This window comes from Streptomyces sp. NPDC052020 (assembly GCF_040680575.1).
In the GTDB taxonomy this organism is placed as follows: Bacteria; Actinomycetota; Actinomycetes; order Streptomycetales; family Streptomycetaceae; genus Streptomyces.
In genome coordinates this window covers 168,224-225,894 of record NZ_JBFAWY010000004.1, presented here as the reverse complement: position 1 = coordinate 225,894, position 57,671 = coordinate 168,224, and the positions used below count along the sequence as shown (strand labels likewise).

48 protein-coding genes and 1 tRNA gene (2 of these 49 running past the window's edge) are annotated in these 57,671 nt (G+C 72.0%); 25 read left to right on the top strand and 24 right to left on the bottom strand.

Annotated elements, in window-relative coordinates; all coding sequences use genetic code 11:
* From tkt to AB0L74_RS05635, 7 genes are all read left to right on the top strand, one after another.
* Window positions 1–1,961: the 3' portion of a transketolase gene (gene tkt / locus AB0L74_RS05665; RefSeq protein ID WP_365645903.1), read on the top strand. 115 nt of this gene lie to the left of the window's left edge; only the last 1,961 of its 2,076 coding nucleotides appear in the window; the start codon falls outside the window, past its left edge; it ends in the stop codon at window positions 1,959–1,961.
* 19 nt (window positions 1,962–1,980) lie between these two features.
* Window positions 1,981–3,126, top strand: coding sequence for a transaldolase (gene tal / locus AB0L74_RS05660; RefSeq protein ID WP_365645901.1), 1,146 nt, complete (start codon window positions 1,981–1,983; stop codon window positions 3,124–3,126).
* Window positions 3,123–4,847: a glucose-6-phosphate dehydrogenase gene (gene zwf / locus AB0L74_RS05655; protein WP_365645899.1), complete on the top strand. Its 1,725-nt coding sequence runs from the start codon at window positions 3,123–3,125 to the stop codon at window positions 4,845–4,847. The genes tal and zwf overlap by 4 nt, the downstream gene beginning before the upstream one ends.
* Window positions 4,844–5,779: a glucose-6-phosphate dehydrogenase assembly protein OpcA gene (gene opcA / locus AB0L74_RS05650; RefSeq protein ID WP_365645897.1), complete on the top strand. Its 936-nt coding sequence runs from the start codon at window positions 4,844–4,846 to the stop codon at window positions 5,777–5,779. Before zwf ends, opcA begins: the two co-directional genes overlap by 4 nt.
* Entirely contained in the window at window positions 5,772–7,424 is a 1,653-nt protein-coding gene (pgi, locus tag AB0L74_RS05645) for a glucose-6-phosphate isomerase (protein WP_365645895.1), read from the top strand. The genes opcA and pgi overlap by 8 nt, the downstream gene beginning before the upstream one ends.
* A 2-nt stretch (window positions 7,425–7,426) precedes the next feature.
* A complete protein-coding gene (gene gnd, locus AB0L74_RS05640) occupies window positions 7,427–8,308 on the top strand; it encodes a phosphogluconate dehydrogenase (NAD(+)-dependent, decarboxylating) (protein ID WP_365645893.1) in 882 nt (293 codons plus the stop codon).
* 115 nt (window positions 8,309–8,423) lie between these two features.
* The gene (locus tag AB0L74_RS05635) at window positions 8,424–9,101 is read left to right on the top strand and encodes a hypothetical protein (protein ID WP_365645891.1); all 678 of its coding nucleotides are present in this window, start codon (window positions 8,424–8,426) and stop codon (window positions 9,099–9,101) included.
* A 54-nt stretch (window positions 9,102–9,155) separates the two neighbouring features.
* Here AB0L74_RS05635 and AB0L74_RS05630 read toward each other — a convergent pair whose 3' ends face one another.
* Both AB0L74_RS05630 and AB0L74_RS05625 read right to left on the bottom strand, forming a co-directional pair.
* Window positions 9,156–10,958: a TIM barrel protein gene (locus AB0L74_RS05630; RefSeq protein ID WP_365645889.1), complete on the bottom strand. Its 1,803-nt coding sequence runs from the start codon at window positions 10,956–10,958 to the stop codon at window positions 9,156–9,158.
* A gap of 12 nt (window positions 10,959–10,970) precedes the next feature.
* A complete protein-coding gene (locus AB0L74_RS05625) occupies window positions 10,971–11,846 on the bottom strand; it encodes a shikimate dehydrogenase (protein ID WP_365645887.1) in 876 nt (291 codons plus the stop codon).
* A 268-nt stretch (window positions 11,847–12,114) separates the two neighbouring features.
* Here AB0L74_RS05625 and AB0L74_RS05620 point away from each other — a divergent pair, with 268 nt between their 5' ends.
* The 3 genes from AB0L74_RS05620 (at window position 12,115) to AB0L74_RS05610 (ending at window position 15,848) form a co-directional block, all read left to right on the top strand.
* Window positions 12,115–12,780, top strand: coding sequence for a TetR/AcrR family transcriptional regulator (locus AB0L74_RS05620; protein ID WP_365645885.1), 666 nt, complete (start codon window positions 12,115–12,117; stop codon window positions 12,778–12,780).
* Window positions 12,781–12,943: 163 nt separating this feature from the next.
* Window positions 12,944–14,299 carry an MFS transporter gene (locus AB0L74_RS05615; RefSeq protein WP_365645883.1) on the top strand — a complete coding sequence of 452 codons (1,356 nt, stop codon included), beginning with the start codon at window positions 12,944–12,946 and terminating at the stop codon, window positions 14,297–14,299.
* Between the two features lie 319 nt (window positions 14,300–14,618).
* Window positions 14,619–15,848 (top strand): serine hydrolase domain-containing protein, encoded by a 1,230-nt coding sequence (locus AB0L74_RS05610; RefSeq protein WP_365645881.1) that lies wholly within the window; start codon window positions 14,619–14,621, stop codon window positions 15,846–15,848.
* A gap of 44 nt (window positions 15,849–15,892) precedes the next feature.
* Here AB0L74_RS05610 and AB0L74_RS05605 read toward each other — a convergent pair whose 3' ends face one another.
* Genes AB0L74_RS05605 through AB0L74_RS05590 form a run of 4 tightly spaced genes read right to left on the bottom strand, consistent with a single transcriptional unit; the run spans window position 15,893 to window position 21,027 of the window.
* Window positions 15,893–17,119, bottom strand: coding sequence for an MFS transporter (locus tag AB0L74_RS05605; protein ID WP_365645879.1), 1,227 nt, complete (start codon window positions 17,117–17,119; stop codon window positions 15,893–15,895).
* On the bottom strand, window positions 17,116–18,915 hold the full coding sequence (locus AB0L74_RS05600) for an ABC transporter permease subunit (RefSeq protein WP_365645877.1): 1,800 nt from the start codon (window positions 18,913–18,915) through the stop codon (window positions 17,116–17,118). The genes AB0L74_RS05605 and AB0L74_RS05600 overlap by 4 nt, the downstream gene beginning before the upstream one ends.
* A 3-nt stretch (window positions 18,916–18,918) precedes the next feature.
* Window positions 18,919–20,421 carry an ABC transporter substrate-binding protein gene (locus tag AB0L74_RS05595; RefSeq protein WP_365645875.1) on the bottom strand — a complete coding sequence of 501 codons (1,503 nt, stop codon included), beginning with the start codon at window positions 20,419–20,421 and terminating at the stop codon, window positions 18,919–18,921.
* A 57-nt stretch (window positions 20,422–20,478) separates the two neighbouring features.
* Window positions 20,479–21,027: a GNAT family N-acetyltransferase gene (locus AB0L74_RS05590; protein WP_365645873.1), complete on the bottom strand. Its 549-nt coding sequence runs from the start codon at window positions 21,025–21,027 to the stop codon at window positions 20,479–20,481.
* Between the two features lie 780 nt (window positions 21,028–21,807).
* Between AB0L74_RS05590 and AB0L74_RS05585 the strand changes: the two genes are divergently transcribed.
* From AB0L74_RS05585 to AB0L74_RS05550, 8 genes are all read left to right on the top strand, one after another.
* Window positions 21,808–22,593 carry a methyltransferase domain-containing protein gene (locus AB0L74_RS05585; protein WP_365645871.1) on the top strand — a complete coding sequence of 262 codons (786 nt, stop codon included), beginning with the start codon at window positions 21,808–21,810 and terminating at the stop codon, window positions 22,591–22,593.
* 449 nt (window positions 22,594–23,042) lie between these two features.
* Window positions 23,043–23,252, top strand: a complete 210-nt coding sequence (locus AB0L74_RS05580; RefSeq protein ID WP_365645870.1) for a hypothetical protein — start codon at window positions 23,043–23,045, stop codon at window positions 23,250–23,252.
* A complete protein-coding gene (locus AB0L74_RS05575; protein WP_365645868.1) occupies window positions 23,236–23,748 on the top strand; it encodes a DUF6879 family protein in 513 nt (170 codons plus the stop codon). The genes AB0L74_RS05580 and AB0L74_RS05575 overlap by 17 nt, the downstream gene beginning before the upstream one ends.
* Window positions 23,745–24,578 (top strand): helix-turn-helix transcriptional regulator, encoded by an 834-nt coding sequence (locus tag AB0L74_RS05570; RefSeq protein ID WP_365645866.1) that lies wholly within the window; start codon window positions 23,745–23,747, stop codon window positions 24,576–24,578. The genes AB0L74_RS05575 and AB0L74_RS05570 overlap by 4 nt, the downstream gene beginning before the upstream one ends.
* Window positions 24,579–24,990: 412 nt before the next feature.
* On the top strand, window positions 24,991–25,128 hold the full coding sequence (locus tag AB0L74_RS05565; RefSeq protein WP_249457127.1) for a hypothetical protein: 138 nt from the start codon (window positions 24,991–24,993) through the stop codon (window positions 25,126–25,128).
* 14 nt (window positions 25,129–25,142) lie between these two features.
* Window positions 25,143–26,330, top strand: a complete 1,188-nt coding sequence (locus tag AB0L74_RS05560; RefSeq protein ID WP_365645864.1) for a cupin domain-containing protein — start codon at window positions 25,143–25,145, stop codon at window positions 26,328–26,330.
* Window positions 26,327–27,232 carry an aldo/keto reductase gene (locus tag AB0L74_RS05555; RefSeq protein ID WP_365645862.1) on the top strand — a complete coding sequence of 302 codons (906 nt, stop codon included), beginning with the start codon at window positions 26,327–26,329 and terminating at the stop codon, window positions 27,230–27,232. The genes AB0L74_RS05560 and AB0L74_RS05555 overlap by 4 nt, the downstream gene beginning before the upstream one ends.
* Window positions 27,225–28,067, top strand: coding sequence for a hypothetical protein (locus AB0L74_RS05550; RefSeq protein ID WP_365645860.1), 843 nt, complete (start codon window positions 27,225–27,227; stop codon window positions 28,065–28,067). Before AB0L74_RS05555 ends, AB0L74_RS05550 begins: the two co-directional genes overlap by 8 nt.
* Before the next feature lie 21 nt (window positions 28,068–28,088).
* On the opposite strand, the gene AB0L74_RS05545 is transcribed toward AB0L74_RS05550, so the two are convergent.
* From AB0L74_RS05545 to AB0L74_RS05535, 3 genes are all read right to left on the bottom strand, one after another.
* Complete coding sequence (locus AB0L74_RS05545) at window positions 28,089–28,826, bottom strand: recombinase family protein (RefSeq protein WP_365645858.1); 738 nt, start codon at window positions 28,824–28,826, stop codon at window positions 28,089–28,091.
* 1,195 nt (window positions 28,827–30,021) lie between these two features.
* On the bottom strand, window positions 30,022–30,333 hold the full coding sequence (locus AB0L74_RS05540; protein WP_365645856.1) for a hypothetical protein: 312 nt from the start codon (window positions 30,331–30,333) through the stop codon (window positions 30,022–30,024).
* Window positions 30,334–30,506: 173 nt separating this feature from the next.
* Window positions 30,507–30,671 carry a helix-turn-helix domain-containing protein gene (locus tag AB0L74_RS05535; protein WP_365645854.1) on the bottom strand — a complete coding sequence of 55 codons (165 nt, stop codon included), beginning with the start codon at window positions 30,669–30,671 and terminating at the stop codon, window positions 30,507–30,509.
* 57 nt (window positions 30,672–30,728) lie between these two features.
* On the opposite strand from AB0L74_RS05535, the gene AB0L74_RS05530 reads away from it, so the two are divergent.
* The 3 genes from AB0L74_RS05530 (at window position 30,729) to AB0L74_RS05520 (ending at window position 32,574) form a co-directional block, all read left to right on the top strand.
* Window positions 30,729–31,265 (top strand): hypothetical protein, encoded by a 537-nt coding sequence (locus AB0L74_RS05530; RefSeq protein WP_365645852.1) that lies wholly within the window; start codon window positions 30,729–30,731, stop codon window positions 31,263–31,265.
* A gap of 107 nt (window positions 31,266–31,372) precedes the next feature.
* A complete protein-coding gene (locus AB0L74_RS05525; protein ID WP_365645850.1) occupies window positions 31,373–31,525 on the top strand; it encodes a hypothetical protein in 153 nt (50 codons plus the stop codon).
* Entirely contained in the window at window positions 31,522–32,574 is a 1,053-nt protein-coding gene (locus AB0L74_RS05520; RefSeq protein ID WP_365645848.1) for a hypothetical protein, read from the top strand. The genes AB0L74_RS05525 and AB0L74_RS05520 overlap by 4 nt, the downstream gene beginning before the upstream one ends.
* Window positions 32,575–32,662: 88 nt before the next feature.
* On the opposite strand, the gene AB0L74_RS05515 is transcribed toward AB0L74_RS05520, so the two are convergent.
* A tRNA-Leu gene (locus AB0L74_RS05515) sits at window positions 32,663–32,750 on the bottom strand.
* 682 nt (window positions 32,751–33,432) lie between these two features.
* Here AB0L74_RS05515 and AB0L74_RS05510 point away from each other — a divergent pair.
* The 4 genes from AB0L74_RS05510 to AB0L74_RS05495 all read left to right on the top strand — a co-directional run bounded on the left by AB0L74_RS05510 (window position 33,433) and on the right by AB0L74_RS05495 (window position 40,020).
* Window positions 33,433–35,115, top strand: a complete 1,683-nt coding sequence (locus AB0L74_RS05510) for a thiamine pyrophosphate-binding protein (RefSeq protein ID WP_365645846.1) — start codon at window positions 33,433–33,435, stop codon at window positions 35,113–35,115.
* A gap of 9 nt (window positions 35,116–35,124) precedes the next feature.
* On the top strand, window positions 35,125–36,360 hold the full coding sequence (frc, locus tag AB0L74_RS05505; protein ID WP_365645844.1) for a formyl-CoA transferase: 1,236 nt from the start codon (window positions 35,125–35,127) through the stop codon (window positions 36,358–36,360).
* A 4-nt stretch (window positions 36,361–36,364) separates the two neighbouring features.
* On the top strand, window positions 36,365–38,509 hold the full coding sequence (locus tag AB0L74_RS05500) for an acetate--CoA ligase family protein (RefSeq protein WP_365646048.1): 2,145 nt from the start codon (window positions 36,365–36,367) through the stop codon (window positions 38,507–38,509).
* Between the two features lie 119 nt (window positions 38,510–38,628).
* On the top strand, window positions 38,629–40,020 hold the full coding sequence (locus AB0L74_RS05495; RefSeq protein ID WP_365645842.1) for an OFA family MFS transporter: 1,392 nt from the start codon (window positions 38,629–38,631) through the stop codon (window positions 40,018–40,020).
* A 211-nt stretch (window positions 40,021–40,231) separates the two neighbouring features.
* On the opposite strand, the gene AB0L74_RS05490 is transcribed toward AB0L74_RS05495, so the two are convergent.
* The 14 genes from AB0L74_RS05490 to AB0L74_RS05425 form a co-directional block, all read right to left on the bottom strand.
* Entirely contained in the window at window positions 40,232–41,422 is a 1,191-nt protein-coding gene (locus AB0L74_RS05490; RefSeq protein WP_365645840.1) for a sugar phosphate isomerase/epimerase family protein, read from the bottom strand.
* 104 nt (window positions 41,423–41,526) lie between these two features.
* Complete coding sequence (locus tag AB0L74_RS05485) at window positions 41,527–42,915, bottom strand: nucleotide pyrophosphatase/phosphodiesterase family protein (protein WP_365645838.1); 1,389 nt, start codon at window positions 42,913–42,915, stop codon at window positions 41,527–41,529.
* Window positions 42,912–44,081 (bottom strand): metabolite traffic protein EboE, encoded by a 1,170-nt coding sequence (eboE, locus tag AB0L74_RS05480; RefSeq protein WP_365645836.1) that lies wholly within the window; start codon window positions 44,079–44,081, stop codon window positions 42,912–42,914. Before eboE ends, AB0L74_RS05485 begins: the two co-directional genes overlap by 4 nt.
* Before the next feature lie 3 nt (window positions 44,082–44,084).
* Entirely contained in the window at window positions 44,085–44,975 is an 891-nt protein-coding gene (locus AB0L74_RS05475; protein ID WP_365645834.1) for a TatD family hydrolase, read from the bottom strand.
* Complete coding sequence (locus AB0L74_RS05470) at window positions 44,975–45,724, bottom strand: EboA domain-containing protein (RefSeq protein ID WP_365645832.1); 750 nt, start codon at window positions 45,722–45,724, stop codon at window positions 44,975–44,977. Before AB0L74_RS05470 ends, AB0L74_RS05475 begins: the two co-directional genes overlap by 1 nt.
* On the bottom strand, window positions 45,721–46,833 hold the full coding sequence (locus tag AB0L74_RS05465) for a sugar phosphate isomerase/epimerase family protein (RefSeq protein ID WP_365645830.1): 1,113 nt from the start codon (window positions 46,831–46,833) through the stop codon (window positions 45,721–45,723). Before AB0L74_RS05465 ends, AB0L74_RS05470 begins: the two co-directional genes overlap by 4 nt.
* Window positions 46,830–47,801 (bottom strand): SCO3242 family prenyltransferase, encoded by a 972-nt coding sequence (locus tag AB0L74_RS05460; RefSeq protein WP_365646046.1) that lies wholly within the window; start codon window positions 47,799–47,801, stop codon window positions 46,830–46,832. Before AB0L74_RS05460 ends, AB0L74_RS05465 begins: the two co-directional genes overlap by 4 nt.
* 278 nt (window positions 47,802–48,079) lie before the next feature.
* On the bottom strand, window positions 48,080–49,381 hold the full coding sequence (locus AB0L74_RS05455; RefSeq protein ID WP_365645828.1) for an inositol-3-phosphate synthase: 1,302 nt from the start codon (window positions 49,379–49,381) through the stop codon (window positions 48,080–48,082).
* Window positions 49,382–49,494: 113 nt separating this feature from the next.
* Window positions 49,495–50,838 (bottom strand): ThuA domain-containing protein, encoded by a 1,344-nt coding sequence (locus AB0L74_RS05450; protein WP_365645826.1) that lies wholly within the window; start codon window positions 50,836–50,838, stop codon window positions 49,495–49,497.
* A 14-nt stretch (window positions 50,839–50,852) separates the two neighbouring features.
* Window positions 50,853–53,345, bottom strand: coding sequence for a PQQ-dependent sugar dehydrogenase (locus AB0L74_RS05445; protein WP_365646044.1), 2,493 nt, complete (start codon window positions 53,343–53,345; stop codon window positions 50,853–50,855).
* Between the two features lie 113 nt (window positions 53,346–53,458).
* Window positions 53,459–54,457: a sugar phosphate isomerase/epimerase family protein gene (locus tag AB0L74_RS05440; protein WP_365645824.1), complete on the bottom strand. Its 999-nt coding sequence runs from the start codon at window positions 54,455–54,457 to the stop codon at window positions 53,459–53,461.
* A 134-nt stretch (window positions 54,458–54,591) separates the two neighbouring features.
* Window positions 54,592–55,743: a Gfo/Idh/MocA family oxidoreductase gene (locus AB0L74_RS05435; protein ID WP_365646042.1), complete on the bottom strand. Its 1,152-nt coding sequence runs from the start codon at window positions 55,741–55,743 to the stop codon at window positions 54,592–54,594.
* 463 nt (window positions 55,744–56,206) lie between these two features.
* Window positions 56,207–57,262, bottom strand: a complete 1,056-nt coding sequence (locus tag AB0L74_RS05430; protein ID WP_365645822.1) for a substrate-binding domain-containing protein — start codon at window positions 57,260–57,262, stop codon at window positions 56,207–56,209.
* Window positions 57,263–57,279: 17 nt separating this feature from the next.
* Window positions 57,280–57,671: the final stretch of an ABC transporter permease gene (locus tag AB0L74_RS05425; RefSeq protein WP_365645820.1), read on the bottom strand. The gene runs 628 nt beyond the window's last position; 392 of the gene's 1,020 nt are visible here — the last part of the coding sequence; its start codon lies off the right edge, out of view; it ends in the stop codon at window positions 57,280–57,282.

Here is a 57,671-nt window from a genome sequence, read left to right as displayed (position 1 = left end):
GCACGGCGATGAGCCTGGCCCCGGCCGCCTACACGATCTTTCAGAAGTTGATGCGGCACGACCCGGCGGACCCCGAGTGGACGGGCCGTGACCGCTTCGTCCTGTCCCCCGGCCACACCTCGCTGACCCTCTACACACAGCTGTACCTCGCCGGGTACGAGCTGGAGCTGGACGACCTGAAGGCGTTCCGCACGCGGGGTTCCAAGACGCCGGGCCACCCCGAGTACGGGCACACCGCCGGCGTCGAGACGACCACCGGCCCGCTGGGCCAGGGCGTGGCCAACGCCGTGGGCATGGCGATGGCCGCCCGCTACGAGCGCGGCCTGTTCGACCCGGACTCGCCCGCCGGCGAGTCCCCCTTCGACCACACCGTCTGGGCGATCGTCTCCGACGGCGACCTCCAGGAGGGCGTCTCCGCCGAGGCGTCCTCCCTCGCCGGCCACCAGAAGCTCGGCAACCTCGTCTTCCTCTACGACGACAACCACATCTCCATCGAGGGCGACACCGCGACCGCCTTCTCCGAGGACGTCCTCAAGCGGTACGAGGCGTACGGCTGGCACACCCAGCGGATCGAGCCCGCGGAGAACGGCGACATCGACGTGCGCGCGCTGTACGCGGCGCTGAAGGCGGCGCGGGCCGAGACCGAGCGCCCCTCGATCATCGCGATGCGCACGATCATCGCCTGGCCCGCCCCGAACGCGCGGAACACCGAGGCCGCGCACGGCTCGGCGCTGGGCGAGGACGAGGTAGCGGCCACCAAGCGGGTCCTGGGCTTCGACCCGGAGAAGACCTTCGAGGTCGCCGACGAGGTGCTCGCCCACACCCGCAGGGCCCTGGACCGGGGTGCCGAGGCGCACGCCGCCTGGGACAAGCGGATCGCCGCGTGGCGCGGCGCCCGGCCGGAGCGCGCCGAGCTGTTCGACCGGGTGGTCGCCGGCCGGCTCCCGGAGGGCTGGGAGGACGCCCTGCCGGTGTTCGAGCCCGGCAAGTCCGTCGCCACCCGCGCCGCGTCCGGCAAGGTCCTCCAGGCGCTCGGCCCGGTGCTGCCCGAGCTGTGGGGCGGCTCCGCCGACCTGGCCGGCTCGAACAACACCACGATCGACAAGACGTCGTCGTTCCTGCCCGCGGGCAACCCGCTGCCCGAGGCGGACCCCTACGGCCGTACCGTCCACTTCGGCATCCGCGAGTTCTCCATGGCCGCGGAGATGAACGGCATCGCGCTGCACGGCAACACCCGTATCTACGGCGGCACCTTCCTGGTCTTCTCCGACTACATGCGCAACGCCGTGCGCATGTCGGCCCTGATGCAGCTGCCGGTGACGTACGTGTGGACGCACGACTCCATCGGCCTGGGCGAGGACGGCCCCACCCACCAGCCCGTCGAGCACCTGGCCGCCCTGCGCGCCATCCCGGGCCTGAACGTGGTCCGCCCGGCCGACGCCAACGAGACCGCCGTCGCCTGGGCGGAGATCCTCAAGCGGCACTCCACCCACCCGGCCCCGCACGGCCTGGCGCTGACCCGGCAGGGCGTGCCGACGTACGAGCCGAACCCGGACGCCGCCAAGGGCGGCTACGTGCTGAAGGACGCCTCCACCGGCACCCCCGACGTCGTGCTCATCGCGACCGGCTCCGAGGTGCAGCTCGCCGTGGCCGCGCGCGAGCTGCTGGAGGCGGAGGGGATCGGTGCCCGGGTGGTGTCGATGCCGTCCGTGGAGTGGTTCGAGGAGCAGCCCCGCGAGTACCGCGAGAGCGTCCTGCCGCCGTCGGTGAGGGCGCGGGTCGCCGTCGAGGCCGGCATCGGCCTGACCTGGTACCGCTTCGTGGGCGACGCCGGACGCATCGTCTCCCTGGAGCACTTCGGCGCCTCCGCCGACGCCAAGACCCTGTTCGCCGAGTACGGCTTCACCGCCGAGAACGTCGCCGCCGCGGCGCGGGAATCCCTCGCCGCCGCCCGCGGCTGATCCGATCGCCAGAAAGAAGATGATCATTTTGTCCGAAGCAACCGTGCCCGCGGGAGCGCTCAAGCGCCTGTCCGACGAGGGCGTGTCCATCTGGCTGGACGACCTGTCCCGCGAGCGGATCGACTCCGGCAACCTGGCCGAACTGATCGAGACGAAGAACGTCGTCGGCGTCACCACCAACCCCTCCATCTTCCAGGCCGCCATCGGCTCCGGCGAGGGCTACGAGGAGCAGCTGGCCGACCTGGCGGTGCGCGGTGTCACCGTCGACGAGGCGGTGCGCATGATGACCACCGCCGACGTCCGGGCCGCCGCAGACGTGCTGAAGCCGGTGTTCGAGGCCAGCGGCGGCCAGGACGGCCGGGTCTCCATCGAGGTGGACCCGCGCCTGGCCCACGACACCGCCGCCACCATCGCCGAGGCCCGGCAGCTGGCCTGGCTGGTCGACCGGCCCAACGTCATGATCAAGATTCCGGCGACCGAGGCGGGCCTGCCGGCGATCACCGAGGTCATCGGCGCGGGCATCAGCGTGAACGTGACGCTGATCTTCTCGCTGGAGCGCTACCGCGCGGTCATGGACGCCTATCTGGCCGGCCTGGAGAAGGCCCAGGCGGCCGGGCACGACCTGTCGGCCATCCACTCCGTCGCCTCCTTCTTCGTCTCCCGCGTCGACGGCGAGATCGACAAGCGGCTGACGCTGCTGGGCACGGACGAGGCCCTCGCGCTGAAGGGGAAGGCGGCCCTGGCCAACGCGCGGCTCGCCTACCAGGCGTACGAGGAGGTGTTCTCCGGCGGCCGCTGGACCGCCCTGGCCGGAGCCCGCGCCAACAAGCAGCGCCCCCTGTGGGCCTCCACCGGTGTGAAGGACCCGGCATACCGGGACACTCTGTACGTGGAGGAGCTGGTCGCCCCCGGCACCGTGAACACGATGCCGGAGGCCACCTTGAACGCCGCCGCCGATCACGGCGACATCCAGGGCGACACGGTCACCGGCGGTTACGCCCAGGCCCGCGCCGACCTGGCGGCCGTCGAGCGGCTCGGCATCTCCTACGACGAGGTGGTGCGGCAGCTGGAGGACGAGGGCGTCGCCAAGTTCGAGGTGGCCTGGCAGGACCTGCTCGACGCCGTGACGAAGTCCCTGAACAGCAAGGGAGTGGACGGGGAATGAGCGAGGAGCTTTCGGAAGCGGCGGCCGGTGCGGCCGCGGTGACCGACACGCCCGGAGCGGGGAAGGCCAAGCCCGCCAAGCGGGCCGGGAAGACCGCCGGCGACACCGGGAAGGACGCCCCGGCCCAGGGGGCGAAGAAGGCGGCACCCGAGGCCGCCTCGGCGGCGAAGCGGCAGCCCGCCGCCCCCGTCCCGGCCGCCGACTGGTCCAATCCGCTGCGCGACGCCCGCGATCGCCGGCTGCCCCGGATCGCGGGCCCGTCCGGCCTGGTCATCTTCGGGGTCACCGGCGACCTGTCCCGCAAGAAGCTGATGCCGGCCGTCTACGACCTGGCCAACCGCGGCCTGCTGCCGCCGGGCTTCTCCCTGGTGGGCTTCGCCCGCCGGGACTGGGAGGACCAGGACTTCGCGCAGGTCGTGCACGACGCGGTCAAGGAGTACGCGCGGACGCCGTTCCGCGAGGAGGTGTGGCAGCAGCTCGCCGAGGGCATGCGGTTCATCCCCGGCGACTTCGACGACGACACCGCGTTCGAGCAGCTCAGGGACGCCGTGCAGGAGCTGGACGCCTCCCGCGGCACCAGCGGCAACTACGCCTTCTACCTCTCCGTGCCGCCGAAGTTCTTCCCCAAGGTCGTCCAGCAGCTGAAGAAGCACGGGCTGGCCGACGCGCCGGAGGGCGCCTGGCGCCGCGCGGTCATCGAGAAGCCGTTCGGGCACGATCTGGCCAGCGCCTGCGACCTGAACGCGATCGTGCACGAGGTCTTCGAGCCGGACCAGGTCTTCCGCATCGACCACTACCTGGGCAAGGAGACCGTCCAGAACATCCTGGCGCTGCGCTTCGCCAACCAGATGTACGAGCCGATCTGGAACCGTTCGTACGTCGACCACGTGCAGATCACGATGGCCGAGGACATCGGCATCGGCGGCCGGGCCGGCTACTACGACGGCATCGGCGCCGCCCGCGACGTCATCCAGAACCACCTGCTCCAGCTGCTCGCGCTCACCGCGATGGAGGAGCCCGCCTCCTTCGACGCCGAGTCGCTGCTCACCGAGAAGCTGAAGGTGCTGCGGGCGGTCCGGCTGCCCGAGGACCTCGGTCTGCACACCGTGCGCGGGCAGTACGCGGGCGGCTGGCAGGGCGGCGCCCAGGTGCGCGGCTACCTGGAGGAGGACGGCATCGACCCGGCCTCCACCACCGACACCTACGCCGCGATCAAGCTGGGCATCGACAACCGCCGCTGGGCGGGCGTCCCCTTCTACCTGCGCACCGGCAAGCGGCTGGGCCGCCGGGTGACGGAGATCGCGGTCGTCTTCCAGCGCGCCCCGCACTCCCCCTTCGACACCACCGCCACCGAGGAACTGGGCGAGAACGCGATCGTCATCCGCGTCCAGCCCGACGAGGGCATGACGGTCCGCTTCGGCTCGAAGGTACCGGGCACGTCGATGGAGATCCGGGACGTGTCGATGGACTTCGCCTACGGCGAGTCGTTCACCGAGTCCAGCCCGGAGGCGTATGAGCGGCTCATCCTGGACGTCCTCCTGGGGGACGCCAACCTGTTCCCCCGTCACCAGGAAGTGGAAGAGTCCTGGAGGATCCTCGACCCGGTCGAGGAGTACTGGGCCACGCACGGCAGGCCCGCGCAGTACGCCTCGGGCAGCTGGGGACCCGAGGAAGCCGACGAGATGCTCGCACGAGACGGACGGAGCTGGCGCAGGCCATGAGGATCGACCTGACCGACACCACGGCAAGCAAGATCAACAAGGCGCTGGTGCAGGGTCGCCGCGCCATCGGCACCCCGGCCGTGGGCATGGTCCTGACGATGGTGATCGTCACGGACGAGGAGAACGCCTACGACTCGATGAAGGCGGCCGAGGAAGCCTCCCACGAGCATCCCTCGCGCACCCTGGTCGTCATCAAGCGCCACGCCCGCACCTCCCGCGACCGCACCCGCTCCCACCTCGACGCCGAGGTGCGGGTGGGCTCCGAGGCCGGCACCGGTGAGACGGTCGTGCTGCGCATGTACGGCGAGGTGTCCGACCACGCCGACTCGGTGGTGCTGCCGCTGCTGCTGCCGGACGCCCCGGTCGTCGTGTGGTGGCCGGTGGACGCGCCCGAGAACCCGGCCAAGGACCCGCTCGGCGCGCTGGCCCAGCGCCGGATCACCGACATGTACGCCGTCGAGCACCCGCTCCTGGCCCTTGAGGACCGCGTCCGGTCGTACGCGCCCGGCGACACCGACCTGGCCTGGACCCGGCTGACCCCGTGGCGCTCCATGCTCGCCGCCGCCCTGGACCAGGCCCGGCTGGGGATCACCTCCGCGGTCGTGGAGAGCGAGCCGGAGAACCCGAGCGCGGAGCTGCTGGCCCGCTGGCTGGAGGCCCGGCTGCATGTGACGGTCGAGCGGGTGGACACCGCCGGCCCGGTCGTCACGGGCGTGCGCCTGGGCACCGGGAACGGCGAGATCGTCATCGACCGGCCCGAGGGCCCGCTGGCCACCCTGACCCTGCCGGACCAGCCCCCGCGCACCCTCGCGCTGAAGGTCCGCCCCACCTCCGAACTCATCGCCGAGGAGCTGCGGCGCCTCGACGCCGACGAGATGTACGCCATCGCCCTGCGCGGCGAGGCAACCGAGGAGACCCCCGCACATGTCTGACTCCCCCAAGCTCAGCAGGCGTCCGGAGTGGACGGCCCTGGAGGACCACCGCGCCGAGGCGATGCTCCACCCGAACCTGCGGGAGCTGTTCGCCGCGGACCCCTCCCGCGCGGAGCGGTACGTGGTGCACGTCGGTGATCTGCGGATCGACTACTCGAAGAACCTGGTCACCGACGAGACCCTCGCCCTGTTGCAGGAGCTGGCCGCCGCCACCGGCGTGTTCGAGCTGCGCGACGCCATGTTCCGCGGCGAGAGGATCAACGTCACCGAGCGGCGGGCGGTGCTGCACACCGCGCTGCGCGCCCCGCGCGAGGCGGTCGTCGAGGTCGACGGCGAGAACGTCGTCCCCAAGGTCCACGCGGTGCTGGACAAGATGACCGACTTCGCGGACCGCGTCCGCTCCGGTGAGTGGACCGGCCACACCGGCCGCCCCATCCGCAACATCGTCAACATCGGCATCGGCGGCTCCGACCTCGGCCCGGCGATGGCGTACGAGGCGCTGCGCGCCTACACCGACCGCTCGCTGACGTTCCGCTTCGTGTCCAACGTGGACGGCGCCGACCTGCACGAGGCGGTCCGGGACCTGGATCCGGCGGAGACGCTGTTCATCGTCGCGTCCAAGACGTTCACCACGATCGAGACGATCACCAACGCCACCTCGGCGCGGTCCTGGCTGCTGAACGGTCTGGACGGCGACGAAAAGGCGGTCGCCAAGCACTTCGTGGCGCTGTCGACCAACGCGGAGAAGGTCGCCGGGTTCGGCATCGACACGGCCAACATGTTCGAGTTCTGGGACTGGGTCGGCGGCCGGTACTCCTACGACTCGGCGATCGGCCTGTCGCTGATGATCGCGATCGGCCCGGACCGGTTCCGGGAGATGCTCGACGGCTTCCGCATCGTCGACGAGCACTTCCGCAACGCCGAGGCCGAGGCCAACGCCCCGCTCCTGCTGGGCCTGCTCGGCATCTGGTACGGCAACTTCTTCGGCGCCCAGTCGCAGGCGGTGCTGCCGTACTCGCACTACCTGTCGAAGTTCACGGCGTACCTCCAGCAGCTGGACATGGAGTCCAACGGCAAGTCCGTCGACCGCGAGGGCCACCCCGTCGAGTGGCAGACCGGTCCGGTCGTCTGGGGCACGCCGGGCACCAACGGCCAGCACGCCTACTACCAGCTCATCCACCAGGGCACCAAGCTCATCCCGGCGGACTTCATCGGCTTCGCCCGCCCGGTGGCCGAGCTGAGCGACGACCTCAAGGCGCAGCACGACCTGCTGATGGCCAACTTCTTCGCCCAGACCCAGGCGCTCGCCTTCGGCAAGACCGCCGAGGAGGTGCGGGCCGAGGGCGTGCCCGAGGAGCAGGTGCCGCACCGCACGTTCCAGGGCAACCACCCGACCACGACGATCCTCGCCGCGGAGCTGACCCCGTCGGTGCTGGGCCAGCTGATCGCGCTGTACGAGCACAAGGTGTTCGTCCAGGGCGCGATCTGGAACATCGACTCCTTCGACCAGTGGGGCGTCGAGCTCGGCAAGGTCCTCGCCAAGCGGGTCGAGCCCGCCCTCACCGAGGGCGCCGACGTGCCCGGTCTCGACCCGTCCACCGCCGCCCTCGTCGCGGCCTACCGCGATCTCAAGGAAGTGAAGTAATCATGCAGCTCGGTCTCATCGGTCTCGGCAAGATGGGCGGCAACATGCGCGAGCGCCTGCGCCGCGCCGGCCACACCGTCGTCGGCTACGACCGCAACGCCGAGATCTCCGACGTCAGCAGCCTGACGGAACTCGTCGGCAAGCTTCAGGCGCCGCGCGCGGTCTGGGTGATGGTCCCGGCCGGCGCGGCCACCCAGTCCGTCGTCGACGAGCTCGGTGAGCTGCTCCAGCCCGGCGACACGGTGATCGACGGCGGCAACTCCCGCTGGAGCGACGACGAGAAGCACGCCGCCGAGCTCGGCGCCAAGGGCATCGGCTTCGTCGACGCCGGCGTCTCCGGCGGTGTGTGGGGCCTGGAGAACGGCTACGCGCTGATGGTCGGCGGCGACAAGGAGCACGTCGACCGCCTCCAGCCCATCTTCCAGTCGCTCAAGCCGGAGGGCCCCTACGGGTACGTCCACGCGGGCAAGGTCGGCGCGGGCCACTTCGCGAAGATGGTCCACAACGGCATCGAGTACGCGATGATGCAGGCCTACGCCGAGGGCTGGGAGCTGCTGGAGAAGGTCGACTCCGTGGACAACGTCCGCGAGGTCTTCCGCTCCTGGCAGGAGGGCACGGTCATCCGCTCCTGGCTGCTCGACCTCGCCGTCAACGCCCTCGACGAGGACCAGCACCTGGAGAAGCTGCGCGGCTACGCCGAGGACTCCGGCGAGGGCCGCTGGACGGTGGAGGCCGCCATCGACAACGCGGTGCCGCTTCCGGCGATCACCGCCTCGCTGTTCGCCCGGTTCGCCTCCCGCCAGGACGACTCGCCGCAGATGAAGATGATCGCCGCCCTGCGCAACCAGTTCGGCGGCCACGCCGTCGAGTCGGCCAAGAAGTAGGCGCCCGGCGGGGGATCTGCCGCTGGTCCTCCCTCTGCCCGGACACCCGGCCCTGAACGGGCGCCGGCCGGTGGCCTGTTGACAGCCCCCGGTCGGCGCGTCAGAGTCCCGGCTGATGGAGATCAGCGAGCTGACCCCGGCCGAGGCCCGGGTGTGGCGGGCATTCCCGCGCGGCCAGGCCGTGGACTTCCGCACGGCGGACGACGAGGACGCCACCGACGGCGGCGGCTGGGGGCCGGAGCGCACCGTACGGGCGGCGGTGCTGCGGGCGCTCCTCCTCACCTGCCCTCAGGAGAGCGGCCCGATCGCCTCGCTGGACCTCTGCGGCGCCCGGATCACCGGCGCCCTGCGCCTCCAGTACGCCACGATCGACCAGCCGGTGTGGCTGAAGAACTGTCACTTCGAGGAGGTGCCCCGGCTCTACGGCTGCCGGCTGCGGGAACTCAACCTGAGCGAGTCCGCCCTGCCGGGACTGATCGCCCACGCGGCGCGCGTGGAGGGCGTGCTGCGGATGACCCGGACCCGGTTCCACGGGACGGTGCGGCTGGCCGGGGCGGAGATCGCCGGGAGCGTGTACCTGGAGAGCGCGCGGATCCACGCCCCGCCGGACACGGAGGAGCCGGTGCTCCAGCCGAACCAGGCGGTCCTCGGCGCCGACCTGTGGGCCCCCGGGCTGCGCACGCGCGGGGCGGCCCGGCTCACCGGGGCCTCCGTGGCCGGGCAGCTCAACCTCGGGGACGCCGTCCTGGACGCGGGCGAGGGCCAGCCCACCAGTGGCTGGCCTACCTGCTGACCGTCACGGGCTGGATCCTGGCCACCACGGTCGCCGCGGGCGTCACCCGCGCCGTCAGCCGCCAGTGAAGCCCCGGGCGGCGTGCTGGGCGGCCAGGCGGACGGAGGCGTTGGGGGCGCCGTAGCCCCGGTAGCCGCCGTCCCGCTGGACGAGCTCGAAGAAGACCCGGCCGACGGTGTGCGTGTAACAGTGCCGGAAGACACCGCCGTGCGCGTCCCGGTCGTAGAGGATGCCCAGCTCGCGGTAGGTCTCCAGCTCGCCCTCGGCGAACTCGTACCGGGCCGCGAGATCGTCGTAGTAGTTGACGGGGATCGGCAGCGGGGAGCCGCCGGCCGCGCGGAAGCGGCGCGCCGCGGCGACCACGTCGTCGGTGGCCAGCGCGATGTGCTGGGCGTGCGCGGTGTCGTCGGCCGGTGCCGGGCCGACGGTGAGGACGATACGGACGCTGCCGTCCGCGTTGGTGACCGCCCGGCTGCGCAGCAGGCCGTAGGGGTCGGCGATGTCCACGCTCTCCTGCGCGTGCAGCCCGAGGACGCTGCGGTGGAAGAGGGCGGCCTCGTCGAAGTGGTGCCAGGGCTGGGTCAGGGAGACGTGGTCGATCCGGTGCGCCCCCGTGCCCCGCGGCGCGCCGTGCCCGGTGGCCGGGAAGTCCGCCCGCCAGTCGGGCAGCGCCTCGCGCCCGGTGGCGCAGAAGAAGAGCTCCGTGCCGTCGGGGGCGGCGACCGCCTCCAGCGGGGCGTCCCGCGGTGCGCGGCGGCGCGGCAGGACGGGGGCGAGCAGCGCCTCGGCGCGGCGGGCCGCGCCCGCCGGGTCGGGAGACTCCAGGCCGACGGCGGCCAGGTGGGTGCCCGCGCGGCGCGCGGCGGATCCGGTGTTGACCAGGACGCGGGCCGCGCCCTGCTGCCACAGGTCGACGGGTTTGCCGCGGTGCCGGGCGGTGCGGGCGAAGCCCAGCGCGCCGAGCAGGGCGGCGACGGGTTCGGCGTCCGGCGTGACCAGCTCGGCGAAGGCGACTCCCGTGGGGACGACGGGCGCGGGCGGCGCGGTGAGCCCGACCTGCTCCTGGAGCAGGCGCAGGGAGCGCTGGGCGTCGACGGCCGTGGCGCCGGCGTCGGACTGCCGGAAGACGTCGTTGAAGACCTCCAGGGAGAGCGGACCGTCGTAACCGGTGCGCAGCACGTGCCGGACCAGCCCGGCCACGTCGAAGCCGCCCTGCCCGGGGAAGCAGCGGTGGTGGCGGCTCCACTGGAGGACGTCCATGGCGAGGCGGGGCGCGTCGGCGAGCTGGAGGAAGAAGATCTTCTCGCCGGGGATGTGCTCGATGCCCCGCGGGTCGCTGCCCCGGGAGAGGATGTGGAAGCTGTCCAGGCAGGTGCCGAGCGCCGGGTGGCCGGCGGCCGCGACGATGCGCCAGGCGTGGTCGTAGGTGCTGACGTGCCGGCCCCAGGCGAGCGCCTCGTAGGCGACGCGGATGCCGAAGTCCTGGGCGAGGTCCGCGAGCCGGGCGAGCTGTTCGGCCGCGAGCGCGTCGTCGTCCACGGCGAGCGGGGAGACGCTGGAGCAGACCAGCACGGTGTCCGCCCCGAGCCGGCGCATCAGCGCGAACTTGTGCCGGGCCCGGCGCAGGGTGCGGGCGAACTCCTCGGCGGGGGCGGCCTCGACGTCCCGCATCGGCTGGTACAGGTCGATGGTCAGGCCGAGGTCGGCGCAGCGGTCGCGGACCTCCTCCGGGGTGAGGGGGCTGGCGAGCAGGTCGTTCTCGAAGATCTCCACGCCGTCGAACCCGGCCCGGGCGGCGGCGTTCAGCTTCTCGGTGAGGGAGCCGCTGAGGGAGACGGTGGCGATGGACGTACGCATCCGGGTACCTCTCTACTTCGGTGCCGTGACGACCCCGGCCAGCTCCGCGAGATCGGCGAGCATCCCCGCGCTGTCGGGTTCCCGCCCGGTGAACAGGCGGAACGCGTCCGCCGCCTGGAAGGCGGCCATGCCGCCGCCGTCGAGCACGGCGCAGCCGAGCGCGCGGGCGGTGCGCAGCAGTTCCGTCTCCAGCGGGCGGTAGACGACCTCGGCGACCCACAGTCCGGGACGGAGGAGTCCGGCGGGCAGGGGCAGGCCGGGGTGGGCGGCCATGCCGGTGGGGGTGGCGTGCACGATGCCGTCGGCCGCCGCGGTCAGTTCCGCCAGCCGGTCGGGGGTGGCGCAGGCCGCGCGGCCCGTGCCGAAGTGCCGTTCCAGGGTGGCGGCCAGGGCGGCGGCCCGTTCGGGCAGGGCGTCGACGACGGTGATCCGCCCGGCGCCGAGTGTGAGCGTGGCGTGGGCGACGGCCGCGCCCGCGCCGCCGGCGCCGAGCTGCACCACCCGCTCCAGCGGCACGTCGGGCAGCCCGCGGGCGAAGGAGGCGGCGAAGCCGGTGACGTCGGTGTTGTGTCCGATCGCCCGGCGGCCGTCGAAGACCACGGTGTTGACCGCGCCCAGCGCCTCGGCCTGCGGGGCGAGGCCGTCCAGATGCGGAAGGACGAGCTGCTTGCAGGGGTGGGTGATGTTGAGCCCGTCGAAGCCGAGGTCGCGGGCGGCGCGCACCAGGTCGCCCACCGCCTCGGGCGGGACGCCGAGGGTGTCGATGTCGATCAGCCGGTACAGGCAGCGCAGGCCCTGGCGGTCGGCCTCCCGCTCGTGCAGGGCCGGGCTGAGCGAGGGGCCGATGCCGGAACCGATCAGTCCGACGAGATACGAGTCCTTGGGCACCGGGACCTCCTGAGCGGGCCTGACTGAGGGACGGGCTGACACCACCGACGAGGACGAGAGCCGGCGAGGCGGCCGGAGCGGCCCGGGCTTTCGAGGCCGACCGAACCGACCGAGCCCCGACGGTCCCGACGGCGGCTAATGTACGAACCAGTACGTTAGTCATAGCAGCCGGGTGCGGCCCATGGGAAGACCCGACCGTTCGCGGACGGCGCCGGCGACGGCCTTCTACAATCACCGGCACGACTCCGCCCGCAGCCGAAGGAACCCGATGACCAGCGTCGACGAACCGGCACGACCCGGCGGGCGCATCCGTGACGCCGCCCGTACCAGGGCCGAGATCCTCGACGTCGCCACCCAGGAGTTCGCCCGGGCCGGCTACGACGGCGCCCGCGTCGACGAGATCGCCGCCCGCACCCGCACCACCAAGCGGATGATCTACTACTACTTCGGCGGCAAGGAACAGCTGTTCACCGCCGTACTGGAGCGGGCGTACGGCGTGATCCGCCAGGCCGAGCAGCAGCTCGACGTCGACCACCTCGACCCCGTGGCGGCGATCCGCCGCCTGGCCGAACTGACCTTCGACCACCATGAACAGCACCCCGACTTCATCCGCCTGGTCAGCATCGAGAACATCCACGGGGCGGAGCACATCGCGGCCTCGGAGAAGCTCGGCCGGATCGGCTCGCCGGCACTGGACGTGATCCGCCGCATCCTGGCGGCGGGCCGGGAGTCGGGCCTGTTCACCGCCGATGTCGACGCCGTGGACCTGCACGCGATGATCAGCTCCTTCTGCTTCTTCCGGGTCGCCAACCGGCACACCTTCGGCGCCCTGTTCGGCCGCGACCTGGTCGACCCGGGCCGGCGCGAGCACTACCGCGCCATGCTGGGCGACATGGTGATCGCCTACCTGACGGCGGAGCGCACGGCGGACTGAGCGGGGCCGCGCATCGCACGTCAGCACCCCTTGACACCCGGGACACGTCGGCGCAACATCCCTACCCAACCGCGACTAACTATCCAGTGGGTTAATTAGCCGATCGGCACTTCTCCCCTGCGCTCACTCCGCCCGCGTCGCCAGTCTCCCCGAAGGAGCCGCCGTGTCCGTCCCCGCCGCGTCCCGCAGCACCGCCCCGCCCGGGCAGCCGAAGAAGGCCGCCACCGCCGCCTGGATCGGCAGCGCCCTGGAGTACTACGACTTCTTCATCTACGGCAGCGCCGCCGCGCTGATCTTCCCCGAGGTCTTCTTCGACGAGTCGGACCCGGCCACCGCCACCCTGCTGTCGCTGGCCACGTTCGGGGTCGCGTACGCCGCCCGCCCGCTCGGCGCGTTCGTCCTCGGGCACATCGGCGACCGGCTGGGCCGTAAGAAGATCATGGTGTTCACCCTGATCCTCATGGGCCTGTCGACGTTCCTCATCGGGTGTCTGCCCACCCGTTCGCAGGCCGGCGCCCTCGCCCCGGTGCTGCTGGTGCTGTGCCGCGTGCTCCAGGGCATCTCGGCCGCCGGCGAACAGGCCAGCGCCAACTCCATGGCCCTGGAACACGCGCCGCCGCACCGGCGCGGCTTCTTCACCAGCTTCACCCTCAGCGGCACCCAGGGCGGCCAGCTCCTGGCGACCCTGGTCTTCCTCCCGGTCGCCGCGCTTCCGGAGGACCAGTTGCTGTCCTGGGGCTGGCGGGTCCCGTTCTGGCTGAGCGTCGCGGTCGCCGTCGTCGGCTACGTGATCCGCCGCAAGCTGGACGAGACGCCGGCCTTCGCCCAGCAGGCCGCCGCCGAGGGCGTGGTGAAGCTGCCGCTGGTGATCCTGGTGCGCGAGCACTGGGCGGACGTCCTGCGGGTGATCGCCGGCGCGCTCATCGCCTCGGTCAGCACCATCTTCACCGTCTGGGCGCTGGCGTACGCGACCGGCGACTCGGTCGGCATGTCCCGCTCGTCCATGCTGTGGGTGGGCGCCCTGGCCAACCTGGCCGCGCTGGCGGCGATCCCGCTGTGGGCGGTGCTGTCCGACCGCGTCGGCCGCCGTCCGGTCTTCCTGATCGGCACCGTGGGCAGCGCGGTGACGATGTTCCTGTACCTGTGGGCGATCTCGACGGGCTCCTACCCGCTGATGCTGCTGCTGGGCATCGTGGCCTTCGGCATCGTGTACAGCGCCGCCAACGGCGTGTGGCCCGCCTTCTACGGCGAGATGTTCACCACCCGGGTCCGGCTGTCCGGGGTCGCGATCGGCACGCAGATCGGCTTCGCCGTGGCCGGGTTCGCGGTCACCTTCGCCGCGCGGATCGCCGGTCCGGGCGGCGACGACTGGTTCGCGGTGGCCCTGTTCACGGCGGCCCTGTGCGTCCCTCCGGTGATCGCCGCCCTTTCCGCCCGGGAGACCCACACGGTGCCGACGGAGGAGCTCGGCGAGCGGGCACACCGGCGGGCCCGGCAGCCGGAGACGGCGACCGTCTGACCCGCACGCCGGTTGCCTGTCGTGGCCCGGTCCACACGCAGACGCCTACGGAAGGCGGGCGAGGTCGTGGCGGGGGCCGCGTGGATACGGGTACCGGTAGGGGACGGCCCCGCCCGGGGGGCCACGCGCGGACATTCGTCGGCGAACCCGAAGCGGTTGCCCCGACCGGAGGGCGGCCGGCGCGGGCAGCGCGGCGGCCTGTCTACGCGCTGGCCGGCGCCGGCGCGCGCGGGAGACGCCACCGGCGCGCCGTGAGGTCTGGCACCGGCCGCGCCGGGTATGCCGGACCTCACCTCGGCGAACGCGACGGAGGAGAACAATGGCACTGCTGCGGCAAGAGGTCGAGCCGGGCGAGGCGGGGCTGGACCGTGACGCGCTGGACCGTCTCGACCGGCACTTCGCGCGCCAGGTCGACGAGGGGCGCCTGCCCGGATTCCTGGTGGCCGTGGCCCGGGGCGGGCGCGTCGCCCACCTCACCGTCCACGGGCACCGGGACGTGGCCGCCGGGCTGCCTGTCGAGGCCGGCACGCTGTGGCGGGTCTACTCCATGACCAAGCCGGTGACGTCGGTCGCCGCGCTGATGCTGACGGAGGCGGGGCGGCTGTCGCTGGACGACCCGGTCGAACGGTACCTCCCCGCCTTCGCCGCGCCCCGGGTGTACACCGGCGGCTCGGGCCCGGACGTCACCACCCGCCCGGCCTCCGGCCCGGTCCTCGTGCGGCACCTGATGACCCACACGGCCGGTCTGACCTTCGGCTTCTACCACGCTCATCCCATCGACGCGCTCTACCGCGCGGCCGGGCTGGAGTCGTCGGTGCGGCCCGGGGCGGACCTGGCCGAGACGGTCGACCTGTACGCGAGCCTGCCGTTGCAGTTCGAGCCGGGCACGCAGTGGAACTACTCGGTGGCCACCAACGTCCTCGGGCGGCTGGTGGAGGTGGCGTCGGGGCAACCGCTCGACGTGTTCTGCGCCGAGCGGATCTTCCGCCCGCTCGGTATGACGGACACCGGTTTCCACGTCACCGACGAGCAGGCCGGGCGGCTCGCCGAGCTGTACGGCGAGACGGCGGGCGGCGGGATCGAGCCGGTCCCGGGGCTGCCGCTGCGGGGGCGGCCGCGGTTCCTGTCCGGCAGCGGCGGCCTGGTGGCCTCCGCGTACGACTGGCACCGCTTCATGGAGATGCTGCGGCGGCGCGGCGAACTCGACGGCGTCCGGCTGCTGCGCGCCGAGACGGTGGACCTGATGACCCGCAACCACCTGCCCGTCGGTGCCGACCTGCGCGCCTTCGGCAGCCGCCCCGCGCACGACCAGCCGGGCAACGACGGTGTCGGCTTCGGCCTGGGTGTCTCGGTGGTGATCGACCCCACTCGCACACAGGCGCCGTCCGCACCGGGCACGTACGGCTGGAGCGGGGTCGCCACCACCACCTTCTGGGTCGATCCCGGCCGTGATCTCACCGTGCAGTTCATGACGCAGGTGCGGCCGACGTCGTCGCACACGGTCTACCGGGACCTCAAGCGGCTGGTGCACGAGGCCGTCACGGGCTGACCGGCCGGCGCGGCGGGCGGCCCGCGCCCGGGGGCCGCCCCGGCTCAGCCGCGCCGCGGCAGCAGCGCGACGGCCCCGAGGGGTACGGCGGCCAGGACGAGCCAGGGCACGGCGGCCGGCAGACCGCTGTCGAGCAGGGTGCCGGTCGCCGAACTGCCGAGCAGCACGATGAGCCCGGAGACCGACGACAGCGCCCCCGTGTACAGGCCGAGCCGCCCCTCCTCGGCGAGATCGGGCACCCAGGCGCGGGCCACCGGCGCGACGAGCATCTGCCCGGCGGTCAGCAGGACCACGAACCCGGCGGCGGGCAGCAGCCCGGCGGTGCCGGTCCACCCGGCGGGACGCGCCGCCGCCACGGCCGCGAACCCCGCCGCGATCAGCGCCAGCCCCGCCACCATGGAGCGGCGCGGTGTCAGCCGCCGGCCCGCCCAGCGGGTGACGGGCAGTTGCGCGGTCACCACCAGCAGCGAGGACAGCGCGAACAGCCAGGCGAGCGGCGCCTGGGAGCCGCTGGCGCGCTCCACCTCGGCGGGCAGCGCCAGGTAGAGCTGGTTGTAGGCGAGCAGGTAGGCGCCGTAGGCGCAGCACAGTGCCAGGAAGCGGTGGTTGCGCAGCAGCAGCCGCGCCCCGCCCCTGACCCTCGTACGCGCCCGTCCGGGGATGTGCTGCGGCAGCAGCCGGGCGTGCCCGGCCAGGACGAGGACGAAGACCCCCGCGCCGGCCAGGCACGCCGTACGGAAGTCCACCGCCAGCAGCAGGGCCCCCAGCAGCGGGCCGGTGAACGCCCCGGCCTGCCCGGCCACGGTGAACAGCGCCAGCACGCGGGTGCGGGGGCCGCCGCCCGCCTCCTCCCAGGCGACCGCCTGCCGGGCGACCTCCGACTCGACCGCGGGGGAGAACAGCGCGGCGGCGAATCCGATGAGCAGGACGGCGCCCATGACCGCCCAGGTCCGCTCGGCGTATCCGAGCCAGACGAATCCGGCGATCCTGAGCACGCAGCCGGTCAGCACCACGGGCCGGATGCCGTACCGGTCGGCCAGCGCCCCGCCGACCACGAACAGCCCCTGCTGGCTGAAGGTGCGCAGCCCCAGCACGAATCCGACGAGCCAGCCCGCCATGCCCATCGCCCCGCCCAGATGCTCGGAGAGGAAGGGCAGCACGGCGAAGAAGCCGATGTTGAAGGCGAGCTGGGTGAGGATGAGCAGCCGCAGCAGCGGGGACAGGCGGGTGCGTCCGGACGTCCGGGGCGGGCCGGTGCGGGTGGTGGTCATCGGGCTCCCGCCGGTTGCCCGGCCGGTGTGGGGGACGGGTCGGGGGCGGCCGCGGGGGTGGCGGGGCGCCGCCGGTTCCGGCGCGGTCGGCGCACTCCCCCGGCCGCGGTGACGGCGAGGGCGCCGAGGAGGGCGAGGACGGCGGCGGGGGCGAGGACGGCCCAGGGGGCGCGTTCGGCGTAGGGCTGGTTCTCGGCGAGCAGCAGGCCCCACTCGGGGGACGGCGGCTGGGCGCCGAGGCCGAGGAAGCCGAGGGAGGCGAGGGAGAGGGCGACGCCGGGCAGGCGCAGCAGGGCGTGGCGGGTGACGGGCGGCAGGATCGCGGGGAGGATCTCGCGGCGCAGCAGGTACCAGCGGCTCGCGCCCATGCCGCGGGTGGCCAGCAGGTGCAGGGTGGCGCGTTCCTGCCGCAGCAGGGCGGAGGTGTGCGCGGCGAGCGCGGCCCAGCCGACGGCGGTCACGGCGAGCGCGGGGGTGGCCGGGCCGCTGCCCGCGACGGCGGTGACCAGCAGCGCGGCGAGGACGGGCGGCACGGCGTTGACGGTGTCGACGAGCGGCCCGGACAGCCGGGGCAGCAGGCCCAGCAGGACACCGAGGACGAGGGTCGCGGCGGTGATGGCGGCGGCGAGCAGGAGGGTGTCGAGGGCGCCGTGTCCGACCCGGGCCAGCAGGTCGCGGCCGAGGGCGTCGGTGCCGAAGGGGTGGGCGGGGGACGGGGGCCGCAGGCGGGCCGCGGTGTCCACGGCGAGCGGGTCGCGGAGCAGGCCGAGGGCGACGACGGCGAGCAGGGCGGCGCCGTAGAGGAGCGGCAGGACGCGGCGGGCGGGGGGCGTCGGCCGGTGCAGGGTGGGCAGGGCGCCGTCGCGCAGGGCGGGGCCGGTGAGGAGGTGGGCCGTCAGGCGGGTGGCGCCGGTGGCGAGGGCGGCGAGCAGGACGAGGGCGAGGGTGCCGGCCTGGAGGACGGGCAGGTCCTGGGCGAGGGCGGCCTGGAGGGTGGTGCGGCCCAGTCCGGGGATGTCGAAGATCTGCTCCACGGCGACGGCCCCGCCGGTCAGGCCGACGACGAACAGGCCGATGTTGGGCAGCAGGGCGGGCAGGCAGCGGCGTAGCGCCTGGCGGGCGATGCGGCGGCCGGGCAGTCCGCGGGCGGCGGCGGCCAGCGCCCACGGCTCGCCGAAGGCGCCCGGCAGCAGATCGTCGAGGAGCCGCCCGAGGACGGCCCCGGCGGGCAGGCCGAGGGCGAGCGCGGGCAGCACCGTGTACTGCGGCCCGTACCAGCCGAGGGCGGGCAGCCAGCCGAGCTGCACGCCGACGACGGTGGCCAGGACGGAGGCGGTGAGGAACTCGGGCAGCGCGGCGAGCACCGCGGACAGGGTGCCGCCGCCGCGCCGTCCGCCGAGCCGCCGGCGGGCGCCCGCGCGGAGGGTGCGGGCGCACACCAGCGCGGCGGTGACGGCGGCGACCGCCAGAGCCGCCGCCATCAGCAGCACGGAGGCGCCGAGCGCCTGGAGCACGTCGGGCAGGACGGCGGACCCGGAGATCCACGACCGTCCGGCGTCCCCGTGGGCGAGCCCGCCGAGCCACTGCCCGAGCAGGTGCGGCGGGCCGCCGTCCAGGCCGAGCTGGTCGCGGATGGCGGCCAGCACCTCGGGTGACGGGTCGCGGTCGGCGGAGCGGGCCTTGAGGACGGTCAGCGCCGGGTCGGTGTGCGTGAGCCAGGGCAGCAGCCCGATGCCGCACACCAGGGCGGCGGCGAGCAGGGCCCGCCACAAGGCCGCCGTCACCTGCTGTCGCATGGGTCAGCGCCGCGTTCCCGTGCCGACCAGGGTGCGCTCGTACGGGTCGAGCAGCACGCCCTTCACCGAGGTGCCGACGCCGGTGATGATCCGCTGGTGGACCAGCGGGACGACGGCGTCGGTGCCGAGGATCGCCGCCTCGGCCGCCATGGCGGCGTCCTGCCGCTTGGCGGGGTCGGCGGTCTGCTCGGCCCGGGCGACGGCGCGGTCGACGTCCTCGTCGCACAGCTGGGCGATGTTGTAGCCGCCGTCGCAGGTGTAGTCACTGGCGAGGACGGCGACGGGGTCGCCGGTGTCGACGAGGCTGTTGCGGGCGAGGACGAAGGCGTCGAACCGGCCCTGGAGGGCGTCGCTCTCCAGCCGCGAGTACTCGCGCACCTCCAGCTTCACCGTGAACCCGGCCTTCTCCAGCTGCCGCTCGATCACCTGGGCGACCTCGGGCAGCTCGGGCCGGTTGTCGTACGTGGCGAGGGTGATCGCGCGCCCGCCCGGCCGGCCGGCCCCGGCCCGCCCCACGGGCTGCTTCCGCTTGCCTTCCGCCCAGGTCACGGCGGGCCCGTAGATGCCGGCTCCGGCGTCGGCGTAGCCCTCGTACACGTCCTCGGCGAGCGCGGAGGTGTCGACGGCGGCGCGGGCCGCGGCGCGCAGCTCGGGATCCTTGAACGGCCCGGAGGCGGCGTTGAGCAGCAGGCTGGTGGTCCGGGTGGTGGCGGTGGCGTGCCGTGTGGCCTTCTCCAGGGTGGCGGCCTGGGCGACCGGGACCGCCTCCGCGATGTCGACCTCGCCGGTGCGCAGGGCGTTGGCGCGGGCGGTGCCGTCGGCGATGAACCGGGCGTCGATGCCGGATGCCTGGGCGCGTCCGCCCCAGTACGCGTCGAACCGGGCGAGGGTGGCGGAGCCGGAGCCGTTGACCTTGGTCACTTCGAAGGGCCCGGTGGCGGTGCCGACGGGGTCGGCCTTCCCGGTCGTGCCGTACGCCTTCGGGGAGAGCACGGCGAGGCTGGGGCTGGACAGCCGCAGGGGCAGGACGGGGTCGGGTTCGGCGGTGGTGATCCGCACGGTACGGCCGCCGCCGGCCTTGGCGGTGAGCGTGACCCCGGACAGGGCGGCGGGCGCGGGCTTGGCCTCGGTGGCGTGCGTGAGGGAGGCGGCGACCGCGGACGGGGTGACGTCGGTGCCGTCCTGGAAGGCGGCCTCGCGCAGGGTGAACTCCCAGGTCCGGTCGTTCTCGCGGCGCCAGGACTGGGCGAGCGCGGGCGCGGCCGAGCCGTTGGCGTCGAGCGTGGTCAGGCCCTCGGTGACGCCGAGCCGGCTGAGGAGGGTGGCGTCGGCGCCGTACGGCGAGAGGTTCTCGGCGGGCGGGAAGGCGAGCGCGACGCGGAGGCGGGAGCCGTCGCCCCCGGCGTCCGCGCCGGACGACTGGCCGCCGCCGGAGGCGAAGCAGCCGGCGAGCAGAGGGGCGAGGAGGAGGGCGGGGAGCAGCCGAGTGCGAACGAGGGAGCGCATTGTCCTGAGGTGGGGTCGGAAGATCGTGAACACAGCTTATCTGACAACGATTTCCAACTACCGGCCCCCGCCCAACGGCACCTCGAAGTGCACGATGCCCTGGCCGCCGCCCGCGTCCTCGCGCTCGTCGTGCACGACCTTGGCCAGCGACCGCCAGAAGGGCTCGGCCCCCGGTACGGACGGATCCGTGTGCAGGTAGACGGCCCGGTATCCCCCGTCCGCCTCGGCGAACGCGAGCAGCTCCTCGACGAGCCGCCGGGCCAGCCCCCGCCTGCGGTGCTCCGGCCGGACGTAGACCCGGCGCAGCTGGGCGGTGTCCCCCGAGGGGAAGCGCTCGGCGACGTGGCGCGGGTTCGGCGGATGGGCCGGGCCGCGGGAGTCGAGGGCCGCCGTGGCGACGATCTCCCCGCCGCCGGGGTCGCGCGCGACGAGCAGGGTGTGGCGCGGCGGGATGAGATAGGCCGCTGCGGGGTCGATGATGTCGCCGTGCCACCGGGGCACGTAACCGCTGCCGAAGTCGCGGTAGACGGTGTCGAGCATGACGGCTCGGGCGCCGTCTATGTCCTGCGGGGTGGCCGGGCTGATGCTGTAGTCGCGCACTTGCACATGATACGCATTAAGGGCAAGTGAAGATCATGGCCCCCCTCCCCGCCGCCCGGCCCGCTCCGGTGAGGGCGGGGACCGGGCGTCGTCCGGGACGCGCCCGAACCAGGTCGCCATCCAGAACGGCTCGATCCCGGGCTACGCCGCCTGCAAGGCCGGCGACAACGTCACCGAGCACGGGAGCTGGGGCCTGGGCAGCCACTGCTGCGACAACGTCGCCGCCGCCATCGTGCAGGACCACGGCTTCGCCGCGCCCGTCCGTCCGTCCCGGGGGGCGCTTCCACGGACCTGCTGATGGTCTCCCCGAGCGGCCACGGGCAGTACGCGCACGTCATCGACGACAGGGGGCACCGACGACGGGGACGTCGACGGTGCGTCGATGGCGGTGTCCTGCCCGTGAGGCCGCGCCGGCCCCTCCGGTCGCGGGGAGGGGCCGGCGCCCGCCGCCGGTACGTGACCGGCGGGCCGGGCGGTGCGGAGGCGGGCGTCCGGGCGCGGCCGGGCGGCCTGGTCACGGGGACCCGGAGCGTGGCCGGGGGGGACCGGGTACGCGGCCTGGCCTTCCGGTAGGCGGCGCGGTGGCGGCCGTCGCCTCCGCGTCCGCCCGCGCGACACGGGAGGCCACCTCGCTCCCGTGCGCCCCCTGGGTACCGCCGTGCGCGTCACTCCCGCCCGGCAGGGGGGCCGGAGCCGCGGCGGTGTATAACCGGTCACTGAACGTGACTCCCGGTGCTCGCCGGCTCTGCGGCGACCGGCCGCGCCTGTCGGGAAGGACGTGAGAGGGTGCCGCTGCGCAAGACCGCGCCGGCCGGGGGGCTCCGGACGGAGGAGGACGCCTATCGCCGGGCCCTCAGCCGGTTCCTGGCCGGATCCGACGAGAAGGCCGTCACCCACGCCTATCTCGATCATGTCGTGGCCGCGCTCCCCCGACGGCGCGCACTTCTGGATGTCGGCCCGGCCGACGGCACCACGACGCGCCACCTCGCCCCCTCCTTCGAGCGGACCGTATGCATCGAGCCCAGCGAACCCATGCGCCGCGCGCTCCGGCGGAACTGCCCGGACGCGGTCGTCTTGCCGGACCCGGTCCTCGAAGCCGAGCCGGGAGTCACCGCCGACCTGGCCCTGCTGTCCCACGTCCTCTACTACGTACCGGCCGAGCAGTGGACGGCGACGGTGCTGCGCGTCATGGAGTGGGTCGCCCCGGGCGGTCTTCTCCTCGTGCTCCTGCAAAACCCCGACAACGCGTGCATGACCATGGTGCGGCACTTCACCGGCTGCCGCTTCGACCTCGGAGAACTCGCACGCGAACTGGCCGGGGCCCCGCCCGGCCTGGTCGGTGACGTCGCGCTGGACACCCTCCCCGCGCGCTACACCGGCTCTCGTCTGAGCGAGACCGTCGAGGTGGCCGAATTCCATCTCAACCTGCCCCCGCCCCTGGGCGACGGCACGCCGCCGCCTCGTGACAGCGTCGAGGACTACGTCCGCCGCCACTTCCTCACCGCTGAGGGCGGCTACACGATCCCGCACGAGCAGGACGTACTGCGCATCAGGCGGCCCGACGCCGAATGACGCCCCTTGAAAAAAGAGAGAGACCCCTGATGAACAGGGGTCTCCGCTGGTGTCCGAGGGGGGACTTGAACTCTCCTCTCGGGCACCAGCCCCCACATGCTCTGACATGGGGAAACGCCCGCTGGCAGGCTTGATTTCGGCGGGCGTTTCCCCTGTTCTTTCCTGCTGTTTCAGACCCTCTCGGGCCCCTGTTGGTCATGCGTTGGTCACGTGACCAACCCTCCTCCGGGGCGGCGTCCGTCCCTGGTCAGGCTTCCCGGACCGCGCCACGGGGCTACGCCCAGTCTGCACGGGCACGTGCGCGACCACGTACCGGGGGTGGTCGGGCGGCCGGGGGCCTGTTTATGCAAGGACACGCATAATCGCGTTCACGCATAGACGCATAGCGCCACCCCCTCTACTGTCGGTGGGCAGGCGGCCCAAGCGGGGCCAGAGCAAGGGGGTTTGGCATGTCCGAACGTTCGGCACGCACCCGGCTCACGGGCAACGGCAACGGCGAGTGCGGAGAGAAGGACTGCCCGAACGTGTACCGCACGGCCACGGGATCGTTCGTCGTGCAGGGCGACGTGTCCAACGCCTTCACCCCGCCCTTCGGGGAAGGGCTCGTGGAAATCCCGGAGGCGGTTCTCAGGGAGGCATTCCGTGCACTTGGATGGTGACGCGTGGAATGACTGCTTCGATTCCATGGAGCGTGAGGCGTGGCGGCTGGAAACGCTGCCCGTCTACACCATGCCCCAGGAAGTGGAGAAGCTGAAGCGATTCCTCGCCGGGGAGAAATCCCCGGACGATTACACGTCGGCCTGGATGGACGAGGTTCGGCAATGGGCCTCGGAAGGAAAGAGCGTCGGCAGGGTGCACGTCGTGACTCGCCCGCTCTCGGACTACCTTCGGTTCGAGTTCGAGTATTACTACCGGCATCACGTGAAGGCGGGCGAGGATATCCGCATTCTCGACCTCACCGACCGGGAGAACCCAGGACTCCCGGACCAGGATTTCTGGATGTTCGATGAGTCCAAGGTGGTCCTGATGAACTACCGGCCGGACGGGACGCAGATAAACCGGGAACTGTACGAGGGTGATCCCGAGCCGTACCGGCAGTGGAAGCGGATTGCGGTTGCCGAGTCGGTTCCATTCCTGGAGTACGTGAGCGGGTGACGTTCGACCCTGAACAGTTGGGGCAGCCGAAGCAAGAACTGGCCGCCCTGCTGAAAGAACTACGCAAGCGAGCCGGCCTCACTGGGGACCGGCTCGCTCGGCGTTGCAACATGTCCCAATCGAAGATCAGCCGGATTGAGAATGGGAAAGCCCAACCGAGTCTGCTGGACCTGGAAAGAATCCTCCGGGCCGTCGTGGCTCCGCCCGAGGTCATCGAGGAGGTCATCGCCCTTGCGAGGCTGGCCAACACCGAATGGCAAGACCTGCGCTCGCTGCGACGTAGGGGCCTGGAGAAGAAGCAGACTGAACTTGCCGCCCTTGAATCCTCGTCCACGGAGTTCCGCTTCTTCCTGCTCTCGATGATCACAGGACTGCTGTCCACCCCTGAGTACATCCGAGCCAGCCTTGCCCATTCTCCGGCCGATGTCACTAAGACGATCGCGAGGAAGCTGGAGCGGCAGGAGGTTCTTTACGACACGAAGAAGCGGTTTACCTTCATTCTCACCGAGCAGGCTGTGAGGTGGCCACTCCTGCCCCCAGCTGCGATGGCGATGCAGATTGACCGGCTGGCTTCACTGACCCATCTAACGAATGTGAAGCTCGGTGTCATCCCAATCGCGGGGTACAAGCCCATTGCTCCGATGGACACCTTCACTGTCTACGACAACACCCTGGCCACTGTGGAGAACACCACCGGTGTCGTGATCCTGAGAGATTCAAGAGACATCGAAATGCATTTGGAGCTGTTCTCCACGCTGGAGAGGTATGCGCTGTTCGGGGACGAAGCGCGAGCCCTGTTGGCGGAGTGGTCTACCGCCTGCCGTTCATGATCTTTAGTCCATGACGGGAAAGAACTACACGGCCGTCGCTTTCTAGGTCAATATTTCTCTCCATGGCAGCGACCGAGCGAAACGAAAAGTGGGTCCGCTACGGCGTGGGGTGGCGGCTGGCGTACCGGCGGAGGTTCGGCCCTGACGCTGGTGTGTGCTCATGACGACCGGGCGCATGACTCTCCGGGTGCCATACGACGGGGGCCGGACATACGGCCCGGTGCGCACGTTGCAGGTGGACCCGCGCAAGGCGCTGATCTTGGGTTCACCGACCAAGTACCCGCCGTGCGGGTGCCCTCGGTGCACGGGACGCCCGTCGTCACCGAGGTCGGCGTCCGCCGCGCTCGCTGCTGTGCCTTTGCTTCCTGCCGGAATCCCGGCGGGAGTCCCCGAGAAAAGAGAGGAAAGTCCGATGGTGGAAGAAAACACCGGTTCGGTGACCCCCGAGGGGGGTGGCCTGCTCGTCGCGAAGCGGAAGATCGTGGCCGCGCGCACCCGTGCCGAGCAGGAGTCGGACGTCAGTGGTGGCCGTTCCGACGGCAACGACTGACGGGAGCGCCCACGGTGCTTGATGCAGCCTCGTGGGCGGGGCGTCTGGGCGGGGACACGTTCCTCGCCCAGACATACCACCGCTCCTACGCGCACTTCCCCGGGGCCGCCGACACGGCGGGCCTGTTCTCCTGGGACAACCTGAACCGGATCATCGCCACGCAGAGGCTGGAGCCGCCCCGGTTGCGCCTGTCGGCTGACGGCGAGATGGTCCCGCTCCACCGCTACGCCATCCCCACCACGAACCGCCGAGCGGCCACCTGGTCCCGCATCCAACCGTCCGACTTCCATGCCCAGCTCAGGGACGGGGCGTCGCTGGTCCTTGACTCGGTGGAGAAGATTCACCCCGCCGTGGGGGCGGCTGCTGAGGGGCTGCAACGCTTCCTCGGGACTTCCGTGCAGGCCAACGTGTACGCCTCGTGGACCGAGCGGGAGGGCTTCGGCCGGCACTGGGACGACCATGATGTCGTCGTGGTCCAGGTGCACGGCTCGAAGCGGTGGCGCCTGTGGGGCATGACCCGTGAAGCGCCCACCTTCCGGGACGTGGAGTCGCCGGAGGAGCCGGAGGGCGACCCGGTGGCGGACCTCGTTCTGTCCCCGGGTGACGTGCTCTACCTGCCGCGCGGCTGGTGGCACGCGGTCACCGCTGACCAGGGGACGGAATCCCTGCACCTGACGTTCGGCGTGGTCACGCATACCGGCGCGGACCTGATGCTCTGGGTCGTTGATCAGCTCCGGGCGTCCCTCGCGCTGCGCAGGGACATCCCGCGCTTCGGCTCGCTGGCGGAACAGTCGGACTTCATCGACGCCGTACGCCATGAGGTGACCGACATGATGGCGGACCCCTGCCTCGTGGAGCGGTGGGCGGAGTCGACCGACACGACCGACTTGGGCCACGCGATTCCGTCCCTGCCCTACGTGGATGGGCTCCCCGCACGGGCAGGGATCACGGTCAAGCTCACTGCCCCGAGGGGTCGCCTGACGGCGAACCGCGAACGGGGCACGGTCACCTTCTCGGCGGCCGGTACCGCGTGGGACTTCGCCGAGTCCGCAGCGCCCGCGCTGGGCACGCTGCTGACCAACCAGCCGACCACGCTCGGCGAGATGGCCGACACCGCCGGACTGGAAGTCAAGGACGTGGCCGAACTGGTCTCCGCCCTCATCGACGGCCATGCCGTCGCAGTCGTGGGGACCGCGCTGTGACCGCCGCGCTCTCCCTGGGGACATACCGCGTGCGTGCCGTCAGTCAGGCGGCACGCACCGCCCTGGCTGCCGGTAGCCCGTGGGTGGACACGGCACCCAACTACGCCCACGGGCGGGCGCATGAGGAGTTGCGCCCGGTTCTCGGGGAGTACCCGACCGTGCGAGTGGCCACGAAAACGGGGTTCTTCACGGCGGAGAAAGGCCGCACCGCCCTGGCCGAAGGCGTGCTCACCGGGTACGAGACGACCAACAGGCACAGCCTTGAACGGGGCTTTGTCCGCTGGCAGACGGAGCGCTCGTTGGCCGCGCTCGGGCGCGTGGACCTGGTGTTCGTGCACAACCCGGAGCACGACGGGCACGGCCTTGACCGCGCTGCTCTGCACTGGCGTGTGAGGGAAGCCTTCACGGCGCTGGAAGAGTTCGCCCATGCGGGCAGGATCGAAGGGTACGGCGTCGCCACCTGGTCGGGCCTGACCTCCGGAGCCTTCAGCGTTCCCGAGTTGCTCTCCCTTGCCCGGCAGGCGGCTGGTTCCGCCGAGCATCACTGCACGGGCTTGCAGATGCCTGTCAGCCTGATCATGGATGCCCCGATCACACAGGCGCTGAACGGCGGCGGACCGCTGGTGCAGGCGAAGGACGCGGGGCTGATCACATTCGGCTCCGCCCCCCTGCACGGGGGTGAACTCCTCGATGCCATGACACCCGAGCTGGTGAACCTCATCCGCCCCGGCCTGTCGGCCGCAGCCGCTGCCCTGCTGGCCGCTGGCTCGTGCCCTGACCTCGATGTCGTCCTGACTTCGGCGAGCACCCGTGAACACTGGGACGATGCGGCCAAGGCTCTGGCTGCGCCTCTGACGACCCAGGAAATCAGGAGGGTGACGGATGAACTCGCCGGTGAATGAGGAGGTACAGGCCCTGATGGAGGCCGCCCATGACCGGGCGGCCAAGGCTCTGGGGCTCACCTGCACGGGGCCGCTGGCGTGGGGCTTCCTTGGTGTCACCCTCGGGCGCCGAGCGGGGGACCGGTGGCTACGAGTGAGCCGGACGGCGAAGAGGAACGCAGGCAGGAAGGAGGGGGAGGGCATTGCAGGGGCCTCCCTGCTCGTGCCCGATGCCGTCCCGCGCCCGCGCCTGTACGAGGTGCACGACTGGACTGACAGGGAGTGGGCTTTCGAGGCGGAAGTCCTCGACTACGTCGCGCGACCCATCGTGTCCCCGGAACGAGCCGACATCGACCACGACCCGGAGTTGCCTGACGAGTGGTGGGGTGAGCTGCGCCGAGCCCTTGTCCTGCTCGCTGAAGTGGAGGGGGTGAAGGTCACCGTCCGGGACGGCTGGATCGAACGGGCCTTCCCCCAGTTCCTCGGCGTCCCGGCTCCCGCCAAGGTGGAGCGGGTGACCGGCCACGGTGACCTGCACTGGGGGAACCTCACGGCTGCGCCCCTCTGCCTGTTGGACTGGGAGCGGTGGGGTTTGGTGCCCTTCGGCTATGACGCGGGTCTCCTCCACGCCAACAGCCTGCTCGTTCCCGATGTAGCCGCCCGCATCCGCAAGGAGTTCGCGCCGACCCTCGACACCCCGGCCGGCCGAATCGGGGAACTCGCCGCGCTGGCGGAGATGCTGCAAGCCGTAGCCCGTGGCTGGTACCCCGACCTTGCACCCCGGCTCGTTGCCCGCGCGGAGGCGCTCACCGGTGTTCGACCACCCGTCCCGGTGCGCTCCGAGGTGAGCGCCTGACTGCGCCCCTGTGCACCTGTCTCAGGCGCTTTCACCGATGTGCCGGTACAAGGTGGCACGGGAGATCCCCAGGGCCTTGGCGATGGCTGTGACGCTCTCTCCCTTGGCATGCCGGGCGCGGGCTATGGCTAGCTTGTCGTCGTCTACGACGGAGGGGCGTCCACCGTGGTTGCCCTTGCGGGCCGCAGTGTCCAGCCCCTCCAACGTCTTCTCCCGGATGCCTTCCCGCTCCACTTCGGCGGCCACGGCCAGGACGGCGAAGACGATGGCACCTGCCCCGTTCGGGTCGTACACCCCCTGCAAGGGACCGGAGAGGAGTTCGAGTTGGATGCCGTCCGCTTGCAGGGTGGAGGACAACGTCATGAGCTCTGCTGCGTTGCGGGCAAGGCGCTTCATCTCGACCACGGTCAGGATGACGGGCTGGTTCGGTGCGGCGGTCTTGATCTCCCGCGCTAGGGCCAACGCCTTCTCCAGTTCGGGCCGTTCCTTCACGCGGGTGCTGATCTTCTCGGAGAAGACCCGCGTGCAGTCGGCACGGGCCAGCATGTCCAACTGGCTCTGTAGTTCCTGCCCAACCGTGCTGCACCTGGCATAGCCCAGTCGGATCGCTGCGCCCGGTACGGCTTCCGTCACCACGGGCACGGGCTCACCCTGCACCCATCGCTTACCGGGGTTGCGGTCGGCCGGGGTCTTCACGGTGAGTTCCGCTTTGAGTGAGGGCACGAGGGCGAAGCGGCCCGTGTGGTAGCTCGCTGCCACCTTGCCTGCACTCGTACGGCAGGGGCTACCGGCAGGGGCTTCGCACTTCGGGCAGGCGTGACGCTCGGCCTCTCCGCATTGCCCGTGGTCCTGATGCTTGTGCTCGTGCTCGACACCTTCGACAGCGGGGCGCTGGTGCGCCCTGCCCTGACTGTCTGCCCTGCCGTGAGGCTGTGCGCCTGCCTCCCTGCCTGTCGCTTCCCTCTCGTCCCTCGCGGAGTCGTGCGGCCTGTCGGCCACTCACGCGGACGTACAGCCGTTCGCCTGCCCGGAGTGACGGGCAAGCCTGCAACGGCGGAGGGAAGGCGCAGGCTGACGCTGAACCAGGGCGACGGCGACGGACAGCAGGGTGCGAGCGCGACGGCGAAGGGGGTGGGGTATGACCCCTAGAACGGGAAGTCGAGGACCGGCATGTCTTAGCAGCTCAGATCCTGCCACGGTTCCAGACCTCGTCAGGGCAGCGGCGATCTAGGCATCGGCGGAGAAGTAGCAGGTGGGAGCGCTGCGCCTAGCCTGGCCGGCATTCAGAGCCTGCATGAGAGTGAAGCCTTGCGAGGCTTGCCGTAAGCGGCTTCGCCCTGTGGCCGCTACGCGGCCCCACTCTTCTTGCCGCATGTCGAAGGGGCTTCGGGCTGCGGGGGCGCGGCAGCGCCCCACCTGGCTGGCTTCCTGGTCTTCCTGATGTCGCCCCCTTGGAGGGCGCCCTGTTGAAGCGGCTTCCGGCTGTGCGGCCGGAGGCCGCTCCCTGCTAATCGCCTCTTCGCCGCTGCACGTAGGTACGTAAGTGGTTTCGGGCTGAGCGGCCGAATGGCCGCCCTCTGTGCTCACGCCTTCGCCGTCGCACTCGCCGTTGATGGGGGCGCTGCGCGCCCTACTCCACTTCGCCGCTGTACGTAAGTGGCTCCACGATGTCGGCCCCTTCGGGGCCGTTCATGACGAAGACCCTTCGGCTTGCGCCTGTACGTCTCGCCGTTGACGTACGTACGTAAGTCGCTTCGCTCTGTCGGCCCCGGCAGGGGCCGGGTGTACAAGGCGTACGAGGCTAAGAAGTTACTGAGATAGATAAAGAGCAGCCGAACGTTTCCGCAGGTCAGGCGACGTACCACGACACGCTGGGCGTGCCCCTCCGCCACGCCTGGCGTGTACGTTCCGCGTGTTTGTACACGTGGAGCATGTCGGCTGGTGGGGCGTACGTTCAGGAAGCCCACGCCCAGGGTGTGGCGTCGCCGTGCACGCTGCACTTGCGGCCACCTCGGCCGCCCTTCTGGAAGTGATGGTGGGGCGCGGTGAGGCAGCGGACGGTCGAGTCTTGCCCGATGAGGTCCAAGACCTTGGCTCGCTTGATCGCGTTGGTGACGCTCTGCCTGGACGGGATGACCCCATCACTACCGGCAAGCATCTTCGCCAGCTCACCCTTGCGAAACTCGGCATGGCCGATCTGGTTCGCCTTCCACAGGGCGGCGAAGTAGACGCGGTAGGTCAGTTGGTGCCCGCCATCCCTGGCCATGCGTTCGCACTGCACCTGTGAGAGGCCGCCCCATTCAACGCCGGGCCGTCGATGCGCACTGAGTTGTGATCCTTCCTGAGTGGCGCGGTGAGCGCCGGTAGTCGGTGGTTCGCATGTGCTCCCTTCTGGTGGGCACGGCCAGCCGTCCGGCTGGCTTGGGGTTGGGGCTCAGGTCAGGTGGCTTCCCGGCACTCCCGCTCAAGCCAGCGCTCCACATCGGACGGCCGGAAGCGAAGGTGTCCGCCGATCTTGCACGCGGGGATGTTGAGCGGTCGGTGGTTGTTGTAGACCCACGCGGGCGTCACGCCCAGGTACTCGGCCAGGTCGGTGACGCTCATCAGGCGGGCGTTTCCGAAGAGTCGAAGTACCTCCCCGGAGAGCACTTCACGGAGACGGTGCAGGACATCGGGCCGTGGCGGGTTGCGATGCTGTGGCCGCTCGACACTGTCGCGGGCGCGGGCGGTCTGCGATCCATCCACATCGAGCCCCGCGAGGGGGCCGACTCCCAGGAAGTTGCACGGGGCATCACGACCACGATCCTTCGCAGGGTGGACATCGCCGCAGCGGCGAAGGAGGCGGAGGACTTCGCTCCGTGGGCGCGGATGGCACGCGGGGCCGTGGAGGATCTGCAACAGCGCAAGGTCCAAGGGTTCCGGAAGAGGCTCGCTGCGCTCCCCAAGGGCGTGTCTGACGAGTACCTCGCCGTGATCTCCGATCTCTATGTCCACGTCGTTGAGGCGGGACACCGCGCCCCACTTCAGGAACTAGAGACGTGGACAAGCACGAAGCAGGCCACCTTGAAGGGCCACCTCCGGGCGGCGCGTCAGCGCGGCTTCCTGACCAAGGTCGAAGGCAAGGCCGGCGGGCGGCTCACGGACAAGGCGATCGCAACGCTGAAGGGGATCGATGCCGAACAGGAACGACAGCCGTAGCGGCTGGCACAGAACGAGGGGGAACTAGCCGGGTGGCAAAGCGCGGCAACGGGCTCGGTGGGACTCCAGTGGAGATCCCGCGCACGGGCCGACCGAACACCTGGGGCGTGCGTACGCCCCTGCACTTCGACCCGGCGACGGGCAAGAGGGGTCGCTACTGGATAGGCCGGGAGTACAAGACCAAGACCGAGGCGGAACGGGCGCTGCGCAAGTGGCACACCGACCACGAGGCAGGCACCCTCACCCTCGCTCCGGCATGACCATGGCCGAGCTCATGGAGGGCTGGCTTGCCAAGCATCGGGGCGAAGACACCACGAAGGAGGGGTACGAGCCGAAGATCCGGCTGCACATCAAGCCGCACATCGGCAAGGTCAAGGTGGTGGAGGTGACGGACGAGCGGCTGGACGAGCTGTACCGGCTCCTGGAGAGCACGCCCATCGAGGCCAACGGGAACAAGCCGCTCGGCCCCAAGAGCGTCCGCCACATCCACAACATCATCTCGGCGGCGCTGGACTCGGTGACGGGACCGAGGAAGCTCCTCACGGTCAACCCGGCCCACACTGCCAACCCGCCCACGGAACGGCAGATCAAGGCGGCTACGCCGGACTTCCCCACGCTCAACGACCACGAGACGGCGCACTTCCTCCGAGAGATATGGAAGCCGTGCGGCAACCGGGCGTGTGACAGAGGGCTGACTCACCACTGTCTTCGGGACGCCCGGCTGTGGACCGCCTACGCGGCCACCTCAGGCCGCCGCAGCGAAGTGCTGGGGTGGAAGTGGTCGCTCATCCACTGGGACGAGTGCGCCATCGAACTGGCCTGGGTCGTGGTCGAGGAAGGCAACACGTACCGGCTGCGGAAGCTGACCAAGGACGGAGACGACAATGCGATCATTTACGTAGACCAAGCCCTGATGAACGTCCTCAAGTGGCAGGAGGAGCGCCAGGACGCGGAGCGGGAACGGCTCGGGGATCTCTGGGTGGACCATGACCTTGTGTTCGCCCGCGACGGCTTCAAGCTGTACCGGGGCGAGGCGGGCGGACCGCAGGACCCTGAGAAGGTGTCGGCCCGCTTGCGGACGGCGCGTAACCGTCTGTACCTGCCGGAGAACTTCCGGCTGCACGACTGGCGGGCATCGAAGATTACGAACGATCTCGACAACCACGAGAACCCCGTAGAGGTCTCGGCCAACGCCCGGCACCACTCGCCGGGCTACACCATGGCACGGTACGGCAGGCGTCGCGCCGAGGGAGCGAAGAGGCTGGCCGCTTCCAGCGCTGCCCGAATCGGCCTGTCATCTCTGGTCTGACCAGGAAGTTCGCTCGGATGTTGGTCACGTGGTTGGTCACCCCACAGCCGGAGAAACAGAAAAACCCCAGATCAACTGGGGTTTCTGCTGGTGTCCGAGGGGGGACTTGAACCCCCACGCCCGATAAAGGGCACTAGCACCTCAAGCTAGCGCGTCTGCCATTCCGCCACCCGGACCAGGTGTCTGTCGCTCGGCGGGGCGTTCCCCCCGCGGCGACATGGACAACAATACCAAGGTTTCGGAGTGCCTTTCACCAGCGTTTCCGTCCGTCGCGCCCGGTGGCCGACGCCGCGGCACCCGTCTCACCAGCGGTTTCACCGCGCGTGACCCGTCGGTCACCGGCCGGTGCCCCCGGGCCGCCGGCTCCGTCCGGTGGCCCGGGGGCACCGGCCGGGGGTACGTCCGCCCCAGCCGCCGGGGGCGGGGCGGATGACTGGATCCGGACAGCGTGAGTGGCTCCGCCGTCGGTGCCGCGGCCGAGGGCCGGCGGCGCCTGGCCGCCGGGGCGCGGCGGCGCCCGCGGTCGGTCCAGGGCTGCCCGCGCGGGTCGCCGCGGCCGGTCAGAACGGCCATGGCCTTGCGGACCTTCTCCGTCGGCGTCCCGCCGAATCCGGCCCCCGGCCCTCTGCGGCGCCCCTTCTCCACCGTTGGCGGAAAGTGCCGCACGCCCCCTGGACACCGTCCACCAGATGCGGGATAACAGGCTCCATACAGTATTCGTCGACTGTATGCAATCTACGGTGCGAGGGCACCGGCCCGTGCGACGTACGGCGATCGCCATGTACTGCGAGTACCGCGGGACCGTTCCCACCTCCTTGAGACCGTTCCCACCCCTTTGAGAAGGGACAGGACTTCGCCATGCCCGACGACAACCAGGACGTCATCTCCGGCGGCCACCTCGTGGCCAAGGCACTCAAGGCCGAGGGGGTCGACCGCATCTACACCCTGTGCGGCGGCCACATCATCGACATCTACGACGGCTGCGTCGACGAGGGCATCGAAGTCGTCGACGTCCGCCACGAACAGGTCGCCGCCCACGCCGCCGACGGGTACGCACGCGTCACGGGCAAGCCCGGCTGCGCGGTCGTCACCGCGGGGCCGGGCACGACCGACGCCGTCACCGGTGTCGCCAACGCCTTCCGGGCGGAGTCCCCCATGCTGCTGATCGGCGGTCAGGGTGCGCTGAGCCAGCACAAGATGGGGTCACTCCAGGATCTGCCGCACGTCGAGATGATGAACCCGATCACCAAGTTCGCGGCGACCGTGCCGGACACGGCCCGAGCGGCGGACATGGTGTCGATGGCGTTCCGCGAGTGCTACCACGGCGCACCCGGTCCCGCCTTTCTGGAGATCCCGCGGGATGTACTGGACGCGAAGGTACCGGTCTCCACGGCGCGGGTGCCGAAGGCCGGTGCCTACCGTGCTTCGACGCGTTCGCCCGGGGATCCGGAGGCGGTGGAGAAGCTGGCCGATCTGCTGGTGCACGCGCAGAAGCCGGTCGTCCTGCTGGGCAGCCAGGTCTGGACGACCCGAGGCACCGAGGCCGCCGTGGAACTCGTGCGCACGCTCAATGTCCCCGCGTACATGAACGGGGCTGGACGCGGCACGCTGCCGCCCGGGGACCCGCATCACTTCCAGCTCTCCCGCCGCTACGCGTTCTCGAACGCCGATGTCATCGTCATCGTCGGCACACCCTTCGATTTCCGCATGGGCTACGGCAAGCGGCTGTCGTCCGAGGCGACGGTGGTGCAGATCGACCTCGACTACCGGACCGTCGGGAAGAACCGCGATATCGACCTCGGTGTCGTGGGCGACGCGGGACTGGTCCTGAAGTCGGTGACCGAAGCGGCCTCGGGGCGGCTCGACACGGGGATGTCGCGGCGCAAGGAGTGGCTGGACGAACTGCGGGCCGCCGAGCAGACCGCACTGGACAGGCGGCTGCCACAGCTCCGGTCGGACGCCTCCCCCGTCCACCCCTATCGCTTGGTCAGTGAGATCAACGACTTCCTCACCGAGGACTCCCTCTACATCGGCGACGGCGGCGACATCGTCACCTTCTCCGGCCAGGTCGTGCAGCCCAAGTCGCCCGGGCACTGGATGGACCCGGGCCCGTTGGGCACGCTCGGCGTCGGCGTGCCCTTCGTGCTCGCCGCCAAGCAGGCGCGGCCCGACAAGGAGGTCGTCGCCCTCTTCGGTGACGGCGCCTTCTCTCTCACCGGCTGGGACTTCGAGACCCTCGTCCGCTACGACCTCCCGTTCGTCGGGATCGTCGGCAACAACTCCTCCATGAACCAGATCCGTTACGGCCAGGCCGCCAAGTACGGCAAGGACCGCGAGCGGGTCGGCAACACCCTCGGCGACGTGCCCTACGACAAGTTCGCACAGATGCTGGGCGGTTACGGCGAGGAGGTGCGCGACCCCGCCGACATCGCCCCCGCGCTGCTCCGCGCCCGCGAGTCCGGCAAGCCGTCACTGATCAACGTCTGGGTCGACCCCGACGCGTACGCCCCCGGAACCATGAACCAGACCATGTACAAGTGAGGTGCCCTCATGACAGCGACCAAGGCCCTCGACGGCATCCGCGTCCTGGACATGACGCACGTTCAGTCCGGCCCCTCGGCCACCCAGCTGCTGGCCTGGCTCGGCGCGGACGTCGTCAAGCTGGAGGCGCCGACCGGTGACATCACGCGCAAGCAACTGCGCGACCTCCCGGACGTCGACTCCCTCTACTTCACGATGCTCAACTGCAACAAGCGGAGCATCACCCTCAACACCAAGACCGAGCGCGGCAAGGAACTCCTCACCGAGCTGATCCGCCGCTCCGACGTCATGGTCGAGAACTTCGGGCCGGGCGCGGTCGACCGTATGGGGTTCACCTGGGACCGCATCCGGGAGATCAATCCACGGATCGTCTACGCCTCCATCAAGGGGTTCGGCGAGGGCCCGTACACCGGCTTCAAGGCGTACGAGGTCGTCGCACAGGCCATGGGCGGATCGATGGCGACCACCGGGTTCGAGGACGGGCCGCCGCTGGCGACGGGGGCCCAGATCGGGGACTCGGGCACGGGCGTCCACGCCGTGGCGGGCATCCTCGCGGCGCTGTACCAGCGGGAGCGCACCGGGCGCGGGCAGCGGGTGAACGTGGCCATGCAGCACGCGGTGCTCAACCTCTGCCGGGTGAAGCTGCGCGACCAGCAGCGCCTGGCTCATGGTCCACTCGCCGAATATCCCAACGAGGACTTCGGCGACGAGGTTCCCCGGTCCGGCAACGCCTCCGGCGGCGGCCAGCCGGGCTGGGCGGTCAAGTGCGCGCCGGGCGGCCCGAACGATTATGTGTATGTCATCGTGCAACCCGTCGGCTGGCGGCCGATCACCGAGCTCATCGGCCGGCCGGAGCTGGCGGACGATCCCGAGTGGGCGACGCCTCGGGCCCGTCTGCCGAAGCTGAACAAGATGTTCCAGCTGATCGAGGAGTGGTCCTCGACGCTGCCGAAGTGGGAGGTGCTGGAGCGGCTGAACGCGCACGGCATCCCGTGCGGGCCGATCCTGTCCACGAAGGAGATCATCGAGGACGCCTCGCTCGCCGCCAACGGGATGGTGGTGCGCGTACCGCACCCGCAGCGGGGTGAGTTCGTGACCGTCGGCAGCCCGCTCAAGCTCTCCGACTCCCCCGTGGAGGTGACCGGTTCCCCGCTGCTCGGCGAGCACAACGAGGAGATCTACGTCGGTGAGCTCGGCCTCGGCCACGAGGAGCTGCGCCTGCTGAAGTCGGACGGGGTGATCTGACGTGGTGGCCGAGGACCGGATGCTCAGGGTGCGCGCGCTGCTCGACTCCGTGCGGGCCGAGGGCCGCACCGCGCTCACCGCGCCCGAGGGCAGGGTGATCGCCGAGGCGTACGGGATCGCCGTACCCGGCGAGGAACTCGCGCGGGACGTCGAGGAGGCGGTGGCGTGCGCGGCGCGCTTCGGCGGACCCGTGGTGCTGAAGATCGTCTCCCCGGACATCCCGCACAAGACCGACGCCGGCGGCGTGGTCGTCGGGGTGGAGGGCGCGGAGCGGGTGCGGGCGGCGTTCCGCCGGATCGTGGACAACGCGCGCGCGTACGCGCCCGAGGCCCGCGTCCACGGCGTGCAGGTGCAGGAACTGCTGCCGCGGGGGCAGGAGGTCATCGTCGGCGCGGTGACGGACCCGACGTTCGGGAAGGTGGTCGCGTTCGGGCTCGGCGGAGTGCTCGTCGAGGTGCTGAAGGACGTCACGTTCCGGCTCGCGCCGGTGGACGCGGACGAGGCGCTGTCGATGCTGGACTCGATCCGGTCGGCTCAGGTCCTGGGCGGGGTGCGCGGGCAGGCGGCCGTGGACCGGTCGGCGTTGGCCGAGCAGATCCGCCGGGTGTCCGACCTGGTGACGGACTTCCCCGAGATCGCCGAGGTGGACCTCAACCCGGTGATGGCGACCGGTCAGGGGGCGGTGGCGGCGGACATCCGCGTGGTCCTGGCCGAGTCGCTGCCGCCGGTCCGCAGGTCGTACACGCGCGAGGAGATCCTCACCTCGATGCGCCGCCTGATGCGGCCGTCGTCGGTGGCCGTGATCGGCGCCTCCAACGAGCCCGGCAAGATCGGCAACTCGGTGATGCGCAACCTCGTCGACGGGGGGTTCTCCGGGGAGATCCATCCGGTGAACCCGAAGGCCGGCGACATCCTGGGCCGCAAGGCGTACGAGAGTGTCGCCGACGTCCCCGGCGAGGTGGACGTGGCGGTCTTCGCGATTCCGGCGCGTTTCGTGGCCGCGGCGCTGGAGGAGGTGGGCCGCAAGGGGATTCCCAACGCCGTGCTGATCCCGTCGGGGTTCGCGGAGACCGGCGAGCACGCGCTCCAGGCGGAGATCGTGGCGATCGCCGAGCGGCACGGCGTCCGGTTGCTGGGCCCGAACATCTACGGCTACTACTCGACCTGGCAGGACCTGTGCGCCACGTTCTGCACGCCCTACGACGTCAAGGGAGGTCTGGCGCTGACCTCCCAGTCCGGCGGCATCGGCATGGCCGTCCTGGGGTTCGCGCGCAGCACGAAGACGGGCGTGTCGGCGATCGTGGGACTCGGCAACAAGGCGGACGTGGACGAGGACGACCTGCTGACCTGGTTCGGCGAGGACCCGCACACCGAGTGCGTCGCGATGCACCTGGAGGACCTCAAGGACGGGCGGGCCTTCGTCGAGGCCGCGCGGGCGACCGTACCGAGGAAGCCGGTCGTGGTCCTCAAGGCGGGACGCACCGCCGCGGGCGCGCGGGCCGCCGGTTCCCACACCGGGGCGCTCGCCGGGGACGACGCCGTCTACGACGACATCCTGAGGCAGGCCGGTGTCATCCGGGCGCCCGGGCTGAACGAGATGCTGGAGTACGCGCGCGCGTTGCCGGTGCTTCCCACGCCCAAGGGCGACAACGTCGTCATCATCACCGGGGCGGGCGGCAGCGGGGTGCTGCTGTCGGACGCGGTGACCGATCACGGCTTGTCGCTGATGGAGATCCCGCCCGACCTGGACGCCGCGTTCCGCGCGTTCATCCCGCCGTTCGGGGCGGCGGGCAACCCGGTGGACATCACTGGGGGCGAGCCGCCGTCGACGTACGAGGCGACTATCCGGCTGGGCCTGGCGGATCCGCGGATCCACGCGCTGGTCCTCGGCTACTGGCACACCATCGTCACTCCCCCCATGGTGTTCGCCGAGCTCACCGCGCGGGTGGTGGAGGAGTTCCGGGCCCGGGGCGTCGAGAAGCCGGTGGTGGCCTCCCTCGCCGGCGACGTCGAGGTGGAGGAGGCCGGCCGGTACCTGTTCGAGCGGGGGGTCGTGGCGTATCCGTACACGACGGAGAAACCGGTGGCCGCGCTGGGCGCGAAGTACCGCTGGGCGCGGGCGGCAGGCCTGCTGGGGGGCGGTTCATGAGGTGAGGGGGCACGGGGCCGACGGTGCGCGCCGGCCGGCCCCCGGACCCGTGCGCGCGCGAAAGGTATGTGGACAGGGGGCACTGGCCGGATCTTTCGACGCAAGGGGTGCTGAGCCGCATGACAACGACCGAATTCTCGAAGCCGTCCGTCCCGTGCAGGGAGGTGACGGACCGCAACGGCCGGGTGTACCGGATCGGCGAGTCCGACATCGACATCATGGGCCGGCCACGCAAGTGGATGGTCATCCTGCCGTGGATCGGCATGATGGGCATCAGCTCCGCCGAGTACGCGTTCACGTCGGCGGAGGACACGCTCCACGAGGCCCACCTGTGGAGCAGCGGGCACATCTTCTGGCTGATGGGCGTCTGGGTGTTCTTCCAGGCCGCCGTGGCCTTCCCGGCCGGGCAGCTGCGGGAGAGCGGCCGGCTGCCGGCCCGCTCGGCGATGCTGCTCGGGGCGGCCGGGACCCTGCTGGGCTATGTGTCGCTGGCGTACGCGCCGCATGTCGCCGTCGCCTACCTCGGCTTCGGCATGTGCAGCGGCATCGGCGCCGGCCTGGTCTACGCGACCTGCGTGAACATGGTGGGCAAGTGGTATCCGGAGCGAAAGGGCGGCAAGACGGGCTTCGTCAACGGCGGCTTCGCCTACGGCTCCGTGCCCTTCGTGTTCCTGTTCACCTCGTACATGGACCTGGGCAACTACCAGACGGTGCTGGTCTCGGCCGGTGTCGGCCTGTGCCTGGTCGTGGCCGGGTCGGGCTGGTTCTTCCGGGATCCGCCGAAGAACTGGTGGCCCGCGCACGTCGACCCGCTCCGGCAGACGGACGACCCGAAGGTCCGCCGGGCGCTGGCGAAGAACCCGCCCGCGGTCAGGCAGTACGCCCCCAGGGAGGCCGCCCGGACGCCCGTCCTGTGGAGGATGTGGTTCTGTCTGCTGTGCACGGCCGGCATCAACATCTTCGGCATCGCCTTCCTGGTGCCCTTCGGCAAGGACATGGGCTTCGCGGGCGGGATCGTGGCCACCGCGATGTCCCTGAAGGCGCTCGTGAACGGCACCGGGCGCGGGGTGATCGGCTGGATCTCCGACCGCTGCGGCCGCCGCAACACGCTCGTCATCGTGTGCCTGGTGCTCGGCGCCGCCCAGTTCGGCGTGCTGGTCTCCGGCCGGATGGGCGTCATGCCGTTCTTCCTGCTCTGCTCCATGGTCTCCGGTTTCGGCGGCGGGGCGATCTTCCCGCTGTTCGCGGCCATGACGGCGGACTACTTCGGCGAGAACAACAACGCCACCAACTACGGCATGGTCTACAGCTCGAAGCTGGTCTCCGGGCTCGTCGGCTCCGGCATGGGCGCGGTCGTCGTCGGCGCCTGGGGCTACGAGGGCGCGTTCGTCCTGGCGGGCGGCATCGGACTGGCCTCCGCCGTACTGGCGCTCTTCCTGAAGGCGCCGGACCGGCCCGGGACCCGGCGCATCGTGCCCAACCCGCGGCCCCTGGGCGAGGAGGCGGCGTAGCGGCGACGGCCCGGAAGGCGGACGGCGGCCCTTCCCGCGACGGGTGCCGGCGGGGAGGGCCGCCCGCCGTGCGCGGGTTCCGTGCGGCCGGCCGCGCGGAACCCGGCGGCGACGGGGCGGTGGGTGACCGGGCCGCGAGGCGTCGGCCGCCGGGAGGCCGGGCGGGGCGCTGCCCTGGGCGGCGCCCCGCCCGGCCGCTGGCCGCGTGCACCTAGCGGCGCCGTTTGCGCAGTGCCGCGAGGTTGTCGTAGCTGATCTTCGCGTAGCGCAGCGACCGTCCGGGCTCGGTGGAGCTCGGGGCGTTGTCGTCCTCGACCATCGGGTTGTGGTAGCCGCGGTGGCCGACGCGCGAGAAGAACGTCGTGTAGTCGATGACGCCGGTTCCGAAGGGCACCATCTCGTAGCCCATGCCGTTGGTCGTGCTGACGACGCCGTCCTTGGCGTGGAACAGCGGGTAGCGCTTGTTGTGGCGGGCGACGAGGCCGGCCGGGTCGAAGACGCTCTCCCGGGTGGAGCCGTCGTGGGCCGTGTAGGTGTGGAACTTGTACTGGGCGACGTGCGCCCAGAAGATGTCCATTTCGAGCCAGACGAGCCTGGGGTCGGTGACCTTCAGGAAGTACTCCAGCTTCCGGATGCCGGAGCTGCGCGTCGGACGTCCCTGGTCGTCGAGCGGGCCGCCGTCGAGCAGGAAGCCGTAGGCCGCGTCGTGGTTGTGGGTGTAGAGCTTGACGCCCTCCCGTCGAGCGATCTCGCCGAGGGCGTTCCACTTGTCGGCGGCCATGTCCCAGTCGGCGCGGTAGGAGCTGCCGGTGGGGTCGCCGCCGGTGCCCATGTGGCCCATGCCGAGGATGTTGGCGATCTCCAGGTGCTTCTTGAAGGTGTCCAGGTCCGCCGTGGTCAGCGGCCAGGAGGACGGGATGAAGCCGTGATTGCCCTGGGCCCTGAGGCCGTACTCGTCGAGCCAGCGGCGCAGCAGCCGGGCGCCCCGCGCGGACTCCAGGTCGGCGCCGCCGGGCGCGTTGGCGTGCTGGCGGTACCCGGCGAACTCCACCTGCCGGTAGCCGTACCGCGCCAGTTCCTTGAAGACCTCGCGGAAGCCCGAGGGCAGGTCGGTGGCGAGGGGGTCGCGGCCGGTGGCGTCGCGGACGGTGTAGAGGATGATGCCGCGCCGGTCGGCCGGGACGAGGATGTCGCCGCCCCGGTCGTGGCCTCTGCCGCGCTCCTGCGCCGCCAGCGCCGCGGGGGCCCCGAAGACCGGTGCGGCGATCGCGGCGGTCGCGGCGGCGGTGCAGGTGCTCAGGAAGCGGCGGCGGCCGATGCCGAGCCGTTGGCGCAGGGCCTCGTCGGGGCCGTCGGCGGCGGGGGGGCCATCGGTGGGCGAGGTGTCGCGAAACAGGGTCACGGGTGCCTGCTCTCTCTGTCGTGGCCTGCCCTGATGCCGTCAGGACCGGCCGTTGTCAGTGGCGTGTGTTTCACTCTCGGTAGCTGGATTTCGGTGGTGGTGCGTCAGCCGAGTCCGGCGAGGTGGAGCAGGAGTTGCTTGACGTCGGTGGCCGCGACGCGGTCGCCGACAGCGCGGGGGGTGGAGCAGATGAGGAGCGGACCGTCGTCGTCGCTCGCGGGGAGGCGGCCGTGGCTGCCGCGAATAGGTGAGGCGTCCAGGGGCACGACCGCCATGCGGTAGCGCATGCCGAGCTTCTTGCGGGCCAGGGCGGTGGCCGCCTTGACCTTGACGTAGGGGTCGAGCGGGTCCATGAACAGCTCGACCGGGTCGTAGCCGGGTTTGCGGTGGATCTCGACGAGCCGCGCGAAGTCGGGCGCGCGGGCGTCGTCGAGCCAGTAGTAGTACGTGAACCAGGCGTCCGGCTCGGCGACGGCGACGAGGTCTCCGGCGCGCGGATGGTCGAGGTGGTGGGCCTTCTTGCCCTCGTCGTCCAGGAGCTGGTCGATGCCGGGCAGGCCCGCCAGGGCGGTCCGGGCGGCGTCCAGGTCCTCGGGGCGGCGGACGTAGACGTGGGCGATCTGGTGGTCGGCGACCGCGAAGGCGCGGGAGGCCATCGGGTCGAGGTACTCCATGCCGTCCTGCGTGTGCACCTCCAGCAGCCCGGCGCGGCGCAGGGCGCGGTTGATGTCGACGGACCGGTTCACGCGGGTGATGCCGTACTCGGACAGGGCGACGACAGTGCGGCCTTCGGCGCGGGCGTCGTCCAGGAGCGGGGCCATGGCCGCGTCCAGGTCGTGGGCCGCTTTCAGGGAGCGCGGGTCGTCGGGGCCGAAGCGCTGGAGGTCGTAGTCGAGGTGAGGGAGGTAGCACAGGGCCAGGTCGGGGCGGCGGGTGCGCAGGATGTGCCGGGTGGCGTCGATGATCCACCGGCTGGAGGTCAGGTCCGCGCCGGGGCCCCAGAAGTGGAAGAGCGGGAAGGTGCCGAACTTCCCGGTGAGTTCGTCGTGCAGGGCCGGGGGCCTGGTGTAGCAGTCGGGTTCCTTGCGGCCGTCGGCGTAGTAGACGGGACGGGGGGTGACGGTGATGTCGGTGTCGGCGCCCATGGCGTACCACCAGCAGATGTTGGCGACGGTGTAGCCGGGGTGGGCGCGGCGGGCGGCGTCCCAGAGCTTGTCACCGGCGACGAGTCCGTTGTGCTGGCGCCACAGCAGGACGTCGCCGAGCTCGCGGAAGTACCAGCCGTTGCCGACGATGCCGTGCTCGGAGGGGAGGGTGCCGGTGAGGAAGGTGGACTGGGCGGCGCAGGTGACGGCGGGCAGGACGGTGCCGAGGGGCGCGTGGGAGCCGGAGCGGGCGAGGGTCTTCAGGTGCGGCATGTGGTCGAGGAGACGGGGGGTGAGGCCGACGACGTCCAGGACGAGCAGCGGGGTCGGTCCGCCGGGTCGGGTCATGGCAGTTCCTTGAGGCCGAGGTCGGTCAGCAGGTCGCGGGCGAGGGTCAGCTCGGCGGCGATGCCGTCGGTGAGCTGGGCGCGGGCGCGGGGCCGCAGCTCGGGCGGGAGGGCCTGCCAGGTGTAGGTCTCGACCTCCAGGTGGCGGGTGAGCGGGCGCGGGCCGCCGACGAGCCGGGTCAGCGCGGCCTTCAGGACGGGGAGGGTGGAGGTGAGGGGTGCGGCGGGGGCCGCGTGCAGGGGGACGTGGAAGTGGGCGCGCCAGGGCCCGGAGTCGGGCAGGGCACCGCCGTGCAGGGCCTCGCCGAGGTCGTCGGTGCCGCGCAGGCCGGCGGTGGTGAGGGTGCGGGTCTGGTGCAGGAAGCGGGGTTCGGCGAAGGCGGCGAGGGCCTCGCGGACCTCGGGGAAACGGGGGTGTTCGGCGTGCAGGGCGGCGGAGAGCTGGGATTTGACGACGGGGACACCGGCCCCGGTGAGGGCGTCCAGGGCGGTGTGCGGGTCTTCGAAGGAGGTGGCGAGATGGCAGGTGTCGACACAGACGCCGATGCGGTCGTGGGCGATCGCGGTGAGCGGGGCGATGGCGTCGCGGGTGGTCTCGACGACGCAGCCGGGTTCGGGTTCCAGGCCGACGCGGATGGAGCGGCCGGTGAGTTCCTCGAGTGCGTCGAGGCGCTCGCCGAGGCCGCGCAGGGCGTCGCGGGCCCGCTCGGCGCGGGTGCCGTCGTAGGCGGTGCGCCAGGCGAGCGGCAGGGTGGAGATGCTGCCCTCGGTGACGTCGTCGGGGAGCAGCCCGGCGAGGAGGCGGGCCAGGGCGGTGGTGTGGTCGAGACGTGCGGCGTCGGCCCAGTCCGGCTGGTACACGCGGTATTTGACCTCGTCCGCGCCGAACCCCTCGTACGGAAAGCCGTTGAGGGTGACGACCTCCAGGCCGCGCCGGTCGAGTGCGCAGCGCAGCCCGCGCAGGGCCGACGGGTCGGTGACCAGGGCGCGGGCGGCGTCCTTGGCGAGCCACAGCCCGATACCGAGCCGGTCGCGGCCCAGTCGGCGGCGGACGGGTTCGCAGTGGTCGCGGAGCTGGGCGAGGACGCCGTCGAGGGTCTCGGCGGGGTGGACGTTGGTGCAGTAGGCGAGGTGGACGGTGGAGCCGTCGGGGTGGCGGAAGCGCATGGCTCACGCCCCCGCGGCCGGGTCGCCGGTCTGCTCGGAGGCGTCCTTCGGGGCTCCGCGGAGGATGGAGTTGCCCTCGTGTGTGGTGTCGGTGGCCGGTACGTCGAGGGTGAGGCGTCCGCTGAGGCCGTAGAAGGCCGCCGGGTTGCGCCACAGCACCAGATCGACCTCGTCCTCGCTGAAGCCCTCGGCGAGCATCAGGTCGGCGACCTTGCGGGTCTTGAGCGGATCGCTTCTGCCCCAGTCGGCGGCGGAGTTCACCAGCACCTGCTCCGGGCCGTAGGCGCGGAGGATCGCGACCATGCGGGCCTCGTCCATCTTGGTGTCGGGATACACGGAGAAGCCGAGCCAGCAGCCGCTGTCCTTGGCCTCCTTGACGGTGGTCTCGTTGAGGTGGTCGACCAGGACCCGGTCCACGGGCAGCGCGGACTCGCGGACGACGTCGAGAGTGCGGCGCAGACCGGCGAGCTTGTCCCGGTGCGGGGTGTGCACCAGGGCGGGCAGGCCGTGGTCGGCGGCCAGCTGGAGCTGGGCGGCGAGGGCGGTGTCCTCGGCGGGCGTCATCGCGTCGTAGCCGATCTCGCCGACGGCCACGACGCGGTCCTTGACGAGGTACCGGGGCAGGTCGTCGAGGACGGGGACGCAGCGGGGGTCGTTGGCCTCCTTGGGGTTCAGGGCGATCGTGCAGTGGTGTGCGATGCCGTACTGGGCGGCGCGGAACGGCTCCCAGCCCAGCAGGGAGTCGAAGTAGTCCCGGAAGGACGCGGGAGAGGTGCGGGGCTGGCCGAGCCAGAAGGCGGGCTCGACGACGGCGCGGACGCCCGCTGCGTACATGGCCTCGTAGTCGTCGGTGGTCCGTGACGTCATGTGGATGTGGGGGTCGAAGATGCGCATCAGGACTCCTTGCCGTCGCTGCCGCGGGTGCCGTCGCCGGCGGGCGGAGCGGTCGTGGGGTCGGTCAGGGCCAGGACGCGGTGCAGGTCCGCCGGGACGGGACGGCCCGCGGCGGTGCGTTCGGCGGCGTAGTCGGCGAGCATGCGGGCGAGTTCGGCGTCGCCGCGGGCACGGCGGGGCAGGCCGGCCACATGGTCCACCGGGACGCCGGTGAACAAGCACTTCAGTACGGCGTGCCGCCACTGGTGGGCATCGAGGTGCCGGGCGGCGTAAGGGCCGACGGCGGCGGCCAGCAGCCGGGTGTCGTTGGTGCGCAGGGCGTCCTCGACGAGCGGGAGGGCCTCGGGGCCGGGGACCAGGTGGGGCAGGGCCAGCAGGACGGCGCGGCGTTCGTCGGCGGTGCCCTGGTGGTAGACCCGGGTCAGGACGTCGGTGCCGGCGCGGGCCGCGTGCAGGATGACGACACGGGCGGCGTCGGCGTGGCCGGCTCCGCAGCGGCGGCCGGCCTCGGCCAGGCGCAGCTCCCACACGGAGAGCGGCCCGTGGGCGCCGGGGTGGGCGGCGGCCTCGTCGAGGGCCTGGTCGAGCCAGGCGCGGGCGGCACCGCCGAGGTGAGCGGTGAGGTGGGCGTGCAGCTCGTGCGGTGAGGGGAGGGCGGAGGCGCCCGGACCGTCCGGGACGCTGCCGGGGCCGCCGGTGTCCTGCGGACGCGCCGCCGGGGTCTGGGGTGTGGGCTTCGGTGGGGTCACGGGGTGCTCCCTTCGGGGGTGGCGGAGGGCTTCCCCGGGGTCGGGGTGTCCGGGGCGACGGGCGGGGCGGGCGGCGCGGCGTCCGGGCCCGGGTCGCCGTGGGCCTGGCGGCGCGAGCCACCGGCCGGGTCGCCGGGGCCGCTGGTCGGGGCGGTCGCCGCCGCCCGGCGGAGGAAGGGGAGGGAGCGTTCGGCGTAACGGGGTCCCGCGTGGGAGTGGCGGGGCAGTTCGACGACGGTCAGGCCCTGGTAGCCGGTGGCGGCCAGGGCCGCGAGGACGGGCGGAAAGTCGATCTCTCCGTCACCCAGGGGGAGGTGTTCGTGGACGCCGCGGCGCATGTCCTCGATCTGGACGTGGCGCAGCCAGGGGGCGGCGGCGCGTACGCAGTCGGCGGGAGGGAGGGGTTCGAGGCACTGGCAGTGGCCGATGTCGAGAGTGAGGCCGAGGATCTCCGGATCACCGAGGGCGCCGCGCAGCCGGTGGAAGTCGGCGAGGGTGGCGAGGAGATGGCCCGGTTCCGGCTCGATGGCCACGGGTACGCCGGCGGCGCCGGCCGCGTCCAGGACCGGGGCGAGGGCGTCGGTGAGCCGCTTCCACGCCGTGTCCTCGTCGGTACCGGCCGGGGTGACGCCGCTGAAGCAGTGGACGGCGTGGGCACCGAGGCCGGCGGCCACCCGGACGGCGCGGACCAGCAGATCGGCGCGGCGGGCGCGGTCGTCCGGGTCCGGGTCGAGGAGGGAGGGCCCGTGTTTGCGGCGCGGGTCGAGGACGTAGCGGGCGCCCGTCTCCACCGTGACGCCCAGGCCGAGCGCGTCCAGCCGCTGAGCGACCCGGCGGGTGCGGGCGTCGAGGTCCGGCGCGAGCGGGTCGAGGTGCATGTGGTCGAGGGTCAGGCCGACGCCGTCGTAACCGAGGTCGGCGAGCAGGGCGAGGGCGTCGTCGAGCCGGAGGTCGGCGAGGCCGTTGGTGCCGTAACCGAAGCGGAGGGCCGCGGTGCCGGGAGCGCCGGGGGCCGGGGCTGCTCCGGGGGCAGGGACAGCTTCGGTCTGGGGTGTTGTCCCAGGCGTCGCCGTCGAGGGGTCGTCGGGACGCGGCGGTTCGTGGCTCATGTGATGCTCACCTTCCTCGCGAACTTCCGTCCGGCCGGTGCGAGGGCCGCGACCAGGAGCGCGGTGACCGCCGCGCCGGAGCGGGCGGTGAGCGCGGCCTGGAGCGGGATCGTGGCCCGGATGCCGCCGCCGACGGCGCGCTGGGTGAGCGGAGGTGAGGGGTTGAGGGCGGCGTGGAGGTAGGGCCGGGCGGCGGTCGCGGCGTAGGCGGCGCCGAGAGCGGCGGTGATTCGGGCGGTACCCCGGCCGATCGCGGGCCGGGCGGCGGTCGGGCCCGCCGGGTGCCGCCCCGCGCCGGGGAGGGCGGCGGCGAGCCGGGCGGGGCCCTGCCCGGCGGGCCCCGGCAGGCCGGGGGCGGCTGCTTCCCCTCGGCCTGCCGGGAGTCGGGTGGGGCGGCGTGTCACCAGCCGGGTCAGCAGCGCGGTCGCGGCACAGGCCGCCAGGGGGGCCAGGGCCGAGCCGCCACGGGTCTCCTGACGGGAGACGGCCGTGACGGCGAGGGTGTGGGCGCCCAGTAGCGCGGCGGACGGCAGCGCGGCCCGGGTGCGGCCGTTGGCGGCCGCGGCGCCCAGGAGCAGGTCCAGGCCGCGGGCCGCGGCCATCGCCGCGGGGCCGGCCGGCGTGTGCTTCAGGGCCAGGTCGTAGGCCCAGACGGTCGCCGCGAGCGGCGTGGCGACGGCGAGGGCCCGGCGGCCCGCACCGGCGGCCAGGGTCAGTCCGGCGCCGGTGAGGGCGCAGGCCGCGGTGAGGGCGGCGGACGGGCGGAGACGACCGGAGGGAAGGGGGCGGTGCGGGCGCTCGACGGCGTCCTCCGCGCGGTCCGCCCAGTCGTTCAGGGCCATGCCGGCCTCGTACAGGCACAGGGAGGAGCCGATGGCGAGCAGCGTGCGGGGACCGGCGTGCGCGCCCGCCGCCGCGGCGCCCGCGAGGGCGTCACCCGGGACCGTGAACAGCGCGGGCAGGCGCAGTAGTTCGGCCCAGGCGAGCGCTTGGGCCGCACGCCCCGCGCCGCGGGCCCCGGCGGACTCGGCGGACTCGGCGGACTCGGCGGACTCGGCGGACTCGGGCAATCCGGCGGGCGGCGAGCCACCGGTCCAGCCGTTCCTACCGATCCCAGCAGCCCCGGCGGCCCCCATGACCCCACCGGCCCTGCTGGTCTCACCGGCCCTACTGGTCTCACCGGCCCTACTGGTCTCACCGGCCCTGCTGGTCCGGCCGGTCCCGCTCGTCTCGGCGTCGGCCGGGCTCACCGCCGGCCTCCGATCCCGCCGCCGTGCTCCGTCCGCTCACCCGGTCGAACCTTCGGCCGAGTGTTCGGCCGTCGGCCGGCTCCATCCCCTGGCGAACCGTCAGGCATCTCGCCCGGCCGCCGCCGCTCAAGCCGCTCCCCCGCGCCGGCCCCCCGCAGCCGCTCCGCGAACCGGGTCAGCTCGGCGTACTGCTCCGCGAGGCTCGCGGGCGCGTCGCCCACGGGATCCTTGAAGTAGAAGCCCAGTGCGCCCAGCGGGCCGGACAGGCCCGCCTCGTGGGCACGGGCGGCCAGCCGGGCCAGGTCCAGCACGAGCGGGGCGGCCAGTGCGGAGTCGCAGCCCTGCCAGATGGTCTGGAGGATCATGCGGGAGCCGAGGAAACCGTCGAAGGCGATGTGGTCCCAGGCCGTCTTCCAGTCGCCGAGCGCGGGGACGTCGTCGATGTGGACCTCGCCCTCGGGAATGGTGCCGAGGGTGTCGGCGAGGACGCGCTCCTTGCCGGCGTTCTTCGCCGCCGCGGCGGCCGGGTCGGCGAGGGCGGCGCCGTCCCCGCCGCCGAGGAGGTTGGTGCCGGACCAGGCGCGGACCGTGAGGGCGCGCAGGGCGAACATCGGGCCCAGCACCGAGCGCAGCAGGGTCTGGCCGGTCTTGCCGTCGCGGCCCGCGTACGGCAGGCCGCTCGCCGCCGCGGCCTCGGTCAGTGCCGGATGGTGCAGTCCGGTGGAGGGGGTGAAGTTGACGTACGGGCAGCCGGCGCGCAGGGCCGCCGCCGCGTACAGCGAGCTGGGCGGCAGGGCGCCGCCGGTGGCCGCGGGCTCGGTGGAGGCGACGTTGACCACGACGGCCCGGGCCAGTTCCGCGCGCCGTACGAAGTCGCGGATGTCCGCGGCGAAGGCGGTGATCAGCGCCTCCTCGTCACGGGTGTCGCCGGGCTGCGGGCCGCCGGGGCGGATCTCGCGGTCGGCGGCGGCCAGTTCGGCGTGGACGGCGGCGGGCAGGCCGGGCGGCAGCACGCCTCCGGCGGCGAGGGCCTCCGCCCGTTTGGGCAGCGGGCAGACGAGGGTGTCGTGGCCGCCGAAGACGAGGGACGGCAGCGGCGGCAGTCCGGTGCCGGCGAAGACGGGTGTCTCCGTGACCAGGCCGGCCGGCGGGTGCAGTCCGGCGGTCACGGCGGCGCAGCCCGCCACCACGGTCGTGGCGACGGAGCCCCGCGCTCCGACCAGCCACACACCGGTACGCGGAGCCGAAGGGGAAGGTGGAAGGGAGGGGGAAGGAGAGGGGGAAGGGGACGCGGACATGGGCAGCCTCCTTGTCACACGCGTCGTGGATGACCCCGGGGAAGACCGGGGGTGGCGGCGGGCGGGAGTCCGGCGTCCCCCGCCCGCCGCCGCTCAGTCGCCCCGCGCGGCGGTCAGGGCAGTTCCTTGATCCTGATGTCGCGGAAGGACACCTGGTCCTCGGCACCGTGGTTCTGGACGCCGATGTGTCCGTCCGCCAGGCTCCGGGCCGGATCGGTGTTGGTGTAGTCGTTGATCTGCACGCCGTTGAGCCAGACGCGGAGCCGCTCGCCCTCCACGCGGATCTCGTACGTGTTCCACTCCCCCGGCGGGTTCAGCGCGCGGTCGCGCTTCTTCAGGTCGGCGGAGCGGAAGCCGTAGACGGACCCGGTGGTGCGCTCGGGCACGTCGGTGGCGTCGATCTGGATCTCGTAGCCGTTGTTCACCGCCGACCAGGGGTCGTCGGAGGGCGGGAAGCCCACGAACACACCCGAGTTGTCGTCACCGGCGGCCCCGTCCGTCCGCCAGTCCAGCTTCAGCGAGTACGACCGGAAGCCACGCTCTGCGTACCAGAGCATGCCCATGCCACCCGAGGAGGTGAGCGTGCCGTCCTCGCTCGGTGTGAACGAGCCGGGGCCCGCCTGCTTCCAGCCGTCCAGGGAGGTGCCGTCGAAGAGCGGCCGGTAGCCGTTCTCCGGGCGGCAGTCGGCCTGGGCGTCGCCGATGGCCCAGCGGATGCCGCCCAGCAGGTGCTCGCGGAAGGCCGGTTCGGCGTAGGACTCCTTGGTGTGGCCGCCGCCGGTGTAGAAGGCGCGGCCGCCCTGGTAGGTCTGGCACCAGGCGATCGGATGGTCGCCGTGCATGGTGCCGCCGGTGTACGACGACTCGTCGAGCGAGGCGAGTACGTGGGCCCGCTCCCGGGGGTTGGAGCGGTAGTCGTACCACTCGTCGGTGCGCTCCCAGGTGCGCGCCAGGTGGGCGGTCGCCGGGTGGGCGCGGTTCTCGACGGCCACGGTGGCCGGCTGGATCGCCGGGTGCGACCGGAAGTAGGCGCCGGCCAGGCCGCCGTAGAACTCCCAGTCGTACTCGGTGTCGGCCGCGGCGTGTACGCCGACGTAGGCGCCGCCGCTCCGGATGTAGCCCTCGAAGGCGCGCTGCTGCGCCGCGTCGAGGACGTCGCCCGTGGTGGACATGAAGACGACCGCGTCGTAGCGCCGCAGGTTGCGCGGGGTGAACATGCCCGCGTCCTCGGTGGCGTCCACCCGGAAGCCGCCCGTCCGGCCGAGCTCCCGGATCGCGGCGATGCCCTCGGGGATCGAGTCGTGGCGGAAGCCGGCCGTCTTGGAGAAGACCAGCACCCGCTTGCCGTCGTTCTTCCCGCCGCCGTCGTCCGCCTGCGAGGCGGCCGTGCCCGACACGGTGCCGAGCAGCAGGGCGGCACCCACGGCGGCGGTCGTCACGCGTCCGGTCGCGCGCATGGCGTCCCCTCCTCTCAGCCGGTGGTGAAGGTGAAGTCGTCCACGTCGAACAGGGCGCCCGTGCCGCTTCCCTTGAAGACCAGGAAGAGCTCGGTGGTCCCGCGCGGTGCCCGGGACAGGCCGGCCTCGACGTCCTGGAAGGTCTCCCAGCCGCCGGTGACCGGCACGACCGCCTTGCCGAGCAGGGTGCCCCGGGCCGACCCGGCACGGATCTCCAGGGTGCCGCCGGCACCGCCGGAGGAGACGCGGGCCGTGACCTTCTCGGCGTTGCTCAGGACGTACGGCGTGAAGGAGATCCAGTCGCCGTTGTGGACGTCGCCGACGGTCTTGCCGCCGTGCGCGGTGTCCTTGGTGATCACCGAGACGCCCGAGGAGTCGCCGAAGTGCTCGGCCTGGCGGCGCTTGGGCTGGGTGACGTTCTGGTCGTGGGTGGTCAGCGGGGCCTGGCCGCCTCCGCCGTTGTCGGTGTACTCGGCGTCGAAGACGCCGAAGATGTTGGCGTTCTCGTCGTGGCCGCCGTCGGCGCTGGTCTGGATGGTGCCGGCGCAGCCGTTGGCCGAGGTGAGCGGGTGGCCGTGGGTGTCGTGGCCGAGGATGAAGCTGACCTTGACCTTGGAGCAGTCGATGGAGCGGCCGTCCTCGGCGTCGGTGACCCGCACCTTGAACGGGACGGCGTCACCGAAGCTGAACAGCTGGCCGTCCCTGGGCAGGTCCAGCGTCACCTCGGGCGCGGTGTTGCCGACGACGATCCGCACGCTGGCGCTGCCGGTGCGGCCGGAGGGGTCCGTCGCCGTCACCGTCGCGGTGTAGGTGCCGTTCTTCCGGTACCGGTGCGTCGGGGCGGCCTGGGTGGAGGTGGAGCCGTCGCCGAAGTCCCAGCGGTAGGTGAGGGCGTCGCCGTCCTGGTCGGTGGTGCCCGCGGAGGAGAAGCTCACCCGCAGCGGGGCCTGGCCGGAGGTCCTGCTCGCGGCGGCCTGGGCGACCGGCGAGTGGCCGTCGGTGGCGTTCTCGATGCGGTACAGGGCGGAGTGCTCGTCACCGCCGAACCAGGACAGGCCGTAGTCGAGGACGTAGAGCGCCCCGTCGGGCCCGAACTCCATGTCCATCACCTGGGTGCCGGACCAGGGCACGTCGTTGATCGACCGCACGGTGCCGTCGGCGTCGCTGGTGATCCGCTTGATCCAGCGCCGTCCGAACTCCCCGACGAAGAGGTCCCCGTCGTACGCCTCGGGGAACTTCACCGGCGAGTCGAGGTCAGGGTCGTAGTGGTAGACGGGGCCGCCCGCCGGGGACTCGGAGCCGTCGCCGAACTCGGGCACGGACGGTCCGTCGTACGGTATCCAGGCCGGCTGGGCCGGGGGCAGCTCCGTCAGGCCGGTGTTGTGCGGGGAGTCGTTCCTCGGGGCGGCGCAGTCGAAGGGCTCGCCGGAGGCGCCGGTGGCGAAGTCGTAGTCGATGTAGGCGTCGTTGTCACCGGTGCAGTACGGCCAGCCGAAGTTGCCGGGGCCGGTGACGCGGGCGAACTCGACCTGGCCGGCCGGGCCGCGGCCGGGGTCGGCGGCGCCGGCGTCGGGGCCGTAGTCGCCGACGTAGAGGATGCCGGTCTCCTTGTCGACGTTGAACCGGAACGGGTTGCGCAGGCCCATCGCGTAGATCTCGGGCCGTGTCTTGTCGGTTCCGGGCGGGAAGAGGTTGCCCTCGGGGATGGCGTAGGACCCGTCCTCGTTGACCTTGATGCGCAGGATCTTGCCGCGCAGGTCGTTGGTGTTGCCGGCGGTGCGCTGGGCGTCGAAGGCCGGGTTGCGGTTCGCGCGTTCGTCGATCGGGGTGTAGCCGTCCGACTGGAACGGGTTGGAGTCGTCACCGGTCGACAGGTACAGGTTGCCCTGCGCGTCGAAGTCGATGTCGCCGCCGACGTGGCAGCACATGCCGCGGGTGGTCGGCACGTCGAGGATCTTCTTCTCGCTGGCGGTGTCGAGGGTGCCGTCCTCCTTCAGCACGAACCGGGAGAGCCGGTTGACGCCCTCGTAGGGCGCGAAGTCGGCGGCGGTACCGGTCTCCGGGGCGTCCCCCGCCGGGGTGTTCATCGGCGGCGCGTAGTAGAGGTAGATGTAACGATTCTGCGCGAAGCCGGGGTCGACGCCGACGCCTTGCAGGCCCTCCTCGTCGTGGGAGTACACGTCGAGCTTGCCCGCGAGCCTGGTGTCGCCCGCCGCGTCGGTGAGGCGCAGTTCGCCGTCGCGTGAGGTGTGCAGGACCGAGCGGTCCGGCAGGACGGCCAGCGACATGGGCTCGCCGACCTCCGGCTCGCCCTTGGCGAGGGTGACCTGCTGGAAGTCCTCGGCGGCCGGAGCGGCCGCGGGGGCGGCGCCCGCCTGCGGTGCGGCGAGGGTGAGGGAGGCGCCCGCCAGCAGGGCTCCGGTCAGCAGCGCTACGGCCTGCCGGAACGGACGCCGTCCGCGGGCGCCGGTTCTGCCGGTGCCGGTGGTGCGATCGGTGCGATCGATGGGGTCGGTGCGGTCGTTCCCGTGCACTGATGCCTCCAGGAAGGGGCCGGTCGTACGGGTGGGGTGCGGATGCGCCGGGGTGCGCCGTCACCCCGGGAAGCGGTGCGCGGTGGTCAGTTGCCGAACGCCGCGTCGAAGGAGGCCGACGGCGCCTCGAAGTCGTAGGTCCTCAGGCGGGCCAGCGCCTCGGGGGCGCCCTGGAGCCGGTCCATGCCCGCGTCCTCCCACTCCACCGAGACCGGGCCCCGGTAGTCGATGGCGCGCAGCATCCGGAACACGTCCTCCCAGGGGACGTCGCCGTGGCCGGCCGAGACGAAGTCCCAGCCGCGGCGCGGGTCGCCCCACGGCAGGTGGGAGCCGAGGCGGCCGTTGCGTCCGTCGAGGCGCTTGCGGGCCTCTTTGCAGTCGACGTGGTAGATCCGGTCGCGGAAGTCCCACAGGAAGCCGACCGGGTCGAGGTCCTGCCACACGAAGTGGGAGGGGTCGAAGTTGAGGCCGAAGGCCGGGCGGTGGCCCACGGCCTCCAGCGCGCGCTGGGTGGTCCAGTAGTCGTAGGCGATCTCGCTGGGGTGGACCTCGTGGGCGAACCGCACGCCCTCGGCGTCGAAGACGTCCAGGATCGGGTTCCAGCGGTCGGCGAAGTCCTGGTAACCGCGTTCGATCATCGACTCGGGAACAGGCGGGAACATCGCGACCAGATGCCAGATCGCGGAACCGGTGAAGCCGATGACGGTGTCGACACCGAGCGCGGCGGCGGCCCGCGCGGTGTCCTTCAGCTCGGCGGCGGCACGCTGCCGCACGCCCTCGGGCTCGCCGTCGCCCCAGATGCGGGCGGGCAGGATCGCCTGGTGGCGTTCGTCGATGATGGCGTCGCAGACGGCCTGGCCGACGAGGTGGTTGGAGACGGCCCAGCACTTCAGGCCGTACTTGTCGAGGAGCTGGTGGCGGCCCGCGACGTACGACGGGTCGGCGAGCGCCTTGTCGACCTCGAAGTGGTCGCCCCAGCAGGCCAGTTCCAGTCCGTCGTAGCCGAAGTCGCGGGCCAGGCGGCAGACCTCCTCCAGCGGCAGGTCCGCCCATTGACCGGTGAACAGCGTGAAGTTGCGCGGCATCCGTATCCGTCTCCTCTGTGTGGTGTGGCGCCGACCGGCTCCCTCTGGTTCCCTCCGCCTTCTCCGCCTTCTCCGCCTTCGCTCCTCCTCCGTCGTTCTCTGTCTTCCCTGCCTTCTCCGCCTTCACTGTCCTCTCAGACCGCGATCGGCGTGTAGACCGAGTTCTTCCGGGCGCTCTCCTCCACCGCCGCCAGCACGCGCTGGACCTGGAGACCGTCGGCGAAGGACGGCTCGGGCTGCCGGCCCTCGGCGATGGCGTGCACCAGGTCCCGGGCCTGGTGGACGAAGGTGTGCTCATAGCCGAGGCCGTGGCCCGGCGGCCACCAGCCGTCCAGGTAGGGGTGGTCGGACTCGGTGACGAGGATGCGGCGGAACCCGGCGTGCGTCCCGGGCTCCGTACCGTCGTGGTACGACAGCTCGTTCAGGCGCTCCAGGTCGAAGGCGAGGGAGCCGCGTTCGCCGTTGAGTTCGATGCGCAGGGCGTTCTTGCGGCCGGTGGCGTACCGGGTGGCCTCGAAGGAGGCGAGGGCCCCGGACGGGAAACGGCCGGTGAACAGGGCGGCGTCGTCGACGGTGACCTCCCCGGTGCCGCCGTCGGCCCGGTCGGCGGACAGGCCCTGGGCGGTGCGGCCGGGCAGCGGGCGCTCCCGCACGAAGGTCTCGGTGAGGCCCGAGACGCCCGCGAGGTGCTCGCCGGCCAGGTACTGGGCGAGGTCGACGATGTGTGCCCCGAGGTCGCCGAGCGAGCCGGAACCGGCGTGCTCCTTGCGCAGCCGCCAGGTCAGCGGCGCGGCGGGGTCGACCAGCCAGTCCTGGAGGTACGTCACCCGCACGTGCCGCAGCCTGCCGATACGGCCCTCGGCGACCATGCGCCGGGCCAGCGAGGTGGCCGGGACCCGGCGGTAGTTGAAGCCCACCATCGCCAACTGCCCGCGCGCGTCGGCCTCCTGAGCGGCCCGCACCATGGCCTCGGCCTCCTCGACGGTGTTCGCGAGGGGCTTCTCGCACAGCACGTGCTTGCCGGCGGCGAGGGCCGCCAGCGCGATCTCGGCGTGGCTGTCGCCCGGGGTGCAGATGTCGACGAGGTCGATGTCGTCCCGCTCGACCAGCGCGCGCCAGTCGGTCTCGGCGGACGCCCAGCCGTGCCGGTCGGCGGCGGCGCGGACGGCGGCGGCGTCACGGCCGCAGACGGCGGCCAGTTCGGGGCGCAGCGGCAGGTCGAAGACGCGGCCCGCGGTGCGCCAGCCCTGGGAGTGGGCGGCGCCCATGAAGGCGTAGCCGACCATGCCCACGCGCAGCGGCGGCCTGGCGGAGCCGGTCGCGGCCGCCGGGGCGGGAACGGAGGCGGTGGCGGTTCCCAGGGCCGCGCCACCGGCGCCGGCCGCGGGGGCGAACGCCGCCTCGACGGCCCCGCCACCGGCCGCCGGTGCGGCGACGGCCGCCGGGGCAGCGGCGCCCGCCGCCGAGGCGAAAGCCGCCCCCGTGCTGTGGCCCGTGGCCCCGGTCCCGGCGGCTGCTGCCTCCGCCTCGACCCCGTCGGGCTGCTGCGGCTGTCCCATGCGGATGTCCTCCTCGTGTCGTGGCGCGGTGGGGGGTGGGCCCGCCCGGTGCGGCCGCCCGGCGGACCCGGCCGGTGGGCACGCGGGTTCGCGCGTCCCACCGGCGGCGGGCCGCCGGCGGCGCCCTCCCGGCGGTCCCCTCCGGGCGGCCCCGCCCGATGGGCCGGTCAGGCCCGCGGGGCCGGGCTCCTCACTTGAAGCCGGTGGACATGTACTCGTCGACGTTCTCCTTGTCGACGACGGCCGAGTACAAGGTGATCGACGACGGGATCTCGTGCTCGGCCAGGCCGCTGACGCCCTTGCCCTGGCCGAGGGCGCGGGCGAGGTCGATCGCGGAGGCGGCCATGGTCGGCGGATACAGCACGGTCGCCTTCAGCACGCCGTCGTCCCGCTTGATGGCCTGGAAGGCGGAGAGCGCGCCCGCGCCGCCGACCATCAGGAAGTCATCGCGGCCGGCCTGCTCGATGGCGCGCAGGGCCCCGACGCCCTGGTCGTCGTCGTGGTTCCACAGCGCGTCGAACGCCGACTGCGCCTGGAGCAGCTGGGCCATCTTGGCCTGCCCGGACTCGACGGTGAAGTCCGCGGCCTGGCGGGCCACCTTCTTGATGTTGGGGTAGTTCTTCAGTGCGTCGTCGAAGCCCTGGGTGCGCTGCCGGGTCAGTTCGAGGTTGTCCAGACCGGCCAGTTCGACGACCCGGGCGTCCGGCTTGTCCTTCAGCTTCTCGCCGATGTAGTGGCCGGCGTTCAGGCCCATGCCGTAGTTGTCGCCGCCGACCCAGCAGCGGTAGGCCTGCGGGGTGTTGAAGACCCGGTCGAGGTTGACGACGGGGATGCCGGCCCGCATCGCCTTCAGCCCGACCTGGGTGAGCGCCTTGCCGTCGGCGGGCAGCACCACCAGGACGTCGACCTTCTTGTTGATGAGGGTCTCGATCTGCCCGATCTGCTGGGCGGTGTCGTTGGAGCCCTCGGTGACCTCCAGAGTGACGTCGGAGTACTTCCCGGCCCTCTTCTTGGCCTGGTCGTTGATGGCGTTGAGCCAGCCGTGGTCGGCGAGCGGGCCCGCGTAGCCGATGGTGACCGGCTTGCCGGGCTTGTCGTCGGCCGGCCGGGTGTCCGCGGCCGGCTCCCCGTCGCCGGGGTCGTCGGGCTCGTTGCTGGTGCAGCCGGTGAGGACGGCACCGGCGGAGACGGCGGCGGCCCCGAAGAGCAGTCCTCTGCGGCTGGTGAAAGGCGACGGCTCTGGCATGGCGGTGAACCCTTTCGTCAAGTCGTGCTCGCGGTACGGCGCTGGACCAGCACGGCGGCGACGATGATCGCGCCCTTGGCGATCTGCTGGACGTCGCTCTGCAAGTTGTTCAGGGCGAAGATGTTGGTGATCGTGGTGAAGATCAGGACGCCGAGCACGGAGCCGACGATGGTGCCGCGGCCTCCGCTCAGCAGGGTTCCGCCGATGATCGCGGCGGCGATGGCGTCGAGTTCGTAGAGGTTGCCGTTGGTGTTCTGGCCGGAGCCGGACAGGACGATCAGCAGGAAGGCGGCGATGCCGCAGCACAGCCCGGACAGCAGGTAGAGGTACAGCCGCTGGCGGCGTACGTCGATGCCGGCGAGCCGGGCCGCCTCCGCGTTGCCGCCGACCGCGACCGTGCGGCGGCCGA

Coding starts and splice junctions, on each gene's coding strand:
- tal (WP_365645901.1), top strand. CDS start 1,981: ATGATCATTTTGTCCGAAGCAACCGTGCCCGCGGGAGCGCTCAAGCGC.
- zwf (WP_365645899.1), top strand. CDS start 3,123: ATGAGCGAGGAGCTTTCGGAAGCGGCGGCCGGTGCGGCCGCGGTGACC.
- opcA (WP_365645897.1), top strand. CDS start 4,844: ATGAGGATCGACCTGACCGACACCACGGCAAGCAAGATCAACAAGGCG.
- pgi (WP_365645895.1), top strand. CDS start 5,772: ATGTCTGACTCCCCCAAGCTCAGCAGGCGTCCGGAGTGGACGGCCCTG.
- gnd (WP_365645893.1), top strand. CDS start 7,427: ATGCAGCTCGGTCTCATCGGTCTCGGCAAGATGGGCGGCAACATGCGC.
- AB0L74_RS05635 (WP_365645891.1), top strand. CDS start 8,424: ATGGAGATCAGCGAGCTGACCCCGGCCGAGGCCCGGGTGTGGCGGGCA.
- AB0L74_RS05630 (WP_365645889.1), bottom strand. CDS start 10,958: ATGCGTACGTCCATCGCCACCGTCTCCCTCAGCGGCTCCCTCACCGAG.
- AB0L74_RS05620 (WP_365645885.1), top strand. CDS start 12,115: ATGACCAGCGTCGACGAACCGGCACGACCCGGCGGGCGCATCCGTGAC.
- AB0L74_RS05610 (WP_365645881.1), top strand. CDS start 14,619: ATGGCACTGCTGCGGCAAGAGGTCGAGCCGGGCGAGGCGGGGCTGGAC.
- AB0L74_RS05605 (WP_365645879.1), bottom strand. CDS start 17,119: ATGACCACCACCCGCACCGGCCCGCCCCGGACGTCCGGACGCACCCGC.
- AB0L74_RS05600 (WP_365645877.1), bottom strand. CDS start 18,915: ATGCGACAGCAGGTGACGGCGGCCTTGTGGCGGGCCCTGCTCGCCGCC.
- AB0L74_RS05595 (WP_365645875.1), bottom strand. CDS start 20,421: ATGCGCTCCCTCGTTCGCACTCGGCTGCTCCCCGCCCTCCTCCTCGCC.
- AB0L74_RS05580 (WP_365645870.1), top strand. CDS start 23,043: ATGTCCGAACGTTCGGCACGCACCCGGCTCACGGGCAACGGCAACGGC.
- AB0L74_RS05565 (WP_249457127.1), top strand. CDS start 24,991: ATGGTGGAAGAAAACACCGGTTCGGTGACCCCCGAGGGGGGTGGCCTG.
- AB0L74_RS05540 (WP_365645856.1), bottom strand. CDS start 30,333: ATGGCCAGGGATGGCGGGCACCAACTGACCTACCGCGTCTACTTCGCC.
- AB0L74_RS05535 (WP_365645854.1), bottom strand. CDS start 30,671: ATGAGCGTCACCGACCTGGCCGAGTACCTGGGCGTGACGCCCGCGTGG.
- AB0L74_RS05520 (WP_365645848.1), top strand. CDS start 31,522: ATGACCATGGCCGAGCTCATGGAGGGCTGGCTTGCCAAGCATCGGGGC.
- AB0L74_RS05510 (WP_365645846.1), top strand. CDS start 33,433: ATGCCCGACGACAACCAGGACGTCATCTCCGGCGGCCACCTCGTGGCC.
- frc (WP_365645844.1), top strand. CDS start 35,125: ATGACAGCGACCAAGGCCCTCGACGGCATCCGCGTCCTGGACATGACG.
- AB0L74_RS05495 (WP_365645842.1), top strand. CDS start 38,629: ATGACAACGACCGAATTCTCGAAGCCGTCCGTCCCGTGCAGGGAGGTG.
- AB0L74_RS05485 (WP_365645838.1), bottom strand. CDS start 42,915: ATGACCCGACCCGGCGGACCGACCCCGCTGCTCGTCCTGGACGTCGTC.
- eboE (WP_365645836.1), bottom strand. CDS start 44,081: ATGCGCTTCCGCCACCCCGACGGCTCCACCGTCCACCTCGCCTACTGC.
- AB0L74_RS05475 (WP_365645834.1), bottom strand. CDS start 44,975: ATGCGCATCTTCGACCCCCACATCCACATGACGTCACGGACCACCGAC.
- AB0L74_RS05465 (WP_365645830.1), bottom strand. CDS start 46,833: ATGAGCCACGAACCGCCGCGTCCCGACGACCCCTCGACGGCGACGCCT.
- AB0L74_RS05455 (WP_365645828.1), bottom strand. CDS start 49,381: ATGTCCGCGTCCCCTTCCCCCTCTCCTTCCCCCTCCCTTCCACCTTCC.
- AB0L74_RS05450 (WP_365645826.1), bottom strand. CDS start 50,838: ATGCGCGCGACCGGACGCGTGACGACCGCCGCCGTGGGTGCCGCCCTG.
- AB0L74_RS05440 (WP_365645824.1), bottom strand. CDS start 54,457: ATGCCGCGCAACTTCACGCTGTTCACCGGTCAATGGGCGGACCTGCCG.
- AB0L74_RS05435 (WP_365646042.1), bottom strand. CDS start 55,743: ATGGTCGGCTACGCCTTCATGGGCGCCGCCCACTCCCAGGGCTGGCGC.
- AB0L74_RS05430 (WP_365645822.1), bottom strand. CDS start 57,262: ATGCCAGAGCCGTCGCCTTTCACCAGCCGCAGAGGACTGCTCTTCGGG.